Genomic DNA, 57,187 nt, shown 5'->3' with positions numbered 1-57,187 from the left:
GCCCGCCGTTTCGGCGTCAAGCTGAACCCGGATACGCAGGTGGTCGCCACCCTCGGCTCCAAGGAAGGCTTCGCCAACATGGCGCAGGCGATCACCGCGCCCGGCGACGTGATCCTCTGCCCGAACCCGACCTATCCGATCCACGCCTTCGGCTTCCTGATGGCGGGCGGCGTGATCCGCTCGATGTCGGTGGAGCCGGACGAGACCTTCTTCCCGCCGCTTGAGCGCGCGGTCCGGCATTCGATCCCGAAGCCTCTGGCGCTGATTCTCAACTATCCCTCGAACCCGACAGCCTTTGTCGCGACGCTCGATTTCTACAAGGACGTCATTGCCTTCGCCAAGAAGCACGACATCATCGTGCTGTCCGACCTTGCCTATTCGGAGATCTATTTCGACGACACTCCGCCGCCGTCGGTTCTCGAAGTGCCTGGTGCAATGGATGTGACGGTCGAATTCACCTCCATGTCGAAGACCTTTTCCATGCCCGGCTGGCGCATGGGCTTTGCCGTTGGCAACGAGCGGCTGATCGCTGCGCTCACCCGCGTCAAGTCCTACCTCGATTACGGCGCCTTCACGCCGATCCAGGTGGCGGCGACCCACGCGCTGAACGGCGATGGCTCCGATATTGCGGAAGTCCGCAACGTCTACAAGCGCCGCCGCGACGTCATGGTCGAAAGCTTCGGTAAGGCCGGCTTCGAAGTGCCGCCGCCGGCCGCCACCATGTTCGCCTGGGCGAAGATCCCGGAAAAGTTCCGTCATCTCGGTTCGCTTGAGTTCTCCAAGCTGCTGGTCGAGAAGGCCGACGTCGCCGTTGCTCCGGGCATCGGCTTCGGCGAGATGGGCGACGACTACGTTCGTCTGGCGCTCGTCGAGAACGAACACCGCATCCGCCAGGCTGCGCGCAACATCAAGAAGTTCATGTCGACGGCTGACGAGACGATGCACAACGTCATCTCGCTCAACGCCCACCGTTAATTTCAACCTCGAAGACAGCCGCAGACCTGCGGCTGTCTCTCACCAGACATTTCAGGATCGATCCATGGCAGATGCCCTCAAAATCGGCATTGCGGGCTTGGGCACCGTTGGCGCTTCGCTCGTCCGCATCATTCAGCAGAAGAGCAACGAGCTTGCCGTCACCTGCGGGCGTCCGATTACGATCACCGCGGTCTCCGCGCGCGACAAGACGCAGGACCGAGGCGTCGATCTTTCTGCCGTCACCTGGTTCGATCGGCCTGAGGAACTGGCTGAAAAGGGCGATATCGACGTCTTCGTCGAGCTGATGGGCGGCGCCGAAGGGGCTGCCAACGTCTCTGTGCGCGCAGCGCTCCAGCGTGGTCTCCATGTGGTGACAGCCAATAAGGCGCTGCTTGCCTACCACGGCGTCGAGCTTGCGACGATCGCGGAAGAGAAGGGCTCGCTGCTGAATTTCGAGGCGGCGGTCGCCGGCGGTATCCCCGTCATCAAGGCGCTGCGCGAATCGCTGACGGGCAACGCCGTCTCGCGCATCTACGGCATCATGAACGGCACCTGCAATTACATCCTGACCAAGATGGAGAAGGAGGGGCTTTCCTTTTCCGAATGCCTCAAGGAGGCGCAGCGGCTGGGTTATGCCGAAGCCGATCCCGCCTTCGATATCGAAGGCAACGATACCGCCCATAAGCTCGCCATCCTGACGACGCTCGCCTTCGGCAATCGCATCGCGGCCGACGACATCTATCTCGAAGGCATCACCAATATCTCGATCGAGGATATCCACGCCGCAGCCGAGCTCGGCTATCGCATCAAGCTGCTCGGCGTTGCCCAGCGCACCGATACCGGCATCGAGCAGCGCGTGCACCCGACCATGGTGCCGGTCGATTCGGTCATCGCCCAGGTCGACGGCGTCACCAATGCGGTGGCGATCGAATCCGACGTGCTCGGCGAACTGCTGATGGTCGGTCCCGGCGCCGGCGGCAATGCGACGGCTTCGTCGGTACTCGGTGATATCGCTGATATCGCCAAGAGCCAGCCGGGCGCCCAGCGCGTTCCGGTGCTCGGCCATCCCGCCAAGGCGCTGGAGCCCTACCGCAAGGCGCAGATGCAGAGCCATGAGGGCGGTTATTTCATCCGCCTGACCGTGCTCGACCGCACCGGCGTCTTTGCAAGCGTCGCGACCCGCATGGCCGAAAACCACATCTCACTGGAATCGATCGTCCAGCGCTCCAAGCAGCACCTGGCGCCGTCTCACCACCAGACGATCATTCTCGTCACCCACGCGACGACGGAAGAATCGGTGCGCAAGGCCGTGGCCTCGATCAAGTCGGAAGGTTATCTCTTCGGCGAACCGCAGGTGATCCGGATCGAGCGGCCGAAAGAGGAAGGCTGAGTCCAGTCGGAAGCGGACGAACCCGCCCCGACGTCAAAGGGCGAATGGGTCGCCGTTTCCAAGCGGCGCGTTATTGGTAAAAGACATCTCGCTTCTCCGTTGGTGATGCGAGATGTCGAGCGCCCGATCGACTTCGGACAGCCGCTTCAACAGCTTTTCCGTTCGAAAGCTCGACAGGCCGCCGCCCAAGGGCGCCTGCGGATCCACCTGTTCAAATTTCATCAGATTATTCTTGGTCGTTACCAGCTTCGACCATGCTCTGCGTGCGGCTCTGCGCAATTTGGACAGGATTAAGCCGAAGAAGACGATGCCGGCGAGACGCGGGCTGAAACGGAAGATTTGCTTCAGTGAATTGGCCGCGTTTTTCCAATTTTTCGCGGCGATAAATTTCGAAAAAGCGTAGAGATGGACCGATGCGAGCGCGCAGTCGACGACCCATCGGGGAAGCTGCAGATTGCGGGCTATGGCGCCTTCATATACCGCGAGGAGCGATCGAGCCATTCTGGAACTGTCGGAAGACATGGCGGCCGAATGGATCCGGTATCCCACCAGACCAAGTGGGACAGCCTCGATCTTGAACGCCTCGGCGACCCGCAGCTCGTAATCCAGATCCTCACACCCGCCGATCCCGTGTTCTGCATAGGCAGAATCATAACCGCCGATCTCGTCATAGACCGCGCGGCGGATCATCAGGCCGCTGCCGTTTCCGACAAAACGAAAGATGAGGTGACGGGCAAGCACCGTCCCTCTCGCACTCAGGCCGGAGCTGGCTCTCGTGCAATAGCCCTCGGAATCAATGATGCGGTGAAGCGCATAGACGGCGCCCCAGTCGGGGGGCAGGGGATGAAGCGCCGACAGCAAGGTCTCGACATAGGAAGGATGCCAGAGATCATCCGCGTCGACGAAGGCGATATAATCTGATGTCGACGCCTCGATACCGATGTTGCGCGCTGCGGCCACCCCTCGATTTCCCGTGGAAATGATGCGGATTCGGGGATCGTCTGCTGCGATCCGACGACAGATATCAGGGGTTTCGTCCGTAGAGCCGTCGTCGATGATCAGAATTTCGAGATTCGCGTGTGTCTGCCCGGTGACCGACTGAAGCGTCGAGGCAATGTAGCGGCCCGCGTTATAGGCGGGAATGATGACCGAAACCTGTACTTCCGAGAGAGAGGTATCGCCCATCGCACTACTCCTCCCCAACCGCAGTCGGATGAAGGCGGATCTGGTTCTTCATCAATGCGGTGGTTGCCGATCTGTGGCTGACGATGATCAGTGTACGGGATTCATATTCCTTGAGCAGGAGGGAAAGCACGCGCGCTTCGGTCGGTTCGTCGAGCGCGCTGGTGGCTTCGTCCAGCAGCAGGATCTCCGGACGGCCCGCGAGCGCGCGGGCCAGGCCTATCCGCTGCCGCTGGCCGCCTGAAAGTCTTATCGCCTCATCTCCCAGCCATTCGTCGAAACCGTAAGGCAGATTCTCGATGAATTCGGTGGCGCAGGCCATATCCGCGGCCCGGCGAACCTCCTCCTCGGAAATATCGCGACGGAAGCGGATATTGTCGAGGACGGTGCCCTCCATGAGCTCGACATCCTGGCCGGCGACCGCGAGCAGCCGCAGCCAGCTGGAGCGCTCGATTGTCGAGAGAGCCTTGCCGTCAATTGTGATGTGGCCTTCGGTCGGCTGAATGAGATCGAGAAGCATGTTGATGATCGTCGTTTTACCGGAGCCACTAGGTCCGGTCAGAGCCGTCGTCTCGCCGGCCTTGATCGAGAAGCTGGCATGGTTCACGGCCGGCATCTTGGCTGCCTCGTAGAAGAAGGACACATCATGGAAGACGATCTCCCGCTTGAGATGCGAAACGTCGTCTCCGCCTGCGATGTTCCTGGCGTCGTCCTGTTCAGCAGTCAGCGCCAGCACGTTTTGCAGAGAGGCTTCGATTTCATGCAAGCGCAGCAGCTGTGAATCGAACTGCTTGATATGCGGCTGGAGCCTGTAAAGAAGGATGGTGGCAGACAGGGCGGCCTGGAAATCCACCGGCAGGACCTGCGAGGACAGGATGATCGTCAGGATCACGCCGAATGTCAGCGTCTCGCTCAAGAGCGAGGTCGCTGCCCCCATCCGGTCGGAGCGGCGCCAGGTTTCCCCCACCTTCCTGGACAAGGTCTCGAATAGACCCTTGTAACGATCTTCCAGCCCGAAACTCTTCACCGCTTTCATCGTTTGCAGCGTGGTCCAGGTCACATGGGTGAGTTCTTCCACCGCTGAAAGGCTGGTGGCCCCGAGACGCCGATAGGCGGCGGCAAACAAGCCGAGGCTCAGATTGTGGATGACGCCGAACACCACCGCGAGCACGGCGATCGGCCATGCCATGACAAGCATTCCAATCCCGAAGATTACAATGGTGCCGAGATTGACGCCAAGCCGCACGAGACTGGCGTGAGCCGAGGCCACCGAATAGGATTCGGTTGCGATCACATTGATCAGGTCGCTGCGCTCATAGTGCTGAAATCGCTGGAAGGGGATCGTCAGGATCTTTGCATAGAGCCGCTGACGAATGCTCTCGCTGATCTGATGGCTGACGGTGCTTGCGACGATCTCGTTGACGAAGCCGAGAACGATCCTGAGGATGATCGCGCATACGAGGATGGCGACCAGCATCGGTTTCGTCAGGGAGGATTCGAATCCGCCGAAGACGGCCGGAAGCCAGGCGACGGCCGAGCCGGAAAAAGGACCTTGCTGACTGAGCACGAAAACCAGGCTGACCAGCAAGGTGATCCCCACCATTTCCGACAGGCCGGTCAAGATGCCGGTGACGATCAGGATCGAGGTCTTAAGCCGGAGCGAGGGAACGAGCTCCAGAAGCTCGCGAAACCGCGCCGCGACAATGATGTTGAATGCGCTCGCCGATCTGCCGCCAATGGGTTTCCGTAGCTTCGTCATAAACGATCCGCCCGGGGCTCGCTGAAATGGCCGGCCCGTCCGGCTGACTTCGCTGCGACAAGCTCATAAAACGACGTGCCGCTGGCGGGGAGCGCAATGCTCATCGGTACCGCCCCTTTCGGCGGGGCGGGCGATTTGCCGGAGATACGCTTGACCAATCGCCTGCGTTGGCGTTTTGCAGCCCGCCAGAGATCCCTGGCCGTGCGGACGGCGAGCGTTGACGGAAACCTCCTGACGAGGAGGGGCGCCAGTTGCATGGCCTGGGCGTAATCGCCGCCGTAGAACGACTTCTTGAAATACCAGCGTGCCGTATCGAATTCCGCCAGGGTCGCCGTTTCGGCGAGACCGGGATGGCGCTGCTTGATATCGGCCATCACAAGGCCGTGCGATTTCAGCATACGCGAGGCATTGCTCGACATGTTGCCGGCGGTGAAGCGATATCCGGTCAGGAAATCAGGAACCAATGCAAAGGGCAGCCTTTCTGCCAATGCCAGATAAAGCTTCAGGTCCTCGCATCCTTCGGCTCCCTGGTCGCGCAGGCCGGCATCATAACCGCCACACGCCAGCACCTCATCACGCGGCATAAGTGGCGTGCTGCCATTGCCGATGAAATTTTCCCTGACCATCGCTTCGAAGATGTCACCCTCATGGATCACGGGTCTCGAATGGCCGAAAATCACGTCGCTGCCGTCAATTGCCGCATACCAGTTGTAGGCGACGCCGCGGCCCATGGGGAATTTCCCGAGCGCCTGAACCTGCATCTCGATTTTTCGGGGGTGCCAGAGATCATCGGCATCGATTGGTGCGACGTAGCTGCCTCTTGCTTCCCGGACGCCGTGGTTGCGTGCGCGCGCAACGCCTCCGTTCTCCTGGCGGAGAAGGCGGACGCGGGGATCGGAAAGGCCGTACTCCTTTGCCAATTCGAAGGTTCCGTCCCGGGAACCATCGTCCACGACGAGTATCTCCAGCTGTTCATAGGTCTGGGCCGACACGCTTCGCAGCGTTTGCGCCAACGTCTTTTCCGCGTTGTATGCGGGGATGACGACGGTAACCAAAGGGGAACTGGTGGTCATGGCGCTCATCCGATGAAGGCGTCGGGTTGACCCATCATTTCGGCAAAAGCCTTGATGGGTAAGTCGCCGCGAACTTCCAGCCGCGGAAGGGAGAGCAGCTTGTCCGAAAACTCCGCCTTGGCCGGCTTCGTGGTAAAGCCGATCTCATAACCAGCCTCCGCCAGGATGCCCGGAACGCGGAAATCCGTACTGCCGTAGGGAAGTGCGATGGAGGTCGCGGCAGCGCCGAGACGGTTCTCCAGCGTGTTGCGGGAAAGGACCGCTTCGGTGAGCAATGTGCGGTTATCAAGCGCGCTTGCTGGCCGGTGAGACGCCAGATGAGAGCCGAACCGGATGCCTTGTCGATGGAGATCCTCGATATCCTGCCACGACATCAAAGGCGCCGGCTCACCGTAGGAGGCATCCCAGTCCGATCGGCCCCCCACCTTGTCCGTCACCACGAAAACATCAGCCCCGAAGCCGTTCTCGGCAAGGATGGGAGAGGCATGGGTGAGGAAATCGACATAGGCGTCGTCGAACGTCAGCACAACAGGTCGCCCCTGGATTGGTTTTCCGGCCCGAAGCAATTGGGCCAGAACATGCGTCGTCAGCGTGTAATAGCCCTGCCGTCGCAGAAACTGCATCTGCTGGCGGAATATGTCAGGTGCGATCCGGTAACGCCGCAGCCGATCCGGGCCGTCGCCCGAGATCCTGTGATACATCAGCACCGGAATCGACATCGTCGTCTCGTTCGACCACGCCGCCTGTCGATCGACGCCGGCGGGTCCCCAGATAATGTGCTTGGCCACATCGGTTTCCAAAGGAACCCCATGCTTTTCGACCCGCATCGTGTGGGCGGAGGTCTCGCGCTTGCGGAACCGGTGAATGGCGTAAAGCTCGGTCTCGATCGTTTCTTCCAGCGTCAGTTCCGGCAGGTTTGAAAGCACTTTCCTGATCGTGCCGATGCCGAACGGATTGCTCCAATCGAAACCGGTTCTATCAGGCTCGTCACGCCGAAGATGAGCGTGAGCGGTGATCAGATATCCATCCGGCTTCAAGGCCGCGGCGATCTTTCGGCAGACCCGTTCCAGGACTGCTTCGTCATCCATGTAATAGAGGACTTCCGAGCACACGATCAGATCCTGCCCGCCCGGAATGTCGTCGCCTGCGAAATCAAGGACACGAAACTCGGCGTTGCGGCTCTCCCGGCATCGTTCGGATGCCCTTTCGATTGCGCGCCTGGAGATATCCGTGGCCGTCAGCATCCCGACCTTCTGCGCGAGCTTTGCGGAGAATATTCCCTCCGCACAGGCAAGCTCCAGGGCCTTGCCTATGTCATCGGGCACCAGGCTCAGCGTCTGCTCGTATTTGACCTGTTCATAGATGGAGAGATAATTCCAGGGATCGGGACGCTCGAAGACGCGCTCCCAATATTCTTCCTTGGAAATGGCCTCGGAGGGAACGGCTTCTTTTCCAGTTTGTTTTTCGCGATGCTCGGCCGCGACGGCGTTATGCAACGGCTCACTGCCCGGCTCTGCCTTCGAAAAGGAGGGGCCATTGTTTTTCCCGCCGTCCGCGGACGATTTTACAAGGGCATTCTCGCGTGTCGAGCGCACGAGGCGGCTGAGCCGCCCCCGCCGCCTTCCTCCCCGCCGAAGGATTCCAAGAAAGCCTCTGTAGTTGCGCAGCGCTTCGGAAGACCAACGGCGCGCATAGGCGAATGTCATTGGCGTGGGCAGCCGGTCGCCCGCATACATTTCCCTGACGATCAGATGCACTTGTGCGCCGACGGACAGATCCCCCCAGAGCGGCCCGACATGGGTGCCGACATGCTCCTGACCGGCCGAAAGCTGGAATAGCAGCGTATCGGCTTCGGCTGCCTTGGTAATCCTGGCGAGCCGCTTGACGTCGACGCCGGCCGTCTGGACACGCCCGAGTTTGAAAGAACGCGAGACCGCTTCCGACGACAATCGCCAGGCAAGAAGCTGCTCTATCTTTCGTGCGGTTCCGGGAAGCGAATGGCGTTCGATAAGGCTGAGGAGGTGAGAAACTGCCGGCGCCCAGGAGTCGATGACGTCAATCAAGTCGGCGGTATTCTGGACCAGCCGCCCCGTCCTCAACCCATGAAGGATCACCAAGGCCATAAGATCTTCGGAGCCTGAAGCATCGGGAAATTCCGGCAGAAGCTCGGCCAGTTTCGCGAGATCGGCTTCCGGGCAAAGATTTGCCGAAGCAACCCAGACCAGCATGCGAAGCTGGCTGAGGGCCGGCGTCAGCCAGGCGGCGTCCTCATGCTGCGTCGGCAAGCCGCGCTCCGATTGCAGAGCCTCAGCCCTTTTGGTGACGAAAACCGCATCCCGCACCATCTTGATCGGGTCAGCCGACAGGGAGCCCGCTTTCATGCGGTAGAAGGCGAGGCATTTGCCCACTCGTTCGAAACGGGCTCCGGCAAGCGCCATGCGAAGCCAGAGATCCCAATCCTCGCAGGTTTGCAGCGCGGCATCCATACCGCCAACCTGCTTGAAAAGGCTGCGCGGAAAGACCGCCGTGTGAATGGCCAGCGCACAGAAAGACGACAACTCCTGGATTGCGCGATCGCCCATGAGATCGGGCGCGTCCTCGATCTTCAGCATCCGGCCATCTGATGTAACGCGGCGATAGCTACAATGGGCTATGACAGGCTGAGACTGGTCCTTGGCGACCGGCATCATGCTCGCGATGAATGTGGGGTCCAGCCAATCGTCCGCATCGAGCATGCAGAGCAGGGGGGCAAGCGCAAGCTCGGCGGCGGCGTTGCGCGCCGCGGCGGCGCCGGCGTTTGGCTGGCGGTGGATCGTGATGCGGCTGTCTGCCCCGGCAAGGCTTTCGAGCACCTCCCAGGTTTCGTCGCGCGAACCGTCGTCCACCACGACCGCCTGCCAGCTTGTGACCGTCTGATTTTTCAGGCTGCCCAGGCAGTCTTCCAGCGTGGCAGCGGCATTGAAGGCCGGGATGAGAAATGAGATTGCAGGCTTCGGCGCAGTCACCATGGCTGCATTTTCCAGCGGCTGAGAAGATAAAAAGCGCCATGTAGGCTGCCGAGAACCTCTTCCTTCAGAAAAAAGTCGTGCGAAGTCGCTCCCTTTCTCAGCCGCTTTTTCCACCTTTTGAAATAATACTGGGGAAGTGCGACCAGGATGCGGCGCAAATTGCCTCGATTGCCGGTGTTCTGGTACTGGACCAGCAGCGCCGCCACATGGCCGCTCATATATTGATGGATCTGCTTCGCCAGTCCTTCCATCTCCTTACGATGGAAATGCCACGAGACCGCCGTCGGTTCGTAACGACAGGTCTGGCCGTGATGGAGGAGGCGATTCCAGAATTCGGAGTCGCCGGAACAGCCGGCCGCTCCCATGTCCAGCCGGACATCGAACAAGCCGGAATCATCGAATACCTTCCGGCGAAACGCCTGACTTGCTCCCGCACCGACCAGCCAGACCGGTGCTCCATATCGTTCGTTCTGGCGATAGAAGTGCTGATCGAAGTCCTTGCGGCGATAACCCCGGCCGAACCCCCAATGGGTTTCGAATATCAGCTGAGCGGGCGTGGAAAGCTCTCCGGGAAGGACAAGGCCGGTGACACATCCGATTTCGGGCGCATCGAACGCTTTCATCAGATTTTCGAGCCATCGTTCGTGAAGCACCACGTCATCATCGGTGAATGCGACAAATTCGGTCTTTGCAGCGCGCACGGCAGCATTGCGGGCATAATCCAGCCCGATCCTGTCTTCTCGGACATAGGTGGCGCCGGCCGCCTCCACGACGCGACGCGTGGCATCGCCGGCCGATGCGTTGTCGACCACGATGATTTCGACCGGAGGAAGGGATTGCTTCGGCACGGATGCCAGGCACCGGGCAAGTTCCTCTGGCCGATCCTTGGTGCAGATGAGAACGCTGACATCGCGGTTCACGATCGGCGCCTGCGTGACCCGCCGCGCATGTTCGATAATGTCAGGCTGCACGGTCTTTGCAGACAATGCAGCCGGATCTTCGGTCGTTTCGACATAGGCCTGGCCCATGGGAAGACCTTCGGACATGAAAACCACGAGCCCGGCGCCGATCGCCGGAGCATCCGCACCGGCATCATACGAGGAGAGATCCAGGTAGTGGGTGGGCATGGGAAAGACGACGTCTTTCATGTCGCGCGGGATCGTTCCCCTCATCGGCACGCTCATCTCATAGGCTGGAGAAACCGCTCAGTTGCACGGATTTACCCTGGCGCGCGCGGTGGGCGACGATTGAACTGGATTTCGGAGCGCGCGGCTTCATCTCCTCCCTGAACCAGTCGAGGGTCTTGGCGACACCTTCCTCATAGCTGATCTTGCAGGACCATTCCGGCATCACATACTTGGCGTTGGTCAGGTCAGGCCGCCGGTTCGTCGGGTCCTGCGGCGGCGACGGCTTGAAGACGATCGGCACGCCGCCCATCAGGCTGGAGACATATTTGGCGACCTCGAGCACCGAGATTTCGCGGTCGTTGCCGACGTTGAGCGGTCCCTTGTAATCGGTCTCGTTCATCCAGAAATAATGGGCAAAGCCCTCGGTGATATCGTCGACATAACCCCAGCTGCGCGATTGCAGCCCGTCGCCGAAGACGGTGATCGGCCGGCCGCTCAGCGCCTGGGTGATGAAATTGGAAACGGCGCGGCCGTCATCCGGCCGCGTGCGCGGCCCATAACAGTTGAACGGACGCACGACCCTGACGTCGAGGCCTTCGGTGCGCTGCAGCTCGAACAGCAGCGATTCGGTGCAGCGCTTGCTTTCGTCATAGGAAGAGCGCGGCCCGGTGCAGTCGACCTGGCCCTTGTAGCTTTCCGGCTGCGGCGAGACCAACGGATCGCCATAGACTTCCGAGGATGAGGTGAAGCAGAAGCGGCCGCCCTTCTTCAGGAGGTCGAGCAGGCGGAAGGCGCCGAGCAGGTTTGCGGCAATCGTCCGCTTCGGTTCTTTCATGTACCAGGGCGGCGAGGCCGGAGAAGCGAAATGGTAGATCTCGTCGAATTTCTCCGATGTCTGAAGAGTTTCGGCGTCGGAGCGGACGAAATGGAACCGCGAATCCTTGATGTGCGCTAGATTCTCCGCCCGGCCGGTCCAGAGATTGTCGACGACGACGAGCTTTTCGACATCGTTGCGAAGCAAAAGCTTGTCGCACATGTGCGAACCAATGAAACCAGCCCCGCCTGCTACTAGAACTCTCTTCATTTCGCCAACTCCTACATGGCTGTTATGCCTTAATTAGTCTCTCGTGATATAACGAAGTCAATCTACCCCTGCGCTATTGATATTATTAACATTAATGCACGCGAAGGCGCTGTGACGATGGTCAATTGCGCGAGGTCATGAAGCCGTTCATCGAGAAGCGTGGTCTCAAAGCAGCGGCAGACGTCTCTTCGGGGTCCATTCCGGGCCGCCATCCGCTCGGCGATCGAACCGCTCGACCGCTATGATCGCTTTGAATATTTCTTTTCGGCAGTATTGAGACGCAGGCTTCTTTTTGCCGGTTTCGAGTTTTTCACAACCGCCTTATTGTACGCCGGTTCAGCCGCAAAACTTTTTGTGACTTGTGTAACATCCCCTAACGGAAGCCTATATTAACAGATACCGAAATATTGATAGAATTAAACCGGAAGTGGTGAGTCGTCGGCCGGGAGATTTTCATGAATAAGGACAGCCATGCCGGGAAGGGGCATGGCTTACCGAGTGAGGTGCCGCCGGAGCGTCCTGATATGCTCGAGGAAGCCCTCAAACCGATCCGCCATGAAACTCGCCGAGAGGCTCGGGAGTGGATTGACGGCGGCAAGGACAGGGAAGGCCGAAACTGGGCCATTCTACTGACGTTGTTTTCGTTCCTGCTGGTGCAGCTGGCCGGCATCGCCCTGATCATCTGGGCGATATTCTGGTAAAAAGCCGTGTCTGCAAACCCGTCGCTATGTTATCTCCGCTGCTCCTGTAAAAAGAGCAGATGAAGTCAGCGGAGTTTGGCATGGCAGATCTCGTCGATCCGGTACAGCGCGCGTTTCTCGGCGTGGAGAAATCCGCGCTCGACAATCGCTGGGTCGCGCGGCTCGATCAGGCCGGGCAGAACCGGGCCTTGGCGATGTCGCAGATCCACGGACTGCCGGATCTGATCGCCCGCGTGCTGGCCGGGCGCGGCGTGACGGTGGACGAGGCGATCGAATTCCTCGATCCGACGATCCGCAGCCTGATGCCCGATCCCCATAAGCTGACCGACTGCGAAAAGGCCGCCACCCGCCTTGTGAGTGCGATCGAGCGCGGCGAGAACGTCGCGATCTTCGGCGACTACGACGTCGACGGAGCGGCTTCTTCGGCGCTGATGTTCCGCTTTCTCAGCCATTTCGGCGTCAAGGCGAACATTTATATTCCCGACCGCATCTTCGAAGGTTACGGGCCTAATCCGACTGCGATCAACCAATTGATCGACAACGGCGCTCAACTGATCGTCACCGTCGATTGCGGCTCCACCAGCCACGAGGCGCTAGCTGCCGCTGCCGCGCGCAACATCGATGTCGTCGTCATCGATCACCATCAGGTGACACACGCGCTGCCGCCCTGCCATGCGCTCGTCAATCCGAACCGCGAGGACGATCTCTCGGGGCAGGGACATCTTTGCGCTGCCGGCGTGGTTTTCATGGTGCTGGTCGCGACGCTGAGATTGCTGCGCGCCGCCGGCAACAAGCGCATCCTGGCGATCGACCTGCTGCAATGGCTTGACATCGTGGCGCTTGCGACGGTCTGCGATGTCGTGCCGCTGAAGGGCCTCAACCGCGCCTATGTGGTGAAGGGGCTGGTCGCTGCCCGCCACCAGAGCAATGCCGGGCTTGCCGCACTCTTTCGCAAGGCGGGGCTCGCAGGTCCCGTCACACCCTATCATTTCGGCTTCCTGATCGGCCCGCGCATCAATGCCGGAGGGCGGATCGGCGATGCGGCGCTTGGAAGCCGCCTGTTGACGCTCGAAGATGCCGGGGAGGCGGAATTGATCGCGCAGCGCCTCGACGAGCTCAACCGGGAGCGTCAGGCGATGGAGGCGATCATGCTGCAGGAAGCGGAAGCCGAGGCGCTCGCCGAATATGGCGACGGCGAGGGGGCCTCCGTCATCGTCACGGCCCACGAGAAATGGCATCCCGGCATCGTCGGCCTGATCGCGGCGCGGCTGAAGGAGAAGTTCAAGCGGCCCGCCTTCGCGATCGCTTTCGATCCCTCCGGCCGCGGCACCGGTTCCGGCCGCTCCATCAACGGCTTCGACATGGGCAAGATGGTGCGGGCTGCGGTCGATGAGGGGATTCTCGTCAAGGGCGGCGGCCATGCCATGGCCGCAGGATTAACGGTCGAGCGCGCCGATCTCGGCAGGCTGAGGACCTTCTTCACGGAGAAGGCCGCAAGGACGGTTGCCGGCCTCGTCGCCAACGAGACGTTGAAGATCGATGGTGCGATCGGCGCGAGCGGCGCCACCCTGGAACTCATCGACCGGCTGGAGGCCGCCGGTCCTTACGGCTCTGGCCATTCGCAACCGCTCTTTGCGGTGCCTGCGCATCGTGTGCGCGATGCGCGGCTCGTCGGCGAGAAACATGTGAAGGTGACGCTGGAGGCAATGGACGGATCGAGGCTCGACGGCATCGCTTTCCGCGCCGCCGACACGGCCCTCGGCAACCTGCTGCTCAACTCACGCGGCGCCAGCCTGCATGTCGCGGGCTCGCTCGGCGCGGATCATTACCAGGGCGCGCGCCGCATCCAGCTACGCGTCTGCGACGCAGCGCCGGCGAAATAGGACTGACGCGCAAGCGCTTGAAAGACATGGGATTTGGAGAGAAGAAGTGGCACGCCCTAGGGGAGTCGAACCCCTCTTCCCAGAATGAAAATCTGGTGTCCTAACCGATAGACGAAGGGCGCTTCCTTCGTGGTGGCGCCCTTATAGTCAGCACCTTCGAAAGCCGCAAGCGCCAAGACGCGAAAAAATCATCGTTTTCGTCGATTTTTTTCGGCTGTGGAAAACCGCGCCGCCGCGGGAAGGCGAAGCCGGAGAAAGATCGGCGTTGGGGAGGGTTTCGGCCGGATTACACGACCAAGCTGGTACGCCCTAGGGGAGTCGAACCCCTCTTTACAGAATGAGAATCTGTCGTCCTAACCGATAGACGAAGGGCGCAGGCCAACTTCGTTAAAATAGGAAAGCGCAGTGACATCTGCAAGCAGATCACGAAATACTGCGATAATTGAGGGAAAGTGGCACGCCCTAGGGGAGTCGAACCCCTCTTCCCAGAATGAAAATCTGGTGTCCTAACCGATAGACGAAGGGCGCTTCCTTCGTGGTGGCGCCCTTATAGTCAGGCACTTTCAATCCGGCAAGCGGCAAATTCGATTTTTTTCAAAAAAATGACAGATATTTCGGCTGGCATATTATTGTGGATTAGGTTAGCCGAATCAATGGTTTGTGAGCGTTGCTGCAAGCCGGTGGGTGTGATCTGACGTTGCGTTATGCCAATTCGCCCTTGCGGGATCAGATCGCTCTTGCGGTCGTTATTGGCGCGCGTTTACCGCCGCAACCCCAGTTCCAGTCACGGGTTTTGCCGGTATCGACATGGATCGAATCCGTGTGGCAATAGGTACCGACGCCACCGCGGCTCGGCAGCGAGCGGATATAAGCGGCGATATCCCATTTCGATACGCCGTCGATCTGGATGTCGGCGGCCTCGCAGCTTTTATGCATCGATTCGTCGGCGCCGCCGACCAGACGGTTATGCTCTTCGTCGCGATAGCCTGACGTGACCATCACGGGCCGGCCGAAATGGGTCTCGGCGGCCTTGATGATTTTCAAGAGGTCCGGCTTGAAGCAGCCGACTTCGACATTGTCGTTCTGAAGATGCAGCCCGTTCGGCGCGATACGCGTCATGCCGGGGAGGGCCGTCTTGTGCAGGAGGCCCGAGAGGCTGCCGAGCAGGTTCTGTTTCGGGGCGCTGTAAAGCGCATTCATGGTCGAGGCTGGAATGCTGCCGGTCGCCAGTGATGCGGTTTGAACGGGGGCCACCTGCGTGCTGGTATTTTGCGAGGACTGTTGCGGCAGCACCGGCTCCGCCTGTTGTCCGGACACGGGCTGCTGGCTGTAGACGCTGCTTCTCGCGGGTGAGACGCCTTCGGCCGGCGCATAGGAATTGACGCCCTGCGGCTGAATGATGGTGGACGTGCTGTTGTTCTGCGGCGCCGGTTGATGATCGGAGAAGATGCTCATCGCCTGCGCATTGATCCGGGTCGACTGCATGACGAGCCCGCCGATATTGGCGGGCGCCGCCGTTGCGGGATCTGCGGGCGGGGCGGCGGCATTCGGATCCTGCGCAACGACCTGAGGAGCGGCTTGAGCGCCGGAGACGTTTACAAGGTGAGGATCGGTGTACATCGAGCGTCGGCCGGATGTTGCAGGCGCTGCAGCGGCAGCCTGAGGTGCCGCAGCCTGCACTGCCGACGCCGCTGGAATGGCCGCGGCGGAATCGAGCGCCTTCTTGTCCGACACGCAACCAGCCAGCGCCAGCACCGAAGTGGCGATCAGCAAAGCGCCCGTCAGGGGCATCCGCAGCTCAGTATTACGCAAGCGACCGGTCTCCAGTTGATGCGGAAAACGGGCAAAAACGCCTTTTACCGCTTCGAGTCAGCCGGAGATTGCCTGCGGGGCCGGATCGCGGCAAGCGCCAAGGCGCCGGCCGGACCCGAAATCGCAAAAGCCGCAAGCTTCGCAAAAGCCTGGCGGCGAAAAGCCTTACCAGGCGCCGGTATTGCCCATCGAGGCCCAGGGTTCGGCGGCCGGAAGAGGGCTGCCCTTCTGTAGGATTTCGATCGAGATGCCGTCCGGCGAGCGCACGAAGGCCATGTTCCCGTCGCGCGGCGGGCGGTTGATGGTGATGCCGTTGTCCATCAGCTTCTGGCAGGTCGCATAAATATCGTCGACCTCATAGGCAAGGTGGCCGAAATTGCGTCCTCCGCTATAATCTTCCGTATCCCAGTTGTAGGTGAGCTCGAGGCAGGGGGCCTTTTCGCTGCGCGCACGGTCGACATCATCGCGAGCGGCCAGGAAAACCAGGGTGTAGCGGCCCTTCTCGTTTTCGTGGCGGCGGATCTCCTCCAGCCCGAACAGGGTGGTATAAAAGGCGAGCGAAGCGTCCAGGTTTTTGACGCGAACCATAGTGTGGAGATAACGCATTCTATTTACTCCTTTATTGGGGCTAGCCCTTTTCGGCCAGCCGTGGTCAGCTTCGGGCAAGTCATCTTTATAAAATGTGCAGCTGGGAATAACCGAAAACTAGGACTTGCGCTTATCCGTTACCAAGATGTTAATCTTGATTTCAAGAATCAGTTAACCGTAACAGTGTGACGCGTATTCGAGGGGCTGGCGACAATGGCAGACAGGATTTCAGCGAACCAATACTCCGATCTCGACGAGCTGTCGGGTGAGGCGGTCGATCTTGTCGAAATCACCGGGGTCGTCAAGTGGTTCGACGTCGCCAAGGGTTTCGGCTTCATCGTGCCTGACAACGGCATGCAGGACGTTCTCCTGCACGTGACCTGCCTTCGCCGCGACGGTTATCAGACGATCCTCGAGGGAACGCGCATCGTCGCCCTCATCCAGCGCCGCGAGCGCGGCTACCAGGCTTTCAAGATCCTCTCGATGGACCAGTCGACGGCGGTCCATCCCTCGCAGCTGCCGCCGGTGCGCACGCATGTGCAGGTCACCGCGACGAGCGGGCTCGAGCGCGCCCTCGTCAAGTGGTTCAACCGCACCAAGGGCTTCGGCTTCCTGACGCGCGGCGAGGGCACGGAAGACATTTTCGTGCACATGGAAACGCTCCGCCGCTTCGGCCTGACGGAACTGCGCCCGGGCCAGGTCGTCCTCGTCCGCTTCGGCGACGGCGAAAAGGGCCTGATGGCTGCGGAAATCCATCCCGACGTACCGAGCCCGGCAAGCCGGTCGCACTGATATGCGCGGCCCCATTCTGTTTCATGCGATAATAAGCGCCATTATGGCGCTTTTTTTCATGGCCGCTCTGCCGGCTTTGGCCGAGGACGAGATCAGGTTCGACAAGCAACCGCTGCTCATCCAGACCGCTGCGGGCAAGACGCTGCATTTCACCGTCGAGGTCGCCTCATCAGCCGATCAGCGTGCCCGCGGGCTGATGTTCCGCAAGACGATGGCCGCTGACGCCGGCATGATCTTCGATTTCGGCCAATCGCGGCGCGTCGCCATGTGGATGGAAAATACCATCCTGTCGCTCGACATGCTCTTTGCCGACGACACCGGCACGATTCGCCACATCAAGGAAAATGCCACGCCCTATTCCCGCGACATCATCGATTCGATGGGCGAGGTGAAATACGTCGTCGAACTCAACGCCGGCGTCGTCGCCAAACTCGGAATCAAGCCGGGCGACAGGATCGTCAGCGCCACGACGACAAACAAGGCCAAGTGACGGCGACGCCTAGCCCGCGCACGTGACTGCTCGTGCGGGCGCAAGAAATCAACAATATCAGGATATTGAATGGTCGGAGTGGAGAGATTCGAACTCCCGACCCTCTGGTCCCAAACCAGATGCGCTACCAGACTGCGCTACACTCCGTACCGTGAATGGCAGGGGGAATACACGGTTCACTTCTCCGTCGCAACCCATAATCCGGCGCTTGCAGGAGATTCCTCGCCTGATGTGTGGATACGAACAGCAAAGAACTTATGGAGCGCCGGTTTGCCTTACGGGCACAACTGAACGTCAAGACGAAGGGCCTGCCTCAGCCCCGGCCGAGCAGGCCGATATATTGGGCATAGCTGATGGCAACGTAGAAGAAAGCCGTAATGCCAGCCCCGATCATAATGGCATTGAACTCTGCCGAACGTCTCATCATGACTGCAATCCCTGGAACCCGACTGGCCGTAAACTAGTGCCGAGGAGCCTATGCGGCAATCTGGTTGCAATCACAACATGAGACAATCGGTAACATAGCGCAATCCGGCCTGGCAAATTCCCTTGAATTTCAAGGCGCGGCAGCCGCCTTCCCGGAGGATGTATCCACAGGCGCTTCGGCTGCCGATACTTGTTTCTTCGCCACGCCGACCGTCACGAGATGGAGCCGGCGGCAGTGTCATGCGCCGCCTTTTTTCTTGAAAAACCGGGGATTCGCGGATAAGCAAATTCATCTCTTCGCATTATCCTTGGCGATGAAGCAAAAGCCCGGCAACGGGATTGAGACCAAAACATTCGGAGACGCCGCAGTCATGTCTGCCAAGATCTATCGTCCAGCCAAGACCGCCATGCAGTCCGGCAAGGCCAAGACCCATCTCTGGGTGCTCGAGTTCGATCAGGAGTCGCCGCGCAAGATCGATCCGATGATGGGTTACACCTCCTCCGGCGACACGCGTCAGCAGGTGAAGCTCACTTTCGAAACGCAGGCGCTCGCAGAAGCCTATGCCCAGCGCAACGGCATCGAATACCGCGTCATCGCGCCGAAGGACCCGGCCCGTCAGGTCGTCGCCTATCCGGATAATTTCCGCTATACCCGCACGCAACCCTGGACGCACTGAGATTTCTCGTCCACATATGCCGCATCTATCGCACCGCCAAGTGCGATGAGCAGACGGCCCCTTAGCTCAGCTGGATAGAGCACCTGCCTTCTAAGCAGGTTGTCGCAGGTTCGATTCCTGCAGGGGTCGCCATAAATTTATGCAGCGCCAGATACGTCTGGACTATCTCCAAGAACTCTGGACTCTGCGCCCCATACGTCTGGACTCAACGTCGGGCGTGATCTTTGGACTCCGCAATATTAGAACGTATACGGTCCTGAATAAACTGGGGATAATGGTCAGGCCCAAAGGGATCGCTTGGCCAATCTGACTCCCCTAGTTCGAGAACTTTGCCTACTCCTTGATCAGGGCATGCAACATTTCCGAGGTTGCAAAAACTGTGTGAGCCGTTGGGAAGCTTTCTATGTGTCCGATGGCGGGATCGGAAGTCAAGATGATCAACTCGACGTCGTCGTTCAGGCGCTCCCCGATTCTTGATTTGATGGCCTTTAGAGTGCTGACGCACGCCTGTTCCAGGTGAACAATAGCTACCACGTTGCAATCGTTGAAGTTTTCGAGATGGGTTCGGGATATTTCCACCAAGGTTCTGTCGAAAGAAGTCTTCCTCCTGTGGGTCCAAACGCATCCAACCTCCACTGCCAGGCCATCTTCTTCCAGTGATCTTACAAGCGCCGGGCCTACGGCATCTGCATCCTTCGTTTCGATGACCAGGCCCACGCGAACGGATTCCCTTTTACCAATGCGGGTGAGTTGGGTTACGAGGACAGAGGCCAGTGTTTTCCCAATTTCGTCTGTGGATCGTGTGGTGGCCATATCGCTCCCCTTTTCCTAAATTGTCTCCCGATAGGGCTATACGCGCAAGTGGCTCGAGAGCGGTGAATCCAGAGGTATGAGGTGATCGTGCCTTTGAGTCCGAAGGTATGAGGCACGGAGTCCAGCCTCAACTGGTTCGCCGAACGAAATTCGGCCGAGAAATCAGTGTTACCGAGTCCAGATGTATCTGGCGAGGCTCACGTTTTCTCCAGCGCCACATGCCGCAATGAGGTGCGGCAGATCATCCGCCATACTCCAAATTGACAAGACAACGGCTAATTGTTCGCGGTTTCAGAAAGCGCAATAGTTCCTCCTTTGGTTACGGGGGAAGCTATGTCTGCACAATACAAAACAAGCTGCTATTTAAATGAAACGGATAGGCCGACACTCGCAATGTCGGTGCAGATTACCTATGACCTGCTACTAGGTCCGGAAAATCTAATAAGGTTGCGCGATGGCATTCCGGAGACAGCAGAATCGATGGGACTTAACCCTGAAGAATACGCGCTCTTAGCAGGTGCTATCGACGATTTATTTCGCCGACAAGAAGATATGGCAGAGGTTACAAGTGATACTGCAGCCGCCGCAGAGTCGCCTTGGTCAAGCCTGCCCAGCAGGGTTGCATTTGCCATGATGGAACAGTACGGCATCCGGAACGACGATACCCTTCATATACGGGCAGATGTTCATCCTCCAAATGCGGACATCGTCTTTTCAATTGGAAACGCCTCGGCGCGCGTACCGATCACAAGAGATGAACTTCCAGCCCTTCAACATGATCTGCAGGGGCTGCGGGAGATTTGCCAGAACCCAAATCACGACGAGATTCTCCCGGCGTTGCAGGCCGCCAAAGACATCGGCATTGTTACTACCAAAGTCGGAGCCTGTATGGCGGGAATTGCGATCGCGGCAGAAACCGGCGGCCTCGAAGCGTTCTTGGCATTTGATATGTGCGTCGAGGCGGGTCGTTCATTTTCCAACTTGATGGATGGGATCGACGCACAGAACGAACAAGCAAAACAACAGGCCGAGCGAGAATTGTGCAAAGACCACGACACAGGCATGGGAGGAGCGCCTGGAAATGGGGGCGGTATCGGCGCTAGCACTAAATTTGGTGAAACATTGAAGGACTTTTCCTAGCCGACACCTGAGGTTGCCTCATAACACGGGCACTGGTGCTCCCGTCGTCATGGGTTTCGCGATGTAATCCGAAAAATACCACACTTCCGCTATCGGCGGTCATGAGTCCAAGCGTACCAGGAGATTGGCCCTGCCGAGTCCAAAGGAATGAGGCGCGGAGTCCAAGTTCGACTGGCACACTGGTTGGGATTTGCCAACGAAAACAGCGAACCGGAGTCCAGACGTTTCAGGCGGCTCATATTTCTCTAGCGCCACACGCGTTTGGACAATCTCCTCCACAATGTCTGGATTCTACGCCTCCTCATTCGTCTGGATTCTCAGATGTGTTAATTTGGAGAGCCGCGGCCTTGCGCTCCATACGTTCACGTTTGACGAGGCGACGGAACTCATGGACCGGAATTCCTGAGCTAGATTTTGCAAGTTCAGATCGACGACGGAGTTCGGCGAGGAATTCTGGGGGCATGTGACTAAAGAAGGCTTCTTCATCGTCTGTAAGCGGTGTGTCTTCGGTCTGGATAGCATTGCGCTGCGAATTCCGCCATTCTCTGACACGTCCCAATGTTATCTCGTTGACCTCTTCAGCGATACCTTCCTCTACGAGAAAACTCTGGGAGGTTGAACCTACGTTGGCGTCCTCTGTGGCTACGCGATCAGTTTCGTTTTTCGACATCGCCCTGCGCCCCTATTTTTGCTCTTGGTATTGTAGGCGACGAGGCGACCGGCCGAAACGCCGAGTCCAGACGTATGAGGTGATTTGACCTTGGAGTCCGGAGGTATACGGCGCAGAGTCCAGCATCAACTGGTACGGCGTCTGAAATTCATCAGCGTAAACAATGTTTCCGAGTCCAGGGGCATCTGGCAAGGCTCAAAATTCACTGACACCAGCAACCTTTCATTCGACGAATCGACGAGACTTTGGGATCCGAGCGCCTGACGCTCTGCCGCCCCCTAAAGGCTGGCTGACACCCGTCGAAAAGTTGCGGCGCGCGGATGAAACCACCGCTCGGGCTATGCCCTCCCGGTGATCTCATCCACGCGCCGAAGCAGCCGGCTTTTACGCGCCGCACGGCGGGTTTTTACTCCGCCGCTGACATATTCAATATTTTTAGAGCGATTGCTGTGGCGATCGGACGACCGCCACAGCTGACTTAGTTACAGGAGAAAATCGCTCGCCCCCAGGTGGACGAGGCCCTTCAGCTGAACTTCGAAGTCATGAACGCCGTCGCCGTTCAGGTCGCCCTGGATAACGGTAGCGTCGCTCGCGGTTCCAGCCCTGTCGTCATAATGCCAAGCGAGCGCGCCGGCCTTGTGGTCGAAAAGGGCATTCTCCTGAGCCTGGAAATGGAAGGTTCCATCGCCCGCCGCAGAGCCATTCGCATCTATCGCCGAGAAGTCGATCTTATCGATTCCCTTCTGGAAGTCGGTGATGACGTCACGGTTCATGCCGGCCCCGGCTTCCGCCGCCGTCTTGAAAATAAACGCATCCGAGCTGGCGCCACCGGCCATGATGTCCTTTCCGGCACCACCAATGATGACGTCCGCGCCGCCGCCGCCGTACAGCTTGTCCGCGCCGGCGCCGCCATTGAGAACGTTGCTGCCGTTATTGCCGGTCAGCACGTCGTTGTAGCTGGAGCCAGTCACGTTTTCGATGCTGATGAACTTGTCACCGGTGGCATGCCCGCCCGATGCGGCCCCAGTGGCCAAGTTGACGTTGACCGCGCCGGAGCCTGCGTAGCCGGCCGTGTCCTGTCCGGTGCCGCCATTGATGACGTCCCCGCCGGCGCCGCCACTCAGCTTGTCTGCGCCAGCGCCACCATCGAGAACGTTGCGACCGCCGTTGCCGCCGGTGAGCACGTCGTTGTAGCTGGAGCCGGTCAAGTTTTCGACGCTGGCGAGCTTGTCACCGCTGGCCTGCCCGCCCGATGCGGTCTTGGTCGCCAAGTCGACGTTGACCGCACCGGAACCCGCATAGCTGGCTGTGTCGTTGCCATCACCGCCATCGAGCACATCAGCGCCGGCGCCGCCCTTCAACAGGTCATTACCGCCGAGACCCTTGAAGGTTTCGTTGCCGCCGTTGGACTGACCGGTGTGCGGCATGATGTCGTTGCCGCTGGTGCCGATGAATTCCTTCGTCGGTGCGGTTGGCGTTGTCGGTTGAGTCGGTGTGGTCGGCGCGGTTGGCGTCGTCGGTGTGGTTGGCGTCGTCGGTGTCGTGGGTGTCGTAGGTGTCGTAGGTGCTGTCGGTGTCGTCGGCGTTCCCGTTACCGGGGCGGAGCCCGATTCGTAGGCACCCATATCGACAGTCCCGACAACGCGAGCGTGGCCGTCCAGGTCGACCGAGCTGACGCCGTACTTGGCGGTTCCGCCGTCGATCGCAGACGAGGTGGAGCTGAGGTGGAAGTTGTCGCTCGCTGCCCCGGCGAATTTCGGGTCGACGCCGAGCTTGTTACCGTCCGCCGCGCTCGGCATCGCGTTGCCGCCGTCGGTCTTGACCGAGGCCTGGCCGGCCGTGCCGTTGTAAGTGATGTTGTTGGCCCAGACGACGTTGCTGTTCTTGTAGCTGTCAGTCGACGTGTTATCGATCGCAGTGTTGTTCTTGTTGATCGATGGGTCCGCGACGGCGATGTTGTTGACCCAGGTGTTGTTGCTCGACGCGGAGTTGCTGAGCTCGCCGCGCCACGTGCCGGTGTTCTGCGGGTCCTGATTGTTGTGGTAGGCGGTGTTGTTTTTCACCGTGACGGAGTCGCTCCAGGTAACCTGGATGCCTTTGCCGCCGTTCTCGTAGACGAGGTTGTTCTCGACCAGGGTCTTGAACGTGTAGTTCGGATGACCGCTCGTCTGGGTGCTCTGGAAATCGTCGATGATGATACCGTTACCATCGGTGTGTGCACCCGACTTCGTGACGTTGTCATGCGAGATGTTGTTGCGCACGATCGTCCGGTAGCCGTCCGTCGAAGTGTCGCCGGTGATGTTCCGGTTCTGGTAGATCGAGATGCCCGAGAACCAGCCCGTCGACGCGTTATTGTAGGTCTCGTTCCCTTCGATGCGGATGAAGTCCGACTGGTTGAACTGGATGCCCGACTCCCCGCTGCCGTGGACCTTGTTATTGAGAATGGAGACGTGATGGACGTTGTTCGCTTCGATGCCGTCGCCGTTGGCGCCGCCGATGTCAAAGCCGTTTATCGTCACATAGTTGCCGTTGACGCTGATCGCGTTCCACGAGCCCTCGGGCGGCCGGATCAGCGCCCCGCCGGGTACTTCAGAGCGCAGCGTGATGTTGCCTGCCGCCGAGCCGTCCTTGTCGATGTTGATGGCCTCGTTGTAGGTCCCCGCCTTCACCACGACCTCGTCACCGGGCCTAAGGTTCGACGCCATTGCCTCGCTGATCGTGCGAAAAGGAGACGAGGCACTGCCGTTACCACCGCTGCTGCCGGTCGTCGCTACGTAGTATGTCGTCATTGTCTTGTCCTCAACCTTAGCGTTGTTCTTTACCAATTGCTAATTTTAGTTAATCAGTCATTGCGGCGCGGGTTATAGGACGAGGTTCTGGAGGGCGCAACAGCAACGCGACAGTAAGTGCTTGAGAAACATAGCCATATTGCTGCCACATTATCGAAACCGATCAGAAGTTACGGTTTGAAATACTTGGTGAATTCCGATTCGCCCGAATTATGACACAATATATGTCTCGTTTGGCGCGAATTATTCTTTCTGCAACTATAGCGAAATGCGTCCATTGAAAACATTAGGAAAACGTGACGAGCGTAACAGGATTCCTCTCAAAAAAGACAGAATCGGCATTTTTTTCTAAATTTTGCATTTTTTTGAGGTTTGGTCATGATAATTGGCGCTATTGGGGGTGTTGTCGTAGCAAATTCGACCAAACCAATTGCGCGCCGCCGCTTTCCCATCGCCCATTTCGATTCGTGTGACGCCGGAAAAACCGCCCATGAAAATGGAGGGCAAGCCGAAAGTAGGAGTGCTTTGCTGGGCAAAGCATCCCGCATCACCGCAGCATCTCAATGGCCATGCCGAAGCGACGCGGAGAATGCTTTGCACTCCCCGCTGACAGACATGATCGGCTGCTCTTCTCAGCGATCCAGGAAGTGATCGAAATAGACCTTGGGGATCGGATAGGCATAGACCCCTCTGTCGAGGAAGCTGTGCCTAGAGAGGCAGCTTCTGAGGGCTGCGTTGTAATGCAGGCTTTGCGGGTCCGGCGAGCCTCTTCGCAATGAGCTTGCTTCCGGGACGCAGCGCTGAAGCGCTTTATCGTATCGGGCCAGGAGGACCGGATCGGTATCGACCCGAACGCCGCCATGATAGGATTGATAGTTCGAAGGGGCTTCCGCAGCCGAAATACAGCCTACACTCAGTACAAGACCTACTACCGCCATCAATCTCATTGGATACAGACCTCCCATGATCGATTATCCGAAGTAATCGAATGAGAAGTTATTGATTCCCATGTCTTCAGGCAAGCGGACTCATGACGTCCGAGATCCGGGTTGGGTTGGCGTGCGCGGAAGCATCTCCATCGTCAGGGTCGGTGGAGAAGCCATTGCGCAAAACGTGTTACATCAGCGCCGCAGAAGCGGCAGTATTACCCAGTATTCATTAATCCAGGAGATCGGCGGGGACTTTGCCGCCATTTTCCGAAAGCCGCTTCATCAGCGCCTTGTGCAGCCACATATTCATTTTCGCGGAATCACTGGTGTCGCCGGTATAGCCGAGTTCGGCGGCGAGTTCCTTGCGCTCGGTCAGGCTCGCATCCATCCCGACAGCCTTCATCAGGTCCACGATCGAGCGGCGCCAGTCGAGTTTCTGGCCGCTCTTCTTCACAGCCGCGTCGAGGATGGGAACGATATCGACGGCGGCTGTTGCCGGGGCAGGGGCCGTGGCTGGCTTGCTCTGTGCGGGAGAGGCCGTAGGCGCCTGACTGGGCGCAGCCGACGGTGAGACAGGCGCCTGGGCTGGCGCAGCCTTTGGCGCGCTGGCGGCAACGGGTTCGGCTGCTTTCGCTTCTCCGAAGATGGCATGTTTGATCTTATCGAAAATACCCATTCCTGAACCTCCGGCTTCGTAAATTAGAACATGCTGAACATGGAGTTCCCAGCGGCCATATCCAGAAGCGCGAGGGTTTATTTTTGCCCCTTCAATCGCGGGAAGGAAAACTGAGATGGTGGGACAAGGTCAATCCACTTAACGGCAGGCGTCGGCCTCCCGCTGAACGTGAAAGACCCGCCGGACCAGAAGGGACGGCGGGTCTCTCGGAAGCTTCAGCAGATCCGGCTTAATGCAGGATCTGGCTGAGGAACAGCTTGGTGCGCTCGTGCTGCGGATTGTCGAAGAATTCGGCCGGCGAGTTCTGCTCGACGATCTGGCCCTGGTCCATGAATATGACGCGGTTGGCGACCTGGCGGGCAAAGCCCATTTCATGGGTGACGCAGAGCATGGTCATGCCTTCCTCGGCGAGACCCACCATCGTGTCGAGCACTTCCTTGATCATTTCCGGGTCGAGCGCCGAGGTCGGCTCGTCGAAAAGCATGATCTTCGGGTTCATGCAGAGCGAGCGGGCGATCGCCACGCGCTGCTGCTGACCGCCGGAAAGCTGGCCTGGATATTTATTGGCCTGTTCCGGGATCTTGACGCGCTTCAGGAAGTGCATGGCGATTTCTTCCGCCTGCGCCTTCGGCATCTTGCGCACCCAGATCGGCGCCAGCGTGCAGTTTTCGAGGATCGTCAGGTGCGGGAAGAGGTTGAAGTGCTGGAACACCATGCCGACCTCGCGGCGCACCTCGTCGATCTTCTTCAGGTCGTTGGTGAGCTCGGTGCCATCGACGATGATCTTGCCCTTCTGATGCTCTTCGAGGCGGTTGATGCAGCGGATCATCGTCGACTTGCCCGAGCCCGAAGGCCCGGCGATGACGATGCGCTCGCCACGCATGACCTTCAGGTTGATGTCGCGCAGCACATGGAAATCACCGTACCACTTGTTCATGTTGATGATTTCGATCGCCACTTCCGTTGCGGAAACGGTGAGCTTTTTAGCTGGAGCTTCAGCCATGATTATTTTCCCTCATTCTTATCGTTTGTGGCCGGTGTCGAGGTGACGTTCCATGAATGCTGAATAGCGCGACATGCCGAAGCAGAAAAGCCAGAAGGCGAAGCCGGCGAAGATCAGCCCCGTCAGCGGCGTTACTGCGGTCGCCCAGCTCGGATCGACGAAGTTGAGACGAACGATGCCGAGAAGGTCGAACATGCTGATGATCGACACCAGTGACGTATCCTTGAACATGCCGATGAAGGTGTTGACGATGCCTGGGATCACCAGCTTGATCGCCTGCGGCATGATGACCAAACGCATCTTCTGCCAGTAGCCGAGCCCGAGTGAATCGGCGCCCTCGAACTGGCCCTTGGGAATTGCCTGCAGGCCGCCGCGGATGACCTCGGCCATATAGGCGGAGGCAAAGATCGATACACCTACGATCGCGCGCAGGAGCTTATCCACCGTCCAGCCGGCGGGCAGGAAGAGCGGCAGCATGACGCTCGCCATGAAGAGGACGGTAATCAGCGGCACACCGCGGACGACTTCGATGAAGATGATGCAGACCGTGCGGATGACGGGCATCTGCGAGCGTCTTCCGAGCGCCAGGACAATGCCGACCGGGAAGGAGACGGCGATGCCGACGAAGGAGAGCACCAGCGTCACCAGCAGCCCGCCCCAGAGTGGCGTCTCGATGATTTCCAGGCCAAATCCGCCGTAAAGCAGAATGAAGGCGACGATCGGCAGCGCGATGAAGAGGAGGATGGCGTTCAGGCTCTTGCGCGGCGCCGAGGGGATGAGCATCGGCACCAGCAGGAGGACGAAGAGAATGCCGACCAGCGTCGGCCGCCAGCGCTCGTCGAGCGGATAACGTCCAAAAACGAACTGGTCGAATTTGGCATTGACGAAGGCCCAGCACGCGCCGCTCCAGCCGTCCGGCTGAATGCCGCCCTGGACTGTTGTGGCGCAGAAGGTGCGGTCCGGACCGGTCCAGACCGCCTGTATGAAGAGCCAGTCGATCGCGTGGAGGAGGGCCCAGCCGATAAAGACGGCAGCCAGGATGGTAAGGACTATGTCCTTCGGTGTCGCAAGCAGGTTGCGGCGGATCCAGGCTCCGGCGCCTTTTTCCCCTGAAGGGGCCGGCTCCGGCGCCAGCATGGCGGTTCTGACGAAACTGTTGCTCATCTTATCTCTCCACCAGCGCCATCTTGGCATTGAACCAGTTCATGAACAGCGAGGTCACGATACTGAGGGCGAGGTAAATGACCATCCAGATCAGGATCACCTCGACAGCCTGCCCGGTCTGGTTCAGCGTCGTGCTGCCGACGGCGACGAGATCGGCAAAGCCGATGGCGATCGCCAGCGATGAGTTCTTGGTGAGATTGAGATACTGGCTGCTGAGCGGCGGAATGATGATGCGGAAGGCCTGCGGAATGACGACCAAACGGGTGATCGACGAGGGATGCAGGCCCAGTGCTGCGGCAGCTTCCGTCTGTCCCTTCGGCACACCGCGGATGCCTGCACGCACGATTTCGGCGATGAAGGCGGCGGTGTAGAAGGAAAGCGCCAGGAACAGCGAGATGAACTCAGGCCCGACGACGGAGCCGCCGGTGAGATTGAATTTGCCCGCGATCGGATAATCGAAGGAAAGCGGCGTCCCCGCGACCAGGAAAGCAATGAGTGGCAGGCCGATAAGCAGGCCGATCGAAACCCAGATCGTGTGGAACGGCTGCCCCGTCGCCGCCTGCCGGCGGTGCGCCCATCTGGCCGTCGCGATAACGGCGACGATCGCGATGACGAAAGCGATGCCGACGATCCAGAAGCCCTCACCGAAGATTGGCTTGGGAAAGGAAAGGCCGCGATTGTTGAGATACGACCCGAACGGCAGATGCAGCGACTCGCGCGCATTCGGCAGAACCGCCAGAACGCCCGAATACCAGAAGAAAATAACCAGCAGCGGCGGAATATTGCGGAAGACTTCCACATAAACCGTGCAGAGCTTGGCGATCAGCCAATTCCGCGACAGCCGGCCGATGCCGATGAGGAAGCCGATGATGGTGGCTGTAATGATGCCGGTAACGGCGATCAGAATCGTATTCAGAAGACCGACGACCAAGGCGCGGCCATAGGTCGAATCGGCTGAATAGGCGATCAGCGATTGGCCGACTTCGAAACCGGCGCGGCCATTCAGAAAGCCGAAGCCCGATGCGATGTTGGCGCGCGCCAGATTGACTGCCGTGTTGTGCGCAACAAACCAGACGAAGGCGACCAGCGATACGATGGTAAGGACTTGAAAGAAAATGCCCCGAACTCTCGGGTCGTAAAGGGCGGACTGAAAGCTCCAGCCGCTCCTGGCTATAGGTGTTGAACCCGCAACCTGATGCGTCATACCTGGCCAATTCCCCACGTTATGCGCTCCTTTTCGGAGCTTTTTTATAGGAGGAGGAAAGGCAGTTTCCCGCCCTTCCGGCTTTCATGCGTAATGCCGATCAGCGAACCGGCGGCGCGTACTGCAGGCCGCCCTTGTTCCAGAGAGCGTTGAGACCGCGTGCGATCTTCAGCGGGCTGCCCTGGCCGATATTGCGTTCGAAGGATTCGCCGTAATTGCCGACGTTCTTGACGATGTTGTAGGCCCAGTCGTTGGTCAGGCCGAGATCGGTGCCGATCTTGGTATCGGCTTCAACACCGAGGAAGCGCTTGATGTCGGGGTTCGGCGAGTTCTTCATGTCGTCGACATTCGCCTGCGTGATGCCGAATTCCTCGGCATTGATCATGGCGTAGCCAACCCAGCTGACGATATCGAACCACTGGTCATCACCCTGGCGAACGGCCGGGGCGAGCGGCTCCTTGGAGATGATTTCCGGCAGGATCGCATGTTCATCCGGGTTCTTCAGCGTCAGGCGCAGCGAATAGAGACCGGACTGGTCGGTCGTGTAGACGTCGCAGCGGCCGGCATCATAGGCGGCGTTGACCTCATCCAGCTTTTCGAAGACGACCGGGTTGTACTGAAGGTTGTTGGCCTTGAAGTAGTCGGCGAGGTTGAGCTCGGTGGTCGTGCCCGACTGTACGCACACGGATGCGCCGGACAGTTCGAGCGCCGACTTCACGTTCAGGCTCTTGCGAACCATGAAGCCCTGGCCGTCATAGTAATTGACGAAACGGAAGTTCAGGCCGAGAGCGGTGTCGCGGTTGATCGACCATGTCGTATTGCGGGCGAGCAGGTCGACTTCCCCGGATTGAAGAGCCGGGAAGCGGTTTGCAGCGCTGAGGGGGGTGAACTTCACCTTGGTGGGGTCGCCGAAGACGGCTGAGGCGACGGCCTTGCAGAAGTCGACGTCGAAGCCGGCCCAATTGCCGGATGCGTCAGGTGCGGAAAAGCCGGCGAGACCGGTATTGACGCCGCACTGAACGAAACCTTTTGCCTTTACGTCTCCAAGGGTAGTGGCTGAAGCAGCCGAGGTGCCAAGAGCGAAAACTGCTGCGCCGATCGCGGCCGACAGAAGCTTGTTCTTCATTTTTTTCCCAACCTTTTCCGTTGTCTTATATTTTCTTGTGGGGAGTTCCGGCGGAAAAACCTGCCGCCCCCATTGTCTCGACACCCTCCCGGCGCGAGTGACTCTATCACAGTCGCAAATGTCACCATGGTCAAGTGTCGCCATCAATAATTGCGGCAAATTTCAGGATTTTGGCAGATTGCGCTGCATTCCTGGGCTGCTGACTATGAAATAGGCGTCCGCTTGCGGAAAAATAACGCGAAAATCGAAAATTCGCTCATTCCGCAGCGCCGCCTGCAACGATCTTCAAGGGGTTGACCGGAAACGGCGAGGCGTCCAAAGGTTCGCTCTCGCGCTTCTTCGCCAAAGGCCATTTCCGACATGAACGACAAAGACAGTCTGCTTGAGAACGCCGGCATCAACACCCGCCTGACCCATATCGGCAACGATCCTTTCGACTATCACGGCTTCATCAATCCGCCGGTCGTGCATGCTTCGACGGTGCTTTTTCCGAATGCCCGCACGATGGAGACGCATGCGCAGAAATACACCTACGGGACGCGCGGCACGCCGACGACGGACGCGCTCTGTGAGGCGATCGATGCGCTCGAGGGTTCCGCCGGCACGATCCTCGTACCCTCGGGTCTTGCCGCCGTGACCATTCCGTTCCTGGGTTTCGCCGCCGCCGGCGATCATGCGCTCGTCGTCGATTCGGTTTACGGCCCCACGCGCCATTTCTGCGATACGATGTTGAAGCGCCTCGGCGTCGAGGTGGAATATTACGATCCGTCAATCGGTGCCGGAATCGAGGCGCTGTTCCGGCCGAACACGAAGATCGTCCATACCGAGGCTCCCGGCTCCAATACCTTCGAAATGCAGGATATTCCGGCGATCTCGGCCGTTGCGCACCGCCACGGCGCCGTCGTCATGATGGACAATACCTGGGCGACGCCGCTCTATTTCAGGCCGCTCGATCACGGCGTCGACATTTCCATTCACGCTTCGACGAAGTATCCGTCGGGTCATTCCGATATCCTGCTCGGAACCGTGTCGGCCAATGCCGAGCACTGGCCGCGGCTGAAGGAAACGAACGGCGCGCTCGGCATCTGCGGCGCGCCCGACGATGCTTACCAGATCCTGCGGGGACTGCGCACCATGGGCCTGCGCCTCGAGCGGCATTATGAAAGCGCGCTTGATATCGCGGAATGGCTGGAGGGCAGGGAGGATGTCGCCCGCGTGCTGCATCCAGCCCTGCCGAGTTTTCCCTCCCACAATATCTGGAAGCGCGATTTCAAGGGTGCGAGCGGCATCTTTTCCTTCGTGCTTGCCGTAGACAGCCCGGAAAAGTTCAAGGCAAAGGCGCATGCCTTCCTCGACGCGCTCAGGATTTTCGGTCTCGGCTATTCCTGGGGCGGCTTTGAAAGCCTTGCCCTGCAAGCGAATCTTAAAGATCGCACCGTCGCCAAAGCCCCGACCGACGGCCCGGTCATCCGCCTGCAGATCGGTATCGAGGACGTGGCCGATCTCAAGGCCGACATCGAACGGGGTTTTGCAGCCGCAAGCGCCGTCTGAGCGGATGGCCGGCGCGCCGTCATCGCCTATGGCAGATGCACGGCGCGGTAGCCGTAGATCCAGTCGAGATCGGCCGCCAGGCTTTGCGGCGGCTTGAGGCCGAGCACGAAATCCCGGCCGATCCGGATCGGCCCCTTGGCATGATAGGCGAATTGGTTGAAGGCGCCGCGCTGGCGAAGCCTTGCTATGCGTGGCGCGCGATGTTTTTCGAAAAGCGAAAGCGCTTCCGCGACCGGACGGCCGGGAAGAAAAGCGGCAAGCTCGTAGGCGTCTTCGATCGCCATCGCCGCGCCCTGTGCGGCAAAGGGCATCATCGCATGCGCGGCGTCGCCGATCAAAACCGTCCGTCTTCCGTCCTGCCACGCGCCTGCCGTGGTTTCGAACAGCGGCCAGAACGTCAGCTTCGCCTGTCTTTCGAGAAGCGACAGGATGGCGGTGTTCCAGCCGGAAAAGCGCGCCCGCAACTGCGCGCGCTGCTCGGCCGCCGGCTCGCTTTGCCAGGTCTGCGGCGCGAGGTTGCCGGCGGTAATCGCCACCATGTTGAAGCTGCCGGCCTCCTTCAGCGGATAGGAGACGAGATGCGCCGAACCGCCGAGGAAAGCGGAAACGCACGTCCGATCGAGAAAACCGGGCGCTTCCGCTTCGGTAATGGTGAAGCGGTAGGCGATATTGCCGGAAAAACGCGTCGAGGGGCTGGCGGGAATGGATTGCCGGAGCTTCGACCAGACGCCGTCCGCGCCGATGACGAGATCGGCCGTGCTCTCGCAGGGCGGTAGGCTCGCCTCCATCCGTACGCCGAGATGAAGCCGGCAGAGCGGATCTGCCTCGACCGCAGCCAGAAGGGTTTTCTGCAAGGTGGTGCGATGCAGGACGCCATAGGGCGCGCGCCAGCGCTCCCGTGCGAATTTGCCTGCCGGCACGGCCGCGAGCTGGCGCAGCGAACCGCCCGAGATCAGCCGGATCGCGTCCGGCTCGAGCCAGACCTTCGACAGTTCTTCGAGGACGCCGAGTTCGTCAAGGATGCGGGAGGCGTTCGGTGACACCTGCAATCCGGCGCCCACCTCGGTGAGTTCGCTTGCCTGCTCGAAAATCTCCGAGCTGATGCCGCGGCGTGAAAGCGAAAGGGCAGCGGTCAGCCCTGATATCCCGGCGCCGATGATGGCGGCGTGTTCGACCGGCATTGTCCGTCCGATCCTGGCCTGGACTGACTACGCCGCCTTCACGTGGAAGACGCAGCCGGCCGGGTTGGTCTGGCTCGGCTTGAGCGAGGAATTGAAGCGATAGAGCGTCGAGCAGTAGGAACAGACCTTCTCGTTGTCGTCGCCCATGTCGATGAAGATATGCGGGTGGTCGAAGGGAGCCGAAGCGCCGGTGCACATGAACTCCTTGACGCCGACTTCGATAACCCGGTGACCGCCGTCGTTCTGGAAGTGGGGGATGTTGTGGCCGGCCATGTCGCTCTCCGAATGCTTTGAAATGTGCGCGGACCTTATAAGTCTTCGCCGCAAATGTGTAGAGCCAAAGCGCCGCGCCCGGCACAGTTTTTAGCCAGTTTCCGGCTTCACGCTGGCGGGCGGCTCGATTATGGTCGCGCCAAAAAGGAAGGCCGATGAACCTGAATACGCCAGTTTTTTCAAGCTTCACCCACGACGGATTGAAACTCGCCTTTTTCGACGAAGGCGATCCATCCGGCGAGCCCGTCTTGTTGATCCACGGCTTTGCTTCGACGGCAAACGTCAACTGGGTGCATCCCGGCTGGCTGAAAACGCTAGGCGATGCCGGCTACCGGGTGATCGCCATCGACAATCGCGGCCACGGTGCAAGCGACAAGCCGCACGATGCCGAAGCCTATCGTCCATGGGTCATGGCCGGCGATGCGATCGCGCTGCTCGACCATCTCGGCATCCCGGAAGCCAATATCATGGGCTATTCGATGGGCGCGCGCATTTCGGTGTTTGCAGCGCTCGCCAATCCGCATCGGGTCCGTTCGCTGGTGCTGGGCGGCCTCGGCATCGGCATGACCGACGGTGTCGGCGACTGGGACCCGATCGCCGATGCGCTGCTGGCTCCCTCGCTCGACGAGGTGACGCATGACCGCGGCCGGATGTTCCGCGCCTTCGCCGAGCAGACGAAGAGCGACCGCCTCGCCCTTGCCGTCTGCATTCGCGGCTCGCGCGATCTGGTTGCACGCGCGGATATGGGCAAGCTCGATATGCCGACGCTGATCGGCGTCGGCACGAAGGACGATATTGCCGGCTCGCCGCAGGAATTGGCGGCGCTGATGCCCAATGCCGAAGCCCTCGATATTCCGGGTCGCGACCATATGCTCGCGGTCGGCGACAAGGTCTTCAAACAGGCGGTGCTGGCCTTCTACGGAAATATCTCCGACCGGTGACACATAATCGTGATGCCGAAAAGCCATGCTAAAAAACCATGGCGGCGGCACCCATTTATGTTATTGCCGTTTTCCTCTATATATTGGCATTCCGAAAACGGCATTCCTGTTGGTAACGAGGAGAGCGGCGATGGTCGCAAAGACAGACATTCGTGCCTTTGAGACAGGCCATCCCGTGAAGGTGATGGATCCCATCTGGGACAGCCTGCGCGAAGAAGCACGGATCGCGGCCGAAAAAGATCCGGTTCTCGCCGCCTTCCTCTATTCGACGGTGATCAACTACCATTCGCTCGAGGAATGCGTCATCCATCGCATCTGCGAACGTCTCGATCATCCCGACATGCAGGCGAACCTGCTGCGCCAGACCTTTGAAGAAATGCTGCTCGACTGGCCGGAGTGGAGTTCCATCCTGCGCGTCGATATCCAGGCCGTCTACGACCGCGATCCGGCCTGCCTGCGCTTCATGGAGGCTGTGCTCTATTTCAAGGGTTTCCATGCGTTGCAGACGCATCGTCTCGCTCATTGGCTGCTGAACCGCGGCCGGCGTGATTTCGCGCTCTATCTGCAGAGCCGCTCCTCCAGCGTCTTCCAGACCGACATCAATCCGGCCGCCCGTATCGGCAAGGGCATCTTCCTCGACCACGCGACCGGCCTCGTCGTCGGCGAGACCGCCGTCATCGGCGACAACGTCTCGATCCTGCATGGCGTAACGCTTGGCGGCACCGGCAAGGAAGGCGCCGACCGCCACCCGAAGATCGGCAGCGGCGTCATGATCGGCGCCGGCGCGAAGATCCTCGGCAATATCGAGATCGGCTACTGCTCGCGCGTTGCCGCAGGTTCCGTCGTCCTCAAGGCGGTGCCGCCGAAGAAGACGGTCGCGGGCGTCCCGGCCAAGGTCGTCGGCGAAGCCGGTTGTTCCGAGCCGTCGCGCAACATGGACCAGGTAATCGGCGCCGATATCTGAGCGCTAGGTAAAGGATAGGACGGGCGGCAGGAACGGGGCGGGGACAGGCCATGCCAAGTGGCAACCTTGCCTTTACACCGCTGCTTTTCCTGTGCAAGAAGCGGTCAATCAAGACCGCTTACGGAGATGACAGAGTGAAGCCAGAAGAAATCAAGAAGCTCGACGCCTATTTCAAACGTACGCTCAACCCGCAGATCGTCGTCAAGGCGCGTCCGCGCAAGAACGATTCTGCGGAAGTTTATCTCGGCGAAGAATTTCTGGGCGTCGTCTATGTCGATGACGAGGACGGCGACCGCTCCTACAATTTTTCGATGGCGATCCTCGACGTCGATCTTTGATCATACTCGAACGCTTCAAGAGGACCGGGCGGCGCGATCCGCCCGGTTTTTTTTGTTTTTTTGCCGTCGAGCTAAAATTTATTTGAAGCCTCAGGTTGCAGCTTTGTGATATATATTAGCAAAATCAATTAAAGACGTACGTGCCCCGGCGCGCAGGCTTTGTTTTATAATTGTAACACAACCATTGGGAGTTTTGCGCCGCACAAGACTACTTGACTATTTGTGCATTGCAGCTACCCTGCCGCCATCCAACAGCCCAACGGAGGACGGTCATGTTCAACTTTGACGATGCCAACAAGAAGAGCAAGGAAGCCGTCGACACGGCGCTGAGAACCTATTCCGAAACGGCCAGGGGCTTTCAGGCGATTGCCACAGAAGCCGCCGAATATTCCAAGAAGTCCTTTCAGGACGCAGTGACGCATTTCGAAACGCTGGCCGGCGCCAAGAGCTTCGAGGCCGCTTTCGAACTGCAGACCAGCTACGTCAAATCAGCCTATGAGAGCTTCGTCTCCGAGACGACGAAGCTCGGCGAAATGTATGCCGATCTCGCCAAGTCGGCCTACAAGCCCTATGAGGCGCCGATCGCCGCTGCTGCCGCCGCCGTTGCCAAGTCGCCGAAATCGCCGCAGCCGGCGACACCCGCTGCCGCCTGAAGTAACGTCGAAAGCGCAACCTGCGCTACATATTGAAAAACCAAGACCGGCTACGCATCTGTAGCCGGTCTTTTTTGTTTCCACTTTCATTGCTGCGTCCGTGTGTGGATCGTCCGGGGACTTTTTTAGTCTTTCCCGTGCATGCCGGCATTTCTTGATTGCAGTGTCTGACAGGGGGCTTAAAATCGGCCTATTATGAACTAAGTTAGTGTTTCAGATATTCGGCGGGAAAAGCACCCTCCCATGCTCTGCCGGGTTGATCGAGGAATGAATGAAAATGATCGCAAAGCCGATCCGGATGCAGAACGACAGCGAAAGGAACGGGGATAACGGAAATCGCGGAACCTCGGTCATCACGCGCACCAAGCCGAAGACCAAGAAGCCCAACCTCTATCGCGTACTGCTTCTGAATGACGACTACACTCCCATGGAATTCGTCATTCACATTCTGGAGCGTTTTTTTCAGAAGGATCGTGAAAGTGCCACCCGCATCATGCTCCATGTCCACAACCACGGCGTCGGCGAATGCGGAATATTCACATACGAGGTAGCGGAAACGAAGGTCAGCCAGGTGATGGACTTCGCCCGGCAGCACCAGCATCCGCTGCAATGCGTCATGGAAAAGAAGTGAGGATCTGAACGTGCCAACATTTTCGCCTAGCTTAGAGAAGGCGCTCCATCAGGCACTGACCTTTGCCAACGAGCGGCATCATGAATATGCCACGCTCGAGCATCTGTTGCTTGCCCTGATCGACGATGCCGATGCGGCCGCGGTCATGGGTGCCTGCAACGTCGATCTCGACGCGCTGCGCAAGACGCTCGTCGAATATGTCGATAACGAACTTTCCAACCTGATCACCGGATATGACGAGGATTCCAAGCCGACCTCCGGTTTCCAGCGTGTCATCCAGCGCGCCGTCATCCACGTGCAGTCTTCCGGCCGCGAGGAGGTGACCGGCGCCAACGTGCTCGTCGCCATCTTCGCCGAGCGTGAGAGCCATGCCGCCTATTTCCTGCAGGAGCAGGAGATGACGCGCTACGACGCCGTCAACTATATCTCCCACGGCATCGGCAAGCGGCCGGGCGCTTCGGAGGCTCGTCCTCCCCGCGGCGCCGAGGACGAATCGGAAAGCAAGCCGACCGCGCGCGGCGGCGAGGAAGAGGGCGGCCCCAAGAAGCAGCAGGATGCGCTCAAGGCCTATTGCGTCAATCTCAACGAGAAGGCCAAGGGCGGCAAGATCGATCCCCTGATCGGCCGTCACGCCGAGGTGAGCCGCACCATCCAGATCCTGTGCCGCCGCTCGAAGAACAATCCGCTCTATGTCGGCGATCCCGGCGTCGGCAAGACGGCGATCGCCGAGGGCCTTGCCAAGCGCATCGTCGAAGGCAAGGTTCCCGAGGCTCTCGCCGATGCGACGATCTTTTCGCTCGACATGGGCACGCTGCTCGCCGGCACGCGCTATCGCGGCGATTTCGAAGAGCGCCTGAAACAGGTCGTCAAGGAACTGGAAGAATATCCGGGCGCCGTGCTCTTCATCGACGAGATCCATACGGTGATCGGCGCCGGCGCCACCTCGGGCGGCGCGATGGATGCATCGAATCTGCTGAAGCCGGCCCTGTCGTCGGGCGCGATCCGCTGCATCGGTTCGACCACCTATAAGGAATACCGCCAGTTCTTCGAAAAGGACCGGGCGCTGGTCCGTCGCTTCCAGAAAATCGACGTCAGCGAACCCTCGATCAATGATGCGATCGAAATCATGAAGGGCCTGAAGCCCTATTTCGAAGAATATCACCACCTGCGCTACTCGAACGACGCCATCAAGTCGGCCGTCGAACTGTCGGCCCGCTACATCTCCGACCGCAAGCTGCCCGACAAGGCGATCGACGTGATCGACGAAACGGGTGCGGCCCAGATGCTGCTGCCGCCCTCGAAGCGCCGCAAGCTGATCACCGAAAAGGAGATCGAGGCGACGATCGCCACGATGGCGCGCATTCCGCCGAAGACCGTCTCCAAGGACGACGAAGCGGTGCTCGCCAATCTCGAGCAGGAGCTGCGCTCGGTGGTCTATGGCCAGGATATCGCGATCGAAGCCCTTTCGACCTCGATCAAGCTGGCGCGTGCCGGCCTTCGCGAGCCGAACAAGCCGATCGGCGCCTATGTCTTCTCCGGTCCGACCGGCGTCGGCAAGACCGAGGTGGCAAAGCAGCTGGCATCGTCGCTCGGCGTCGAACTCCTGCGTTTCGACATGTCGGAATATATGGAGCGGCATACGGTTTCCCGTCTGCTCGGCGCACCTCCCGGCTATGTCGGCTTCGACCAGGGCGGTCTTTTGACCGATGGCGTCGATCAGCATCCGCATTGCGTGGTCCTGCTCGACGAAATCGAGAAGGCGCATCCGGATATCTACAATATCCTGCTGCAGGTGATGGACCACGGCACGCTGACCGACCATAACGGCAAGAAGATCGACTTCCGCAACGTCATCCTGATCATGACGACCAATGCGGGCGCGTCCGAAATGGCCAAGGCCGCAATCGGCTTCGGTTCGTCCAAGCGTACCGGCGAGGATGAGGAGGCGCTGACCCGGCTCTTCACGCCGGAGTTCCGCAACCGCCTCGATGCGATCATTCCCTTCGCGGCGCTGCCGACGGCCGTCATCCACAAGGTCGTGCAGAAGTTCATCATGCAGCTGGAAGCCCAGCTTTCCGAAAGGAACGTCACCTTCGACCTGCATGAGGATGCGATCGCCTGGCTTTCCGAAAAGGGTTACGACGAGAAGATGGGTGCCCGCCCGCTCGCCCGCGTGATCCAGGACACGATCAAGAAGCCGCTTGCCAACGAAATCCTCTTTGGCAAGCTGAAGAAGGGCGGCGTCGTCAACGTCACCGTCGGTCCGAAGGAAGACGGCAAGCCTGGCATTCTGCTGGAGGCCATTCCGGATACGGCGCCGATCAAGCCGAAGCCGGAAGCCGAACTGGTTCATCCAGAAGCTGGCCACGACGATGATGGCGAGCTGAAGACGAAGCCGGTCAAGAAGACGAAGGCCAAGACCGTGCCGCAGCCGGAGCCGGAAGTACGCGATGCCCCGAAGAAGGGCTCCGCGGTTCCGAAGGTTCCGCGCAAGAAGTGAGATCGTTTCACCGAATTGAAAAAGGCCGCGTCATCCGCGGCCTTTTTCGTTTTCGGCGTTTAGCTCTTTGTTCTTATGGATGTCATTATCCTGGAGCCGCTGCACAGTTCCTTAAGCCAGCGCTGCCCTGATCTTTTGTGCATTGGCGGCAAGCACCGCGCCGTCTTCCATTTTGCCGGAATGCGGCTTCAACGCCACGCCCTCGTGACGGGGGATGACATGGAAATGCAGATGGAACACCGTCTGACCGGCCGCCGGTTCGTTGAACTGGGCGATGAACACGCCATCGGCGTCGAAAACTTCCTGGACCGCCTGGGCGACCTTCTGGACGGCGGTGATGGCATGGGCGAGGGTGGCGGGATCGGCATCGAGGATATTGCGGGAAGGCGCCTTCGGAAGGACGAGCACGTGGCCCGGCGCCTGCGGCATCACATCCATGAAGGCGACCGTATGCTGGTCCTCGTAGATGCGGTGCGAGGGAATTTCGCCGCGCAGGATCTTGGCGAAGATGTTGTTGTCGTCATAGGCGGCCGGGCTGGTCATCGCGAAATCTCCTCGTTTGCTGGTTGATCGAGTAGCTTGGTCGGCGGGCCGGCGTCAATCCTCCTGCTGGCGCTCGCCTTTGCGGAAAGGGCTGTGCTCGGTCAGCAACTCGCTCATATGTTCGACATCGGCCCGCTCGCGCGCGAGATAGTCGCCGATTGCACGGCGAAGGCCGGCATGGGCGACATAATGGGCGGAATGCGTCGTCACCGGCAGGTAGCCGCGGGCGAGCTTGTGTTCGCCCTGCGCTCCGGCCTCGACCCGTTTCAGCCCTTTCGAAAGGGCAAAGTCGATCGCCTGATGATAACAGACCTCGAAATGCAGGAAGGGATGATCCTCGATGCAGCCCCAGTGGCGGCCGTAGAGCGTGTCGCCGCCGATGAAGTTGATCGCGCCGGCGATATAGCGGCCCTCGCGCTTGGCCATGACGAGCAGGATGTCGTCGGCCATGCGCTCGCCGATCAGCGAATAGAACTTGCGGGTGAGGTAGGGCCGGCCCCATTTGCGGCCGCCGGTATCCATATAGAACTTGAAGAACTGGTCCCAGATGCGTTCCGTGAGGTCTCGGCCGGTCAGCCAGTCGATGCTGATGCCGTTTTCGAGTGCTGCGCGGCGCTCCTTCCGCAACGCCTTGCGTTTGCGCGAGGCGAGCGTTTCGAGAAATTCCTCGTGATTGGCATATCCCTCGTTGATGAAATGGAACTGCTGGTCGGTGCGGTGCAGATAGCCGTCCATCTCGAAGACGCCGATCTCTTCATCAGGCACGAAAGTGATATGGGCCGAGGAAATACCGAGCCGGCGCACGACCTCTTTCAGGCTTTCGGCGATCGCGCTCTGGATCGGCAATCGCTGCAATCCCTCGGCGACGAGAAGACGCGGCCCCGTTGCCGGCGTGAACGGGATCGAGCACTGCAGTTTGGGATAATAACGCCCGCCGGCTCGCTCGAAGGCGTCGGCCCAGCCATGGTCGAAGACATATTCCCCCTGGCTGTGGTTCTTGAGATAGCCGGGCAGGGCGCCGATCAGCTCGCCGCGATCGGTCTCAAGCAGCAGGTGGTGGCCGAGCCAGCCGGTTTCGGCGGCGGCCGAGCCGGACTCCTCCAGCGAGGATAAAAAAGCGTGCGAAATGAAGGGATTGTAGGCAAGTGTGCTGCCTGCCTTCGACGCCCCGGAAAGCCTGGACCAGCTCTCCGGGGAAATCGCGGTGAAGGAGCGTTCTACGCGAATGGATAGTTCATCGGTCATGGGGCAAATGCGAAGCCTGTGGGGAGGGGACGGTTCGGCTCTGCCTCAGTCTGCGCATGATCTTGGCCAAAAAGCGAGCGTCAAACGGCCACGCGCGGATCGAAGCCTTCGAAGGTCATCTGGTCTGCATTGGCGAAGGTCCGCCGGCGCGCCTCTTCGTCACGCACCGTCCAGGTGATTACGGGAATGCCCTTTTCGCGTTCGCCCGTGATGAAGGCATTCGGCAGATCGCCATAATAATAGGAGATGAAATCCAAACCGATCTCCATCGCCTGCGCATGCGTCCTGAACTGCTCCGGCGTATTGCCGTCGGCCGTCAATCCGAGCGGGTAGGGCGCATCAAGCGCCTTCAGATCGCGCAGCAGCCAATGGTCGAAGCTCATCAGCGCCACTTTGCCTTCATAGCCTTCGAGCACTTCGAGTACGGATTCGGCAAAACCCTCGTCGTCGGCCTCGCGGCCCTTGAGCTCCAGCACCAGCGGGACCTTGCCCTTGACGAGATCGAGGAGCTGACGCAGCGTCGGCACCTTATCGTTTGTGCCCCCGACGGCGATCAGCCCGAGCTCCCTGGAAGTGCGCTCGCGGATGTCGCCGTTGAGATTGCACAGGCGCTTGAGATTCTCGTCGTGAAAGATGATCGGCACGCCGTCGGAGGCATAATGCAGGTCGCATTCGATCGCAAAGCCCGCTTCGACGGCGCGCGAGAAGGCCGAAAGCGTGTTTTCCCAGACATGCTTGTTGAGGTCGTGATAGCCGCGATGGGCGACCGGCACGTCCTTGATCCAGTCTGCATTGGTCATTCTGCGATTTCCATGACGGCGTCGATCTCGACGGCGGCATTCAGCGGCAGAGCGGCCATGCCGACGGCAGCGCGCGCATGTTTGCCGGCCTCGCCGAGCACGCCGGCAATCAGGTTCGAAGCGCCGTTGATGACGAGATGCTGCTCGACGAAGTCGGGCGCCGAGGCGACGAAGCCATTCAGCTTGATGACGCGCCGGATTCGGCCGAGATCGCCGCCGAGCGCAGCTTTGGCCTGGGCGAGAATGTTGATGGCGCAGAGTTCGGCGCCGCGTTGGCCCGCTGCAACATCCACGGTCTTGCCGAGATGGCCCGATACGGCAATTTTGCCGCCTTCGAGCGGCAGCTGTCCGGAGATGTAGAGAAGATTGCCGCTGATGACGTAGGGAACGTAGTTTGCGGCGGGAGCCGCGGCTTCGGGCAGGGTTATCCCCATCTCGCTCAGGCGTGCAGCAATTTCATTGGACATTTTCGTCTCCGCTTTTGTTGTCAATGTTTCAAAAATTATGCATCAAGACTAGAATCTTTAATATGACAGGTTCGAGCCTCGATTTGGCCGAAAGAGTTCATATAACATCGCGGCCGAGTCCAACAGGAGTGAATGAATGTTCCGATCGTCGCTTGCCGCTCTGCTTCTCGCCAGCGTTTCCGCCAATGCATGGGCGGGCGCGCCTGCGGCGAGCGCGGCGATTGCGACCGGCCTCGTCGCTCATCGCGCCGTATACGATCTGGAGCTGAAGGACGCCTCGGACCGCTCGGGTATCGCCGGCATGTACGGCCGCATGGTCTATGAATTTGACGGCAGCTATTGCCAGGGTTTCACCACCAATTTCCGCTTCGTGACGCAGATCGATACCGGCGACAGCGTGCGCGTCAGCGATCAGCAGACCAAGACCTTCGAGAACCTGAAGGACGGCAAATTCACCTTCGACACCAAGTCCTTCACTGACGACCAGCTCGACAAGGAAGTCAACGGCGCGGCCGAGGATCGGCCTGACGGCGTCAAGGTCGATCTCAAGCAGCCGGCGAGCCGCGAGCTGCAACTGGCTGAAAGCCGTTTTCCCACCGAGCATATGCTCGATGTGATCCAGAACGCCAAGGACGGCAAACGCTTCTTCGAGGCCCGCGTCTTCGACGGGTCTGATGACGGCGACAAGTCACTGGTGACGACGACGATCGTCGGCAAACAGGAAACGCCGGTGACGGACGAGGCCGATGCCGGCAATGCCGGCGCTTTTTCCAAGACAGCCTTCTGGCCGGTGACGATCGCCTATTTCAACGAGAATGCGAAAACGGATGCCCTGCCGGTCTACCGCATGTCCTTCAAGCTCTATGAAAACGGCATTACCCGCGACCTGACGATGGATTACGGCGATTTCGTCCTGACCGGAAAGCTCGCCAAGCTGGAGCTGCTCGACCGCAAGGCCGAGGTTTGCAACTAAGCCGTCTGCGGTTGTGATAAAGCCATGTCACAGCGGCATTCGCGGGGCCGGATGGTTCCTGCATTCGTCATGTTCCCATTTGCGTGAGGTGCGCAGGGGCGAATACGGCAGCTTTCTCAGTATAATATTCCAAACGGAATGTTTTGCTTGCTTTTATGCCAAACGGAATGTATGGGCACCACCATTCCACACGTAAGGCATGGGATCGTCCGGGAGAAATCCGGGCTGTTCCGCCCGGTGGCATCCTCGAAGAGGGTGCTGTTCGCCTTGCGGAGGTTCAACCGGAAAAGGATAAAAAGGCATGGCATTGCCCGATTTCTCTATGCGCCAGCTTCTCGAAGCAGGCGTCCACTTCGGCCACCAGACGCACCGCTGGAACCCGAAGATGAAGCCGTATATCTTCGGCGATCGTAACAACATCCACATCATCGACCTGGCCCAGACCGTTCCGATGCTGTCGCGCGCCCTGCAGGTCGTCAGCGACACCGTTGCCCGCGGCGGCCGCGTTCTCTTCGTCGGCACCAAGCGCCAGGCGTCCGAGATCATCGCCGACAGCGCCAAGCGCTCGGCCCAGTACTACGTCAACTCGCGCTGGCTCGGCGGCATGATGACGAACTGGAAGACGATCTCCAACTCGATCCAGCGCCTGCGCAAGCTCGATGAGATCCTCGGCGGCGAAGCCCAGGGCTTCACCAAGAAGGAACGTCTGAACCTCGAGCGCGAGCGTGAAAAGCTCGACAAGGCTCTCGGCGGTATCCGCGATATGGGCGGCACCCCCGACCTGATGTTCATCATCGACACCAACAAGGAAAAGATCGCGATCGACGAAGCCAAGCGCCTCGGCATTCCGGTCGTCGCCATCATCGATTCGAACTGCGATCCTGACCTGATCGACTATCCGATCCCGGGCAACGACGACGCATCGCGTGCGATCGCTCTTTACTGCGAGCTGATCTCCCGCGCCGCCATCGACGGCATCGCGCGTCAGCAGAGCTCTTCCGGCCGCGATCTCGGCGCATCCTCCGAAGTTCCGGTCGAGCCGGCTCTCGAGGAAGCAGCCGAAGGCTGATGAAAGCGGGCGGAGCGAACGTTCCGCCAATGCTTGCAGAGACTGGGAAAGGCCGCTCGCGACTCATCGAAGTTCGGCGGCCTTGCCTGTTTCAGGGCAAAGGCGCCAGGGCGCTTTGCCGGACAAGTTTCGATATGACGCGTCTTCATCACGCTGTCATACATACAGGTACATTTCGAGCGTCAATCCGGTGCCGCGCCGCGCTTTGCGGCCCACCGTATGAACCGACAAGAGGAAGCTAATGAGCGAGATTACGGCTGCAATGGTGAAGGAACTGCGCGAAAAGACCGGCGCAGGCATGATGGACTGCAAGAAGGCTCTTGCTGAAACCAATGGCGATATGGAAGCGGCAATCGACTGGCTGCGCGCCAAGGGCATCGCCAAGGCCGACAAGAAGTCGGGCCGCACCGCCGCTGAAGGCCTCATCGGCGTTTCGAGCGCAGGGACCAAGGCCGTCGTCGTCGAAGTCAACTCCGAAACCGACTTCGTCGCCCGTAACGATGCCTTCCAGGATCTCGTCCGTGGCGTCGCCAAGGTCGCCGTCGCGACCGACGGCACCGTCGACGCCATTGCTGCCGCGACCTACCCGGCATCCGGCAAGTCCGTTTCCGACACGATCAAGGACGCGGTCGCAACGATCGGCGAGAACATGAACCTGCGCCGCGCGGCTGCTCTCTCCGTCGAGGACGGCGTCGTTGCCACCTATATCCACAATGCCGTTTCCGATGGCCTCGGCAAGCTTGGCGTTCTCGTCGCCCTGAAGTCGACCGGCGACAAGGAAGCCCTGAACGCCATCGGCCGCCAGGTCGCCATGCACATTGCCGCGACCGCGCCGCTGGCGATCCGCCCCGAGGAAGTCGATGCTGCCGTCGCCGAGCGAGAGCGCAACGTCTTCATCGAGCAGTCGCGCGCTTCCGGCAAGCCCGACAACATCATCGAGAAGATGGTCGAAGGCCGCATGCGCAAGTTCTTCGAGGAAGTTGCTCTTCTCTCGCAGGCTTTCGTCATCAATCCTGATCTCACGGTCGCAGCTGCCATCAAGGAAGCTGAAAAGGCCGTCGGCGCGCCGATCGAAGTTGCCGGCATGGCCCGTCTCCTGCTCGGCGAAGGCGTCGAGAAGGAAGAAACCGATTTCGCAGCCGAAGTCGCGGCTGCCGCCAAGGGTTGAACTTCCAGCCATAATTGGGAAAACACAAGGGCATCGCGTGACAACGCGGTGCCCTTCGTGTATCGGGCATTCACGGCAATTTACGAGGAGCCAAGATGTCTTTAGAGCCTGTCTATAAACGCGTTCTGCTCAAGGCTTCCGGCGAAGCGCTCATGGGTAGCCAGGGTTTCGGGATCGATGTCGCGGTAGCGGACCGCATTGCATCCGATATCGCCGAGGCGAGGCATATGGGTGTGGAAGTCGGCGTCGTCGTCGGTGGCGGCAATATCTTCCGCGGTGTCGCGGTGGCGTCCAAGGGCGGAGACCGGGTTACCGGCGACCATATGGGCATGCTCGGCACCATCATCAACGCGCTGGCGCTCGCGACCTCGCTACGCAAGCTGAACATCGATACGGTGGTGCTTTCGGCCATCTCCATGCCAGAAATCTGCGAGAGCTTTTCGCAGCGCGCGACCCTCTATCATCTGTCGATGGGGCGCGTGGTGATCTTTGCCGGCGGCACCGGCAACCCCTTCTTCACCACCGATTCCGCCGCGGCACTCCGCGCTGCCGAAATGGGCGCGCAAGCGATCTTCAAGGGCACGCAGGTGGACGGCATCTACACCGCCGACCCGAAGAAATATCCCGACGCGACCCGCTTCGACCGCCTGACGCACCAGGAGGTGCTGGAAAAGGGGCTTGCGGTGATGGACGTTGCCGCCGTAGCGCTTGCCAGGGAAAATTCCATTCCGATCATCGTCTTCTCGATCCACGAGAAAGGCGGTTTTACCGAAATCTTGACGGGCGGTGGCCTCAAGACCATCGTCTCGGACAACTGATATAAGCTGCGCCGTCTATTTGGCGCAGCCCTCGCTAGAACATGATGATTTGAGGCTTGGTTGGCCTGAGATCTGAATCATGTTCTACATTAAATAGTTAGAGCATGATGTCTCCCGAAAGCCGCTGACACTTTTCGGCATCATGCTCCGGACGGGAGCATCGACATGAGTGAAGGTATCGACATCAAGGAACTGAAGCGCCGCATGGACGGCGCGGTTTCGTCATTCAAGAGCGACATCGCATCGCTGCGCACCGGCCGCGCTTCGGCCAACATCCTCGATCCGGTAACGATCGAGGCCTATGGTTCGCGCGTGCCGTTGAACCAGGTCGCAAACATCACCGTGCCCGAGCCGCGCATGCTGACGGTTTCCGTCTGGGACAAGTCGATGGTCAGCGCCGTCGATCGCGGCATTCGCGAATCCAATCTCGGCCTCAATCCGATCGTCGACGGCCAGAGCCTGCGCATTCCGCTGCCGGAACTGAACGAGGAGCGCCGCAAGTCGCTCGTCAAGGTGGCTCACGATTATGCCGAAAAGAGCAAGGTGGCGATTCGCCATGTCCGCCGTGACGGTATGGACGGCCTTAAAAAGGCCGAGAAGGATGGCGTAATCGGCCAGGACGAGGGCAGGGCGCAGTCCGAACGCGTACAGAAGATGACGGACGAGACGATTTCCGAAATCGACCGCTTGCTTGCCGAGAAGGAAAAGGAAATCATGCAGGTCTAAGGGATCTGTGCCTTTGCCTGGAAAGACCGGACGGGAAATGTCGGAAGCTGTATTTGTGACTGTGCCAGAGCATGTTGCCATCATCATGGACGGCAATGGCCGTTGGGCCAAGCAGCGCGGCCTGCCGCGCACCATGGGCCATCGAAAGGGTGTCGAAGCGGTGCGCGAGACGGTGCGCGCCGCCGGTGCCGCCGGCATCAAATATCTGACGCTCTTCGCCTTCTCCTCGGAGAACTGGCGCCGGCCGGAGGCCGAGGTCTCCGATCTGCTCGGCCTGCTCAAGGCTTTCATCCGGCGCGACCTTGCCGAACTTCATCGCCAGAATGTGCGGATCAAGGTGATCGGCGATCGTCACAGCCTGCGCAGCGATATTCTCGGCCTCCTGCTCGAAGCGGAGGAGACGACCAAGGAGAATACGGCGCTGACGCTGGTCATCGCTTTCAACTACGGCTCCCGGGATGAGATCTCCCGCGCCGTGGTGAGCTTGGCAAGGGATGTCGAATCCGGCCGTCTGAGAGCGCAGGATATCACCCCCGCTCTGATCAATGCCCGTCTCGATACGGCAGGTATTCCCGATCCGGATCTCATCATCCGCACGAGCGGCGAGGAGCGGCTGTCCAATTTCCTGCTGTGGCAGGCCGCCTATTCGGAATTCGTCTTCCTTCCGGAATACTGGCCGGATTTCAGCCCCGAAATCTTCCGCTCGGCGCTGGAGAAATTCGCCTCCCGCGACCGGCGTTTCGGTGGCTTGTCACAAGCAGCCGCGGTCGGCACCTGATGCATAGGGAATTGAAGCTCCGCATCGTTTCAGGACTGATTCTTGCGGTCGTCGTTCTCGCCGCCACCTGGTATGGCGGTCTTGCCTTCCGCATCCTCGCAGCACTGATCGGCCTGCTGATCTATTATGAGTGGACGAAGATCACCGGCATCGCGCGTGACTGGGTCGCCAATGCGGTCGGCTGGGTCGGCGAGGCGGCGATCGCCTTTCTCGTGCTTGTCGGCAATTTCGAATTCGCCACCGGCATGCTGGTCGGGGTCACCGCCGTCGGTATTGCCCTCATCATCCTGCACGGTACGAGCCGTTGGTTCCCGGCAGGCCTGTTTTATGCCGGCGCCACCGGCGTGGCGCTCGCTGCGATCAGAAGCGACGATCAGCCGGGTCTCTACGCCATGCTCTTCGTCTTCGCCGTCGTCTGGGCCACCGATATCCTTGCCTATTTCGTCGGCAGGGCGCTTCGCGGGCCGAAGCTTGCCCCGTCGATCTCGCCTGGAAAGACATGGTCGGGGGCAATCGGCGGTGCCGTTTCTGCGGTCGCAGCCGGCGTCCTTCTCGTTCATTTTCTTCTTCCCGGCGCGGAAAACATTGCCGCCGGCGTGGCGCTCGTTCTGTCGGTCTGCAGCCAGTCTGGCGATCTTTTCGAATCTTTCATCAAGCGCAAATTCGGCGTCAAGGATTCGAGCCATCTCATCCCGGGCCACGGCGGCGTCATGGACCGCGTCGACGGGCTGATTTTTGCCTGCTTTTCGGCGTTCTTGCTTGCTGGGCTATTTTCCTTGATAAAGGGGAACGGGATGACGTCGCTTGGTGCGGCGTTGTTCGGCCTTTGATGACGCGGCAGCCTGACGGAAGGAACTCATGGAAGCGGTGACCGGCATATTCGGATTTTTGACGGGCTATATCGTTCCCTTCGTCCTCGTCCTCTCGCTGCTCGTCTTCGTGCATGAGATGGGCCACTATCTCGTCGGGCGCTGGAGCGGCATCCGCATCCTTGCCTTTTCGGTCGGCTTCGGTCCTGAGATATTCGGTTTTACCGACCGCCACGGAACGCGCTGGAAGATTTCGGTAATCCCGCTCGGCGGCTATGTCCGCTTCTTCGGCGACGAGGATGCCTCGAGCAAACCCGATGCCGACAAGCTCGCCGCCATGTCCGAGGAGGATAGAGCGCGTTCCTTTGCCGGCGCAAAGCTGTGGAAACGTGCGGCAACCGTTGCGGCCGGCCCGATCGCCAATTTTCTGCTGGCAATCGCCATCTTCACCGTTCTTTTCGCGGTCTATGGCCGCACGGTCGCCGATCCTGTCGTGGCCGAGGTCAAGCCGGATAGTGCGGCTGCGGCCGCCGGCATCCTCCCCGGCGATCTGCTGGTTGCCATCGACGGCGGCAAGGTCGAGACCTTCGACGACGTGCGCCGCTATGTCAGCATCCGCCCGAACCAGAAGATCGTCGTGACGATCGATCGCGCCGGCCAGAAACTCGACCTGCCGATGGTGCCGCAACGGACCGACATGACCGACCAGTTCGGCAACAAGATCGAAGTGGGCCTGATCGGCATCGTCACCAACCAGGAAGTCGGTCATTTCCGCCTGCAGACCTATACGCCGCTCCAGGCGCTGCGCGAGGGTGTGATCCAGACCAGGGATATCGTCACCGGCACTTTCAAATATATCGGCAATCTCCTCACGGGATCGATGCGGGCCGATCAGTTGGGTGGGCCGATCCGCGTGGCGCAGGCTTCGGGCCAGATGGCCACGCTTGGTATAGGCGCAGTGTTGCAGCTTGCTGCCGTGCTTTCGGTTTCGATAGGATTGCTTAACCTGATGCCGGTTCCGGTACTTGATGGCGGCCACCTGATGTTCTATGCGGTGGAGGCGGTAAGGGGAAAACCGCTGGGCTCTGGGGCTCAGGAAATTGCATTTCGCATTGGCTTGGCCATGGTACTGACATTGATGGTTTTCGCGACCTGGAACGACATTAGCGCGCTGATAGGATAAACGCGCAAGGCAAGGGAATTACTATTTATTTACGATGTTTCAAGGCTGTAGTGGCGAATGGGTCACGCTTGGAAATGAAGTAAACAGAAATTAACGACCTCCCTTGCTTGTATGTCAAAAGCGGGTAAAACGACACACGTGACCGGAATCGGGGTTTCCCGGGGACGGGGACGAGGGAAAAAAGGTAATAGGTGAAATGAAGGCTGGTTCAAGGTTTTTGAACGCAGTATCGGCGGTTGCGCTGTCTGCTGGTGTTGTTGCTTCGGGCGCAGGTGCTGTGACGTTCGTTTCTGCTACGGCCGCTGAGGCCGCGGTTATCCAGCGCATCGATGTGCGCGGCGCAAGCCGCGTCGGCGCGGAAGCCGTCCGGTCGAACCTCACCATCGCTCCCGGCAAGAGTTTTTCGAACACCGATATCGATGACTCGGTCAAGCAGCTCTACGGCACCGGCTACTTCTCGGACGTCAAGATCTCGGTCTCCGGAAGCACGCTCGTCGTCAATGTCCAGGAAGCCCAGCTCGTCAATCAGGTCGTCTTCAACGGCAACCGCAAGATCAAGGACGACAAGCTCGCGACCGTGGTTCAGACCCATGCCGCTGGCCCCTACAGCGATACCCAGATCCAGTCCGACATTCAGGCGATCAAGGATGCCTACGCCGCCACCGGTCGCAGCGAAGTCGAAGTGACGACGCAGGTGGTGCCGCTCGGCGAAGGCCGCGTCAACCTGGCTTTCGTCATCAATGAAGGCGACCGCACCAAGATCGATGCGATCAATTTCGTCGGTAACAATGCCTACAGCGCCGGCCGCCTGGCTGCCGTCATCCAGACCAAGCGCTCGAACTTCTTGTCGTTCCTGACCCGCAAGGACGTCTACAACGAAGACAAGCTTCACGCCGACGAAGAAGCGCTGCGCCAGTTTTATTACAACCGCGGCTATGCCGACATGCGCATCGTCTCTTCCGATGCCAGCTTCGACGAAGCGACCAACAAATACACGCTCACCTTCAACATCGAGGAAGGCCAGCGTTACGACTTCGGACCGGTGACCGTTCAGTCGACTGTCGAAGGCGTCGGCTCGGATCAGCTGCAGCCGCTGGTGCGCACGAAAGAGGGCCACCTCTACAGCGCCAAGGAAGTTCAGAAGTCGATCGAGGCGATCTCCGATCAGGTGGCCTCTGCCGGTTATCCCTTCGCACGCGTCACGCCGCGCGGTAACCGCGACCTCAACAACAATACGATCGGTGTCGAATATCTGGTCGATCAGGGCGAGCGCGCCTATGTCGAGCGCATCGAAATCCGCGGCAACAGCCGCACGCGCGACTATGTCATCCGCCGCGAATTCGATATGAGCGAAGGCGACGCCTTCAATCAGCAGATGATCACCAAGGCCAAGCGTCGCCTCGAAGCGCTCGGTTACTTCTCCTCCGTCAATATCTCCACCCAGCCCGGCAGCTCGCCGGACCGCGTCGTGGTGGTCGTCGACGTGCAGGATCAGTCCACGGGTTCGTTCGGTGTCGGCGCCGGTTATGCGGCCGGCGGCGATGGCCTGCTGCTCGAAGCCTCGATCGAAGAAAAGAACTTCCTCGGCCGCGGTCAGTACATCCGCATCTCGGCCGGCGGCGGTCAGGAAGGCTCGCGCGCCTACGGCGTCAGCTTCACCGAACCCTATTTCCTCGGTTACCGTCTGGCGGCAGGCTTCGACGTCAACCACAGCGAAACGTCGAGCAACGACGACTACGATTACGAGGAAACCAGCGTCGTTCTGCGCGTCACGGCGCCGATCACCGAAGATCTGGCGACGACCTTCCGCTATAATTACAAGCAGATGAAGTATGACGGCGATACCGCCGACCTTTCGGCCACCTACGCCAATCTGGTCGACGAGAGCCCGTGGACGCGCTCTTCCGTCTCGCAGACGCTGACCTATAACACGCTCGACGACACCGTCCTGCCGCGTGAAGGCATCTACGCAACGGCGACGCAGGAAATTGCCGGCCTCGGCGGCGACTCCCAGTTCTACAAGATCTACGGTAAAGCGCGTTATTACCACCTGCTCGCCGACGATGCCGATATTATCGGATCGCTTTCTGCTTCGGCGGGTTATGTCGTCGGCTTCGGCGATAACCTGAACGTCTTCGACCAGTTCACCCTGACCAACGCCGATATTCGCGGCTTTGAGAACAAGGGTATTGGTCCGCGCATCCAGGGCACCAACGACGATCCGCTCGGCGGCACGACCTATTTCACGGCGTCCGCGGAAGCGACCTTCCCGATGCCGGGCTTCCCGCGTGACTTCAACCTGCGTGGCGCAGTCTTTGCGGACGCCGGTACGCTGTTTGGCAATGATGTCGATCTTCTTGGTGCAGACCAGGCTGAAGGCACCAGCGCTTCGCTGCGCGCTTCCGTCGGTGTCGGCGTCGTCTGGCAGTCTCCTTTCGGTGCATTGCGTCTGGATTACGCGATCCCGGTTCTCAAGGAAGACTTCGACAAGACGCAGAACTTCAAGTTTGGCATCAACAACCAATTCTGATATCGGCAGTCCGGAACTGTAAGACTCAATTCCGTTCTGGAGCATTGCCGATGGAGCACAACGCTTTTTTTCTGCCCCATGAAGGTCTGAAGCTCGCGGAGCTGGCAGAGTTTCTTGGGGCGGAGCTCGCTAATTCCGATCATGCCGATGTCGTCGTCAGGTCCGTCGCGCCCATCAGCCGGGCGCGGGCGGGCGACGTCTGTTATATCCTGTCGCGCCGCAGCCGCGATGAATTCGCGACGTGCGAAGCCTCTGCGGTGATCTGTGACAATGCGCTTGTGGACCTCGTACCTCCGCATATCCCGATCATCCTGTCGTCCAATCCGCACGCGGCTTTCGCAATGGCGGGCGGCCTGTTTTATCCCGCTGCATTGCGTCCAGTTGGCCTTCCAGGCGAGAGCGAGATCGCTCCGAGCGCGGTGATCGATCCGAGCGCCAAACTCGAGAAAGGCGTGATCGTCGAGCCGTTGGCCGTCATCGGTGCGCACGCCGAGATCGGCGAGGGGACGCGCATCGGCGCGCACGCCGTCATCGGTTCAAATGTCAAGATCGGCCGGGATAGTTCGATCGCTGCCAATGCCAGCATTCTCTGCGCGCTGATCGGCAATGGCGTCATCATCCACAATGGCGTTCGCATCGGCCAGGATGGCTTCGGTTATGCGCCGGGTCCGCGCGGCATGATCAAGATCGTCCAGATTGGCCGCGTGATCATTCAGGACAATGTCGAGATCGGCGCCAATACGACGATCGACCGCGGCGCCATGGACGATACGGTCATCGGCGAGGGCACCAAGATCGACAATCAGGTGCAGATCGGCCACAACGTCCAGATCGGCCGCCATTGCGCCATCGTTTCGCAGGTCGGCATTGCCGGCAGCACGAAGATCGGCAATGGCGTGCAGATCGGCGGCCAGGCCGGAATCAAGGGGCACGTGACCATCGGTGACGGCGTGCAGATTGCCGCCAAAAGCGGTATCATGACCGATCTTGCCGCCGGCGGACAATATGGCGGTGTCCCTGCACGTCCGCTAAAAGACTATCTGAGAGAGGCCGCGCAGCAGGTTTCGAAGAGCAAGTTGCGCGGAAAGAACCCTGGAGGCAAGCAAAATGACTGAGGAAGCCACGACAACGCTTTCTTCGGCTGACATCATTGAGATCATGAAGCTGCTGCCGCACAGGTATCCGTTTCTCATGGTCGACAAGATTATCGAGATCGACGGCGACAACACCGCGATCGGTATCAAGAACGTCACCGTGAACGAACCGCATTTCACCGGCCATTTTCCGGAATCTCCGATCATGCCGGGCGTTCTGCTGATCGAGGGCATGGCCCAGACGGCGGGTGCGATCTGTGCCAAGAAGGAAGGCCAGCCGGGCAACCTCGTCTATTTCATGACCATTGAGAATGCGCGCTTCCGCAAGCCCGTCGTGCCCGGCGATCGCGTCGAATTTCACGTCAAGAAGCACAAGCAGCGCGGCAATATCTGGAAATTCCATTGCGACGCCAAGGTTGACGGCGCGCTTGTCGCCGAGGCCGATATCGGCGCGATGATCGTTCGTAAGGATCAGGCATGAGCAATATCGCCGAAAGCGCCCGTATTCATCCGATGGCCGTCGTCGAAGACGGAGCTGATATCGGTGAGGGCGTGAAAATCGGTCCCTTCTGCTACGTCGGCGCGCATGTCGTGCTTCATGCGAATGTCGAGCTCCTGGCGCATGCGGTCGTCACCGGCCGCACCGTGATCGGCAAAGGCACGCGCATCTTCCCGATGGCCGTGGTCGGCGGTGATCCGCAGAGCGTGCATCATGGCGGCGAGGAGACGACACTGACGGTCGGCGCCAACTGCACGATCCGCGAAGGCGTGACGATGAATACGGGCACGGCCGATTTCGGCGGTCAGACGATCGTCGGCGACAACAACCTCTTCCTTGCCAATTCCCATGTCGCGCATGATTGCCGCGTCGGCAACCACGTGATCATGTCGAACAACGTCATGCTCGCCGGCCATGTCGTCATCGAGGATCGCGTCATCCTGGGCGGCGGCTCGGCCGTTCACCAGTTCACCCGCGTCGGCCGTCACGCCTTCGTCGGCGGTCTGTCGGCAGTGAGTTACGACGTCATCCCCTACGGCATGCTGAACGGCAATCCCGGGCTACTGGGCGGTCTCAACGTCGTCGGCATGACCCGCGCCGGCATCGATCGCGCCGTCATCCACAGGGTTCGCCGCGCCTACAAGGCGATTTTCGAAGGAGCGGCCTCCGTCCGCGAAAATGCCGCCGCGATCCGCGAGGAATATGCCGATTGCGAGCAGGTGGTCCAGATCCTCGATTTCATTGCTGCTGAAAGCGACCGCGCCCTGTCCTCGCCGACCAGAGGGCAGAAGGGCTAGTCCGTGGCTTTATCAGGCGACACCGCGGCGGGCCGGCTGGCGATCATCGCCGGCGGTGGTCTTCTGCCTTCCTATGTCGCCGAGGCCGCGCGAGCGGCTGGCGAAAATCCCGTTATCGTTGCGCTGAAGGACGAGAGCGACCGGCGCTGGGAAGGCTATGACCACGCGGTCGTCGGCATCGGCGATTTCGCCGCCCTCGACGGCCTCTTCAACCGCTACGGCGTCAGCCGCGTCGTCATGTCCGGCAGCGTGCGCCGCCGGCCGGAGTGGCGTGAGGTGCGGCCGACCCTGCGCATCCTGATGAAGGTTCCGGCCGCCATCCGCACATTGCTGTCTGGCGGTGATGATACGGTTCTGCAGATGGTGATCCGGTTGATCGAGGGAAACGGCCGGCGCGTCGTCGGTGCCCATGAGATCGCTCCTGATCTTCTTGCTTCCATCGGCCCCCTTGGCGCGGTGGCGCCCAGTGAGGAAGATCGCCGCGATATCGCCCGCGCTGCCGAAGCCGCCGAAACGCTCGGCCGGCTCGATATCGGGCAGGGCGCCGTCAGCATCGGCGGGCGCGTCGTTGCCCTGGAGGGGCTTGAGGGCACGGACGAGATGCTGGAACGTGTCGCAGGTCTCAGAGCCGCCGGGCGCATCTCGCCGCGCCGCCGCGGCGGGCTCGTCAAGCTTTGCAAGCCCCAGCAGGATATTCGCGCCGATCTGCCGGCGATCGGCGTTTCGACGGTCTTGAATGCTGGCAACGCCGGTCTTGCTGGCATCGCCGTCGAGGCTGGGCGGTCACTGGTGCTCGATCGCGCCGCCGTCATCAAGGCTGCCGATGAGGCCGGGCTTTTCGTCTGCGGCATCGATCGCGGCCTGCCGGCATGGGGGCTCGAATGAGTGGCGCGCCGCTGAAGATCGCCGTCATCGCCGGCGAGGTCTCGGGTGATCTGCTCGGTGCCGATCTGATCGCCGCGCTCAAGCGCATTCATGCTGGACCGGTGGAGCTCGTCGGCGTCGGCGGCGAGGGGCTGCAGGCCGAAGGCTTGAAATCGCTGTTTGATTTTTCCGAGCTGTCGATCATGGGCATCACCCAGGTGCTGAGCCGGCTGCCGAGGCTGTTCACCCTGATCCGCAAGACGACGGCTGATATCATCGAGGCCAGGCCGGATATCCTCCTCATTATCGACAGCCCGGATTTCACCCATCGCGTGGCCAAGCGCGTGCGTACCGCGCTGCCCGATCTGCCTGTCGTCAACTATGTCTGTCCGAGCGTCTGGGCCTGGAAGGAATATCGCGCGACGCGGATGCTCGGCTATGTCGATCACGTGCTCGCCGTCCTGCCCTTCGAGCCGGGAGTGATGCGTTCGCTCGGTGGGCCGGCAACGACCTATGTCGGGCATCGCCTGACTGCCGAGCCTGCATTGCTTGAGACCCGTCGCCTGCGCGCCGGCAGGCAGCCCGGCAACGGCCCGATCCTTCTTCTTCCCGGCTCGCGTTCCTCCGAGATCAAGAAACTCCTGCCTTACTTCCAGGCCGCAACGAACGAGCTTGTCGCCCGCAACGGCTCTATGCGCTTTATTCTGCCGACCGTGCCACACAGGCAGGCGCTCGTTCGCGAAATGACGGCGGCATGGGCGGTACAGCCGGAGATCGTCGTCGGCGCGGAAGCGAAATGGAAGGCCTTCGCGGAAGCCGATGCAGCCATGGCGGCCTCCGGAACGGTCATTCTCGAATTGGCGCTTGCCGATGTTCCCGTCGTCTCGGCCTATAAGGTCGACTGGATCATGCGGATGCTGACGTCGAGCATCAAGACCTGGACCGGCGCGCTGCCGAATCTGATCGCCGACTACCCGGTCGTGCCGGAATATCTGAACGATGTCGTTCGCGGCGCAAGCCTTGCACGCTGGATGGAAAGGTTGTCGGCCGACACCTATCAGCTCAAGGCGATGAAGGAAGGCTACGAGCTCATCTGGCAGCGAATGCAGACGGAAAGACCGCCAGGAGAGCACGCGGCTAAGATATTGCTCGATGTTCTCGCCAATAAAAAACCCGGCCATTTCTGAACTGACCCCGTAAAGTTGGACGGTTTATTGGCTGGGATTATTTAAGGGCTGAGTCCTGTATTGAACAGGGCTCAGCCCTTTGAGTTTTAGCCTGATGCGATCGTTGTTGTAATACCGAATATAG

General features: G+C 59.9%; 53 protein-coding genes and 5 tRNA genes (1 of these 58 cut by a window edge). 30 read left to right on the top strand and 28 right to left on the bottom strand.

The window, feature by feature from the left end:
* A protein-coding gene (locus ATY78_RS03105) for an LL-diaminopimelate aminotransferase (RefSeq protein ID WP_088680891.1) crosses the window boundary here: on the top strand, positions 1–975 show its 3' portion. It extends 243 nt beyond the left edge of the window; only the last 975 of its 1,218 coding nucleotides appear in the window; its start codon lies beyond the left edge, outside the window; the stop codon is at positions 973–975.
* Between the two features lie 64 nt (positions 976–1,039).
* Complete coding sequence (locus ATY78_RS03100) at positions 1,040–2,365, top strand: homoserine dehydrogenase (RefSeq protein WP_088680890.1); 1,326 nt, start codon at positions 1,040–1,042, stop codon at positions 2,363–2,365.
* Between the two features lie 33 nt (positions 2,366–2,398).
* On the opposite strand, the gene ATY78_RS03095 is transcribed toward ATY78_RS03100, so the two are convergent.
* From ATY78_RS03095 to ATY78_RS03070, 6 genes are read right to left on the bottom strand one after another with little or no spacing between them, the layout of a single operon-like run.
* The gene (locus tag ATY78_RS03095) at positions 2,399–3,550 is read right to left on the bottom strand and encodes a glycosyltransferase family 2 protein (protein WP_088680889.1); all 1,152 of its coding nucleotides are present in this window, start codon (positions 3,548–3,550) and stop codon (positions 2,399–2,401) included.
* Positions 3,551–3,554: 4 nt separating this feature from the next.
* Positions 3,555–5,306, bottom strand: coding sequence for an ABC transporter ATP-binding protein (locus ATY78_RS03090; protein WP_088680888.1), 1,752 nt, complete (start codon positions 5,304–5,306; stop codon positions 3,555–3,557).
* Positions 5,303–6,379, bottom strand: a complete 1,077-nt coding sequence (locus ATY78_RS03085; RefSeq protein ID WP_088680887.1) for a glycosyltransferase family 2 protein — start codon at positions 6,377–6,379, stop codon at positions 5,303–5,305. The genes ATY78_RS03090 and ATY78_RS03085 overlap by 4 nt, the downstream gene beginning before the upstream one ends.
* A gap of 5 nt (positions 6,380–6,384) precedes the next feature.
* Positions 6,385–9,387, bottom strand: a complete 3,003-nt coding sequence (locus ATY78_RS03080) for a trifunctional glycosyltransferase/class I SAM-dependent methyltransferase/polysaccharide deacetylase (RefSeq protein ID WP_088680886.1) — start codon at positions 9,385–9,387, stop codon at positions 6,385–6,387.
* The gene (locus ATY78_RS03075; protein ID WP_088681034.1) at positions 9,381–10,559 is read right to left on the bottom strand and encodes a glycosyltransferase; all 1,179 of its coding nucleotides are present in this window, start codon (positions 10,557–10,559) and stop codon (positions 9,381–9,383) included. Before ATY78_RS03075 ends, ATY78_RS03080 begins: the two co-directional genes overlap by 7 nt.
* A gap of 13 nt (positions 10,560–10,572) precedes the next feature.
* Entirely contained in the window at positions 10,573–11,598 is a 1,026-nt protein-coding gene (locus ATY78_RS03070) for an NAD-dependent epimerase/dehydratase family protein (RefSeq protein WP_088680885.1), read from the bottom strand.
* Between the two features lie 455 nt (positions 11,599–12,053).
* Here ATY78_RS03070 and ATY78_RS03065 point away from each other — a divergent pair, with 455 nt between their 5' ends.
* On the top strand, positions 12,054–12,299 hold the full coding sequence (locus tag ATY78_RS03065; protein ID WP_088680884.1) for a hypothetical protein: 246 nt from the start codon (positions 12,054–12,056) through the stop codon (positions 12,297–12,299).
* 80 nt (positions 12,300–12,379) lie between these two features.
* Positions 12,380–14,182, top strand: a complete 1,803-nt coding sequence (gene recJ / locus ATY78_RS03060; RefSeq protein ID WP_088680883.1) for a single-stranded-DNA-specific exonuclease RecJ — start codon at positions 12,380–12,382, stop codon at positions 14,180–14,182.
* 47 nt (positions 14,183–14,229) lie between these two features.
* On the opposite strand, the gene ATY78_RS03055 is transcribed toward recJ, so the two are convergent.
* The 5 genes from ATY78_RS03055 to gloA form a co-directional block, all read right to left on the bottom strand.
* Positions 14,230–14,304, bottom strand: a tRNA-Glu gene (locus ATY78_RS03055).
* Between the two features lie 178 nt (positions 14,305–14,482).
* Positions 14,483–14,557 (bottom strand) — tRNA-Glu (locus tag ATY78_RS03050).
* A 78-nt stretch (positions 14,558–14,635) separates the two neighbouring features.
* Positions 14,636–14,710 (bottom strand) — tRNA-Glu (locus ATY78_RS03045).
* A 198-nt stretch (positions 14,711–14,908) separates the two neighbouring features.
* A complete protein-coding gene (locus ATY78_RS03040; RefSeq protein ID WP_088680882.1) occupies positions 14,909–15,994 on the bottom strand; it encodes a D-Ala-D-Ala carboxypeptidase family metallohydrolase in 1,086 nt (361 codons plus the stop codon).
* A gap of 165 nt (positions 15,995–16,159) precedes the next feature.
* Entirely contained in the window at positions 16,160–16,600 is a 441-nt protein-coding gene (gloA, locus tag ATY78_RS03035) for a lactoylglutathione lyase (RefSeq protein WP_088680881.1), read from the bottom strand.
* Between the two features lie 195 nt (positions 16,601–16,795).
* Between gloA and ATY78_RS03030 the strand changes: the two genes are divergently transcribed.
* Both ATY78_RS03030 and ATY78_RS03025 read left to right on the top strand, forming a co-directional pair.
* Positions 16,796–17,374, top strand: a complete 579-nt coding sequence (locus ATY78_RS03030; RefSeq protein WP_088680880.1) for a cold-shock protein — start codon at positions 16,796–16,798, stop codon at positions 17,372–17,374.
* Position 17,375: 1 nt separating this feature from the next.
* Positions 17,376–17,864 (top strand): DUF192 domain-containing protein, encoded by a 489-nt coding sequence (locus tag ATY78_RS03025; protein ID WP_088680879.1) that lies wholly within the window; start codon positions 17,376–17,378, stop codon positions 17,862–17,864.
* Positions 17,865–17,934: 70 nt separating this feature from the next.
* On the opposite strand, the gene ATY78_RS03020 is transcribed toward ATY78_RS03025, so the two are convergent.
* Positions 17,935–18,011 (bottom strand) — tRNA-Pro (locus ATY78_RS03020).
* A 650-nt stretch (positions 18,012–18,661) separates the two neighbouring features.
* Here ATY78_RS03020 and ATY78_RS03015 point away from each other — a divergent pair.
* Together ATY78_RS03015 and ATY78_RS03010 are read left to right on the top strand one after the other, a co-directional pair.
* The gene (locus ATY78_RS03015) at positions 18,662–18,967 is read left to right on the top strand and encodes an ETC complex I subunit (RefSeq protein WP_088681033.1); all 306 of its coding nucleotides are present in this window, start codon (positions 18,662–18,664) and stop codon (positions 18,965–18,967) included.
* Between the two features lie 55 nt (positions 18,968–19,022).
* Positions 19,023–19,099, top strand: a tRNA-Arg gene (locus ATY78_RS03010).
* A gap of 201 nt (positions 19,100–19,300) precedes the next feature.
* Here the strand turns inward: ATY78_RS03010 and ATY78_RS03005 are convergent.
* Positions 19,301–19,780 (bottom strand): hypothetical protein, encoded by a 480-nt coding sequence (locus ATY78_RS03005; protein ID WP_088680878.1) that lies wholly within the window; start codon positions 19,778–19,780, stop codon positions 19,301–19,303.
* Positions 19,781–20,113: 333 nt separating this feature from the next.
* Between ATY78_RS03005 and ATY78_RS03000 the strand changes: the two genes are divergently transcribed.
* Positions 20,114–20,920 (top strand): hypothetical protein, encoded by an 807-nt coding sequence (locus ATY78_RS03000; protein ID WP_141105616.1) that lies wholly within the window; start codon positions 20,114–20,116, stop codon positions 20,918–20,920.
* Positions 20,921–21,221: 301 nt separating this feature from the next.
* On the opposite strand, the gene ATY78_RS02995 is transcribed toward ATY78_RS03000, so the two are convergent.
* The 8 genes from ATY78_RS02995 to ATY78_RS02960 form a co-directional block, all read right to left on the bottom strand.
* Positions 21,222–21,590, bottom strand: a complete 369-nt coding sequence (locus ATY78_RS02995; protein ID WP_088680876.1) for a hypothetical protein — start codon at positions 21,588–21,590, stop codon at positions 21,222–21,224.
* 482 nt (positions 21,591–22,072) lie between these two features.
* A complete protein-coding gene (locus ATY78_RS02990) occupies positions 22,073–24,379 on the bottom strand; it encodes a choice-of-anchor Q domain-containing protein (protein WP_088680875.1) in 2,307 nt (768 codons plus the stop codon).
* Between the two features lie 632 nt (positions 24,380–25,011).
* The gene (locus tag ATY78_RS02985) at positions 25,012–25,326 is read right to left on the bottom strand and encodes a hypothetical protein (protein ID WP_088681032.1); all 315 of its coding nucleotides are present in this window, start codon (positions 25,324–25,326) and stop codon (positions 25,012–25,014) included.
* A gap of 211 nt (positions 25,327–25,537) precedes the next feature.
* The gene (locus ATY78_RS02980) at positions 25,538–25,984 is read right to left on the bottom strand and encodes a DUF3597 domain-containing protein (protein ID WP_088680874.1); all 447 of its coding nucleotides are present in this window, start codon (positions 25,982–25,984) and stop codon (positions 25,538–25,540) included.
* Between the two features lie 229 nt (positions 25,985–26,213).
* Positions 26,214–26,987: an amino acid ABC transporter ATP-binding protein gene (locus ATY78_RS02975; protein WP_088680873.1), complete on the bottom strand. Its 774-nt coding sequence runs from the start codon at positions 26,985–26,987 to the stop codon at positions 26,214–26,216.
* Positions 26,988–27,005: 18 nt separating this feature from the next.
* Positions 27,006–28,151, bottom strand: coding sequence for an amino acid ABC transporter permease (locus ATY78_RS02970; RefSeq protein WP_088680872.1), 1,146 nt, complete (start codon positions 28,149–28,151; stop codon positions 27,006–27,008).
* A gap of 1 nt (position 28,152) precedes the next feature.
* Entirely contained in the window at positions 28,153–29,355 is a 1,203-nt protein-coding gene (locus tag ATY78_RS02965; RefSeq protein ID WP_088680871.1) for an amino acid ABC transporter permease, read from the bottom strand.
* A 100-nt stretch (positions 29,356–29,455) separates the two neighbouring features.
* Entirely contained in the window at positions 29,456–30,481 is a 1,026-nt protein-coding gene (locus tag ATY78_RS02960; protein ID WP_088680870.1) for an amino acid ABC transporter substrate-binding protein, read from the bottom strand.
* Positions 30,482–30,841: 360 nt separating this feature from the next.
* Here ATY78_RS02960 and ATY78_RS02955 point away from each other — a divergent pair, with 360 nt between their 5' ends.
* Positions 30,842–32,032 carry a cystathionine beta-lyase gene (locus tag ATY78_RS02955; protein WP_088680869.1) on the top strand — a complete coding sequence of 397 codons (1,191 nt, stop codon included), beginning with the start codon at positions 30,842–30,844 and terminating at the stop codon, positions 32,030–32,032.
* A gap of 26 nt (positions 32,033–32,058) precedes the next feature.
* Here ATY78_RS02955 and ATY78_RS02950 read toward each other — a convergent pair whose 3' ends face one another.
* The gene (locus ATY78_RS02950; protein ID WP_088680868.1) at positions 32,059–33,213 is read right to left on the bottom strand and encodes an FAD-dependent monooxygenase; all 1,155 of its coding nucleotides are present in this window, start codon (positions 33,211–33,213) and stop codon (positions 32,059–32,061) included.
* Between the two features lie 27 nt (positions 33,214–33,240).
* On the bottom strand, positions 33,241–33,486 hold the full coding sequence (locus ATY78_RS02945) for a zinc-finger domain-containing protein (RefSeq protein ID WP_008526950.1): 246 nt from the start codon (positions 33,484–33,486) through the stop codon (positions 33,241–33,243).
* 155 nt (positions 33,487–33,641) lie between these two features.
* On the opposite strand from ATY78_RS02945, the gene ATY78_RS02940 reads away from it, so the two are divergent.
* The 6 genes from ATY78_RS02940 (at position 33,642) to clpA (ending at position 39,513) form a co-directional block, all read left to right on the top strand.
* Entirely contained in the window at positions 33,642–34,427 is a 786-nt protein-coding gene (locus tag ATY78_RS02940) for an alpha/beta hydrolase (RefSeq protein ID WP_088680867.1), read from the top strand.
* A 130-nt stretch (positions 34,428–34,557) separates the two neighbouring features.
* On the top strand, positions 34,558–35,391 hold the full coding sequence (gene cysE, locus ATY78_RS02935; protein ID WP_088680866.1) for a serine O-acetyltransferase: 834 nt from the start codon (positions 34,558–34,560) through the stop codon (positions 35,389–35,391).
* A 134-nt stretch (positions 35,392–35,525) separates the two neighbouring features.
* Complete coding sequence (locus ATY78_RS02930; RefSeq protein ID WP_008526943.1) at positions 35,526–35,729, top strand: DUF3126 family protein; 204 nt, start codon at positions 35,526–35,528, stop codon at positions 35,727–35,729.
* A gap of 272 nt (positions 35,730–36,001) precedes the next feature.
* On the top strand, positions 36,002–36,382 hold the full coding sequence (locus ATY78_RS02925; RefSeq protein WP_088680865.1) for a phasin family protein: 381 nt from the start codon (positions 36,002–36,004) through the stop codon (positions 36,380–36,382).
* Positions 36,383–36,659: 277 nt separating this feature from the next.
* The gene (clpS, locus tag ATY78_RS02920; RefSeq protein ID WP_008526939.1) at positions 36,660–37,013 is read left to right on the top strand and encodes an ATP-dependent Clp protease adapter ClpS; all 354 of its coding nucleotides are present in this window, start codon (positions 36,660–36,662) and stop codon (positions 37,011–37,013) included.
* Between the two features lie 10 nt (positions 37,014–37,023).
* Positions 37,024–39,513: an ATP-dependent Clp protease ATP-binding subunit ClpA gene (clpA, locus tag ATY78_RS02915; protein WP_088680864.1), complete on the top strand. Its 2,490-nt coding sequence runs from the start codon at positions 37,024–37,026 to the stop codon at positions 39,511–39,513.
* A gap of 111 nt (positions 39,514–39,624) precedes the next feature.
* On the opposite strand, the gene ATY78_RS02910 is transcribed toward clpA, so the two are convergent.
* The 4 genes from ATY78_RS02910 to ATY78_RS02895 form a co-directional block, all read right to left on the bottom strand.
* Positions 39,625–40,056 carry an HIT family protein gene (locus ATY78_RS02910; RefSeq protein ID WP_088680863.1) on the bottom strand — a complete coding sequence of 144 codons (432 nt, stop codon included), beginning with the start codon at positions 40,054–40,056 and terminating at the stop codon, positions 39,625–39,627.
* Between the two features lie 54 nt (positions 40,057–40,110).
* A complete protein-coding gene (locus ATY78_RS02905) occupies positions 40,111–41,301 on the bottom strand; it encodes a GNAT family N-acetyltransferase (RefSeq protein WP_088680862.1) in 1,191 nt (396 codons plus the stop codon).
* A gap of 80 nt (positions 41,302–41,381) precedes the next feature.
* On the bottom strand, positions 41,382–42,101 hold the full coding sequence (locus ATY78_RS02900) for a glycerophosphodiester phosphodiesterase (RefSeq protein ID WP_088680861.1): 720 nt from the start codon (positions 42,099–42,101) through the stop codon (positions 41,382–41,384).
* Positions 42,098–42,568 carry a RidA family protein gene (locus tag ATY78_RS02895; protein WP_088680860.1) on the bottom strand — a complete coding sequence of 157 codons (471 nt, stop codon included), beginning with the start codon at positions 42,566–42,568 and terminating at the stop codon, positions 42,098–42,100. The genes ATY78_RS02900 and ATY78_RS02895 overlap by 4 nt, the downstream gene beginning before the upstream one ends.
* A 136-nt stretch (positions 42,569–42,704) precedes the next feature.
* Between ATY78_RS02895 and ATY78_RS02890 the strand changes: the two genes are divergently transcribed.
* From ATY78_RS02890 to lpxB, 14 genes are all read left to right on the top strand, one after another.
* Entirely contained in the window at positions 42,705–43,541 is an 837-nt protein-coding gene (locus ATY78_RS02890; RefSeq protein ID WP_088680859.1) for a cell envelope integrity EipB family protein, read from the top strand.
* A gap of 301 nt (positions 43,542–43,842) precedes the next feature.
* Positions 43,843–44,610 carry a 30S ribosomal protein S2 gene (rpsB, locus tag ATY78_RS02885; protein WP_008526906.1) on the top strand — a complete coding sequence of 256 codons (768 nt, stop codon included), beginning with the start codon at positions 43,843–43,845 and terminating at the stop codon, positions 44,608–44,610.
* Positions 44,611–44,851: 241 nt separating this feature from the next.
* Positions 44,852–45,778: a translation elongation factor Ts gene (gene tsf, locus ATY78_RS02880; RefSeq protein ID WP_088680858.1), complete on the top strand. Its 927-nt coding sequence runs from the start codon at positions 44,852–44,854 to the stop codon at positions 45,776–45,778.
* Between the two features lie 95 nt (positions 45,779–45,873).
* Complete coding sequence (gene pyrH, locus ATY78_RS02875) at positions 45,874–46,596, top strand: UMP kinase (RefSeq protein ID WP_088680857.1); 723 nt, start codon at positions 45,874–45,876, stop codon at positions 46,594–46,596.
* A gap of 165 nt (positions 46,597–46,761) precedes the next feature.
* On the top strand, positions 46,762–47,322 hold the full coding sequence (gene frr, locus ATY78_RS02870) for a ribosome recycling factor (protein ID WP_088680856.1): 561 nt from the start codon (positions 46,762–46,764) through the stop codon (positions 47,320–47,322).
* Positions 47,323–47,359: 37 nt separating this feature from the next.
* On the top strand, positions 47,360–48,100 hold the full coding sequence (locus ATY78_RS02865; protein ID WP_088680855.1) for an isoprenyl transferase: 741 nt from the start codon (positions 47,360–47,362) through the stop codon (positions 48,098–48,100).
* On the top strand, positions 48,100–48,930 hold the full coding sequence (locus ATY78_RS02860) for a phosphatidate cytidylyltransferase (RefSeq protein ID WP_088680854.1): 831 nt from the start codon (positions 48,100–48,102) through the stop codon (positions 48,928–48,930). The genes ATY78_RS02865 and ATY78_RS02860 overlap by 1 nt, the downstream gene beginning before the upstream one ends.
* Before the next feature lie 28 nt (positions 48,931–48,958).
* Entirely contained in the window at positions 48,959–50,092 is a 1,134-nt protein-coding gene (gene rseP / locus ATY78_RS02855) for an RIP metalloprotease RseP (RefSeq protein ID WP_088680853.1), read from the top strand.
* A gap of 196 nt (positions 50,093–50,288) precedes the next feature.
* Positions 50,289–52,622 (top strand): outer membrane protein assembly factor BamA, encoded by a 2,334-nt coding sequence (gene bamA / locus ATY78_RS02850; protein WP_088680852.1) that lies wholly within the window; start codon positions 50,289–50,291, stop codon positions 52,620–52,622.
* Between the two features lie 50 nt (positions 52,623–52,672).
* The gene (gene lpxD, locus ATY78_RS02845; RefSeq protein ID WP_088680851.1) at positions 52,673–53,737 is read left to right on the top strand and encodes a UDP-3-O-(3-hydroxymyristoyl)glucosamine N-acyltransferase; all 1,065 of its coding nucleotides are present in this window, start codon (positions 52,673–52,675) and stop codon (positions 53,735–53,737) included.
* The gene (fabZ, locus tag ATY78_RS02840) at positions 53,730–54,197 is read left to right on the top strand and encodes a 3-hydroxyacyl-ACP dehydratase FabZ (RefSeq protein ID WP_064709042.1); all 468 of its coding nucleotides are present in this window, start codon (positions 53,730–53,732) and stop codon (positions 54,195–54,197) included. Before lpxD ends, fabZ begins: the two co-directional genes overlap by 8 nt.
* Entirely contained in the window at positions 54,194–55,012 is an 819-nt protein-coding gene (gene lpxA / locus ATY78_RS02835; protein ID WP_088680850.1) for an acyl-ACP--UDP-N-acetylglucosamine O-acyltransferase, read from the top strand. The genes fabZ and lpxA overlap by 4 nt, the downstream gene beginning before the upstream one ends.
* A 3-nt stretch (positions 55,013–55,015) precedes the next feature.
* A complete protein-coding gene (locus ATY78_RS02830; protein ID WP_088680849.1) occupies positions 55,016–55,897 on the top strand; it encodes an LpxI family protein in 882 nt (293 codons plus the stop codon).
* Positions 55,894–57,063, top strand: coding sequence for a lipid-A-disaccharide synthase (lpxB, locus tag ATY78_RS02825; RefSeq protein WP_088680848.1), 1,170 nt, complete (start codon positions 55,894–55,896; stop codon positions 57,061–57,063). Before ATY78_RS02830 ends, lpxB begins: the two co-directional genes overlap by 4 nt.
* Before the next feature lie 24 nt (positions 57,064–57,087).
* Here lpxB and ATY78_RS02820 read toward each other — a convergent pair.
* Positions 57,088–57,187 (bottom strand): IS3 family transposase (locus tag ATY78_RS02820; RefSeq protein WP_141105615.1); only part of this gene is annotated, 100 nt, incomplete at its 5' end.

This window comes from Rhizobium sp. R635 (assembly GCF_002211285.1).
In the GTDB taxonomy this organism is placed as follows: Bacteria; Pseudomonadota; Alphaproteobacteria; order Rhizobiales; family Rhizobiaceae; genus Rhizobium.
This window is presented reverse-complemented; position numbering and strand designations above follow the sequence as displayed.

Coding starts and splice junctions, on each gene's coding strand:
- pyrH (WP_088680857.1), top strand. CDS start 45,874: ATGTCTTTAGAGCCTGTCTATAAACGCGTTCTGCTCAAGGCTTCCGGC.
- ATY78_RS03000 (WP_141105616.1), top strand. CDS start 20,114: ATGTCTGCACAATACAAAACAAGCTGCTATTTAAATGAAACGGATAGG.
- bamA (WP_088680852.1), top strand. CDS start 50,289: ATGAAGGCTGGTTCAAGGTTTTTGAACGCAGTATCGGCGGTTGCGCTG.
- rseP (WP_088680853.1), top strand. CDS start 48,959: ATGGAAGCGGTGACCGGCATATTCGGATTTTTGACGGGCTATATCGTT.
- ATY78_RS02980 (WP_088680874.1), bottom strand. CDS start 25,984: ATGGGTATTTTCGATAAGATCAAACATGCCATCTTCGGAGAAGCGAAA.
- tsf (WP_088680858.1), top strand. CDS start 44,852: ATGAGCGAGATTACGGCTGCAATGGTGAAGGAACTGCGCGAAAAGACC.
- ATY78_RS02895 (WP_088680860.1), bottom strand. CDS start 42,568: ATGTCCAATGAAATTGCTGCACGCCTGAGCGAGATGGGGATAACCCTG.
- ATY78_RS02955 (WP_088680869.1), top strand. CDS start 30,842: ATGAACGACAAAGACAGTCTGCTTGAGAACGCCGGCATCAACACCCGC.
- ATY78_RS03005 (WP_088680878.1), bottom strand. CDS start 19,780: ATGGCCACCACACGATCCACAGACGAAATTGGGAAAACACTGGCCTCT.
- ATY78_RS02945 (WP_008526950.1), bottom strand. CDS start 33,486: ATGGCCGGCCACAACATCCCCCACTTCCAGAACGACGGCGGTCACCGG.
- ATY78_RS02860 (WP_088680854.1), top strand. CDS start 48,100: ATGCATAGGGAATTGAAGCTCCGCATCGTTTCAGGACTGATTCTTGCG.
- ATY78_RS02965 (WP_088680871.1), bottom strand. CDS start 29,355: ATGACGCATCAGGTTGCGGGTTCAACACCTATAGCCAGGAGCGGCTGG.
- ATY78_RS02985 (WP_088681032.1), bottom strand. CDS start 25,326: ATGAGATTGATGGCGGTAGTAGGTCTTGTACTGAGTGTAGGCTGTATT.
- ATY78_RS02890 (WP_088680859.1), top strand. CDS start 42,705: ATGTTCCGATCGTCGCTTGCCGCTCTGCTTCTCGCCAGCGTTTCCGCC.
- ATY78_RS03080 (WP_088680886.1), bottom strand. CDS start 9,387: ATGGTGACTGCGCCGAAGCCTGCAATCTCATTTCTCATCCCGGCCTTC.
- ATY78_RS03025 (WP_088680879.1), top strand. CDS start 17,376: ATGCGCGGCCCCATTCTGTTTCATGCGATAATAAGCGCCATTATGGCG.
- ATY78_RS03075 (WP_088681034.1), bottom strand. CDS start 10,559: ATGAGGGGAACGATCCCGCGCGACATGAAAGACGTCGTCTTTCCCATG.
- ATY78_RS03090 (WP_088680888.1), bottom strand. CDS start 5,306: ATGACGAAGCTACGGAAACCCATTGGCGGCAGATCGGCGAGCGCATTC.
- ATY78_RS02975 (WP_088680873.1), bottom strand. CDS start 26,987: ATGGCTGAAGCTCCAGCTAAAAAGCTCACCGTTTCCGCAACGGAAGTG.
- frr (WP_088680856.1), top strand. CDS start 46,762: ATGAGTGAAGGTATCGACATCAAGGAACTGAAGCGCCGCATGGACGGC.
- ATY78_RS02960 (WP_088680870.1), bottom strand. CDS start 30,481: ATGAAGAACAAGCTTCTGTCGGCCGCGATCGGCGCAGCAGTTTTCGCT.
- rpsB (WP_008526906.1), top strand. CDS start 43,843: ATGGCATTGCCCGATTTCTCTATGCGCCAGCTTCTCGAAGCAGGCGTC.
- ATY78_RS02950 (WP_088680868.1), bottom strand. CDS start 33,213: ATGCCGGTCGAACACGCCGCCATCATCGGCGCCGGGATATCAGGGCTG.
- ATY78_RS02865 (WP_088680855.1), top strand. CDS start 47,360: ATGTCGGAAGCTGTATTTGTGACTGTGCCAGAGCATGTTGCCATCATC.
- ATY78_RS02925 (WP_088680865.1), top strand. CDS start 36,002: ATGTTCAACTTTGACGATGCCAACAAGAAGAGCAAGGAAGCCGTCGAC.
- cysE (WP_088680866.1), top strand. CDS start 34,558: ATGGTCGCAAAGACAGACATTCGTGCCTTTGAGACAGGCCATCCCGTG.
- ATY78_RS02995 (WP_088680876.1), bottom strand. CDS start 21,590: ATGTCGAAAAACGAAACTGATCGCGTAGCCACAGAGGACGCCAACGTA.
- ATY78_RS03095 (WP_088680889.1), bottom strand. CDS start 3,550: ATGGGCGATACCTCTCTCTCGGAAGTACAGGTTTCGGTCATCATTCCC.
- ATY78_RS02905 (WP_088680862.1), bottom strand. CDS start 41,301: ATGACCGATGAACTATCCATTCGCGTAGAACGCTCCTTCACCGCGATT.
- lpxB (WP_088680848.1), top strand. CDS start 55,894: ATGAGTGGCGCGCCGCTGAAGATCGCCGTCATCGCCGGCGAGGTCTCG.
- ATY78_RS02910 (WP_088680863.1), bottom strand. CDS start 40,056: ATGACCAGCCCGGCCGCCTATGACGACAACAACATCTTCGCCAAGATC.
- ATY78_RS03065 (WP_088680884.1), top strand. CDS start 12,054: ATGAATAAGGACAGCCATGCCGGGAAGGGGCATGGCTTACCGAGTGAG.
- ATY78_RS03015 (WP_088681033.1), top strand. CDS start 18,662: ATGTCTGCCAAGATCTATCGTCCAGCCAAGACCGCCATGCAGTCCGGC.
- ATY78_RS03070 (WP_088680885.1), bottom strand. CDS start 11,598: ATGAAGAGAGTTCTAGTAGCAGGCGGGGCTGGTTTCATTGGTTCGCAC.
- ATY78_RS02940 (WP_088680867.1), top strand. CDS start 33,642: ATGAACCTGAATACGCCAGTTTTTTCAAGCTTCACCCACGACGGATTG.
- lpxA (WP_088680850.1), top strand. CDS start 54,194: ATGAGCAATATCGCCGAAAGCGCCCGTATTCATCCGATGGCCGTCGTC.
- fabZ (WP_064709042.1), top strand. CDS start 53,730: ATGACTGAGGAAGCCACGACAACGCTTTCTTCGGCTGACATCATTGAG.
- ATY78_RS03085 (WP_088680887.1), bottom strand. CDS start 6,379: ATGACCACCAGTTCCCCTTTGGTTACCGTCGTCATCCCCGCATACAAC.
- ATY78_RS03100 (WP_088680890.1), top strand. CDS start 1,040: ATGGCAGATGCCCTCAAAATCGGCATTGCGGGCTTGGGCACCGTTGGC.
- gloA (WP_088680881.1), bottom strand. CDS start 16,600: ATGCGTTATCTCCACACTATGGTTCGCGTCAAAAACCTGGACGCTTCG.
- clpS (WP_008526939.1), top strand. CDS start 36,660: ATGATCGCAAAGCCGATCCGGATGCAGAACGACAGCGAAAGGAACGGG.
- ATY78_RS03030 (WP_088680880.1), top strand. CDS start 16,796: ATGGCAGACAGGATTTCAGCGAACCAATACTCCGATCTCGACGAGCTG.
- lpxD (WP_088680851.1), top strand. CDS start 52,673: ATGGAGCACAACGCTTTTTTTCTGCCCCATGAAGGTCTGAAGCTCGCG.
- ATY78_RS02970 (WP_088680872.1), bottom strand. CDS start 28,151: ATGAGCAACAGTTTCGTCAGAACCGCCATGCTGGCGCCGGAGCCGGCC.
- ATY78_RS02990 (WP_088680875.1), bottom strand. CDS start 24,379: ATGACGACATACTACGTAGCGACGACCGGCAGCAGCGGTGGTAACGGC.
- recJ (WP_088680883.1), top strand. CDS start 12,380: ATGGCAGATCTCGTCGATCCGGTACAGCGCGCGTTTCTCGGCGTGGAG.
- ATY78_RS02900 (WP_088680861.1), bottom strand. CDS start 42,101: ATGACCAATGCAGACTGGATCAAGGACGTGCCGGTCGCCCATCGCGGC.